38 protein-coding genes (2 of these 38 cut by a window edge) are annotated in these 57,671 nt (G+C 63.2%); 25 read left to right on the forward strand and 13 right to left on the reverse strand.

The genetic code is table 11. From position 1 onward, the window contains the following. Positions 1-5,143 carry the 5' portion of a non-ribosomal peptide synthetase gene (locus tag A462_RS18625; RefSeq protein WP_008434514.1) on the reverse strand. It extends 2,744 nt beyond the left edge of the window, so 5,143 of the gene's 7,887 nt are visible here — the first part of the coding sequence; its start codon is at positions 5,141-5,143; its stop codon lies off the left edge, out of view. A gap of 2 nt (positions 5,144-5,145) precedes the next feature. Then, entirely contained in the window at positions 5,146-17,514 is a 12,369-nt protein-coding gene (locus A462_RS18620) for a non-ribosomal peptide synthase/polyketide synthase (protein WP_008434516.1), read from the reverse strand. Positions 17,515-17,722: 208 nt separating this feature from the next. Here A462_RS18620 and A462_RS18615 point away from each other — a divergent pair, with 208 nt between their 5' ends. Together A462_RS18615 and A462_RS18610 are read left to right on the forward strand one after the other, a co-directional pair. Continuing rightward, the gene (locus A462_RS18615) at positions 17,723-17,974 is read left to right on the forward strand and encodes a type II toxin-antitoxin system HicA family toxin (RefSeq protein ID WP_003208165.1); all 252 of its coding nucleotides are present in this window, start codon (positions 17,723-17,725) and stop codon (positions 17,972-17,974) included. Next, a complete protein-coding gene (locus A462_RS18610; RefSeq protein WP_003208166.1) occupies positions 17,971-18,327 on the forward strand; it encodes a type II toxin-antitoxin system HicB family antitoxin in 357 nt (118 codons plus the stop codon). The genes A462_RS18615 and A462_RS18610 overlap by 4 nt, the downstream gene beginning before the upstream one ends. On the opposite strand, the gene A462_RS18605 is transcribed toward A462_RS18610, so the two are convergent. Then, a complete protein-coding gene (locus A462_RS18605; RefSeq protein WP_008434520.1) occupies positions 18,328-19,500 on the reverse strand; it encodes an MFS transporter in 1,173 nt (390 codons plus the stop codon). 134 nt (positions 19,501-19,634) lie between these two features. On the opposite strand from A462_RS18605, the gene A462_RS18600 reads away from it, so the two are divergent. Beyond that, on the forward strand, positions 19,635-20,219 hold the full coding sequence (locus tag A462_RS18600; protein WP_008434522.1) for a TetR/AcrR family transcriptional regulator: 585 nt from the start codon (positions 19,635-19,637) through the stop codon (positions 20,217-20,219). A gap of 296 nt (positions 20,220-20,515) precedes the next feature. Here the strand turns inward: A462_RS18600 and A462_RS18590 are convergent, their stop codons facing one another. From A462_RS18590 to A462_RS18575, 4 genes are all read right to left on the reverse strand, one after another. After that, entirely contained in the window at positions 20,516-22,027 is a 1,512-nt protein-coding gene (locus A462_RS18590; RefSeq protein WP_003208170.1) for an MDR family MFS transporter, read from the reverse strand. Continuing rightward, positions 22,017-23,147: an HlyD family secretion protein gene (locus tag A462_RS18585; RefSeq protein WP_003208172.1), complete on the reverse strand. Its 1,131-nt coding sequence runs from the start codon at positions 23,145-23,147 to the stop codon at positions 22,017-22,019. The genes A462_RS18590 and A462_RS18585 overlap by 11 nt, the downstream gene beginning before the upstream one ends. Next, entirely contained in the window at positions 23,144-24,592 is a 1,449-nt protein-coding gene (locus A462_RS18580) for an efflux transporter outer membrane subunit (protein WP_008434526.1), read from the reverse strand. Before A462_RS18580 ends, A462_RS18585 begins: the two co-directional genes overlap by 4 nt. A gap of 114 nt (positions 24,593-24,706) precedes the next feature. After that, positions 24,707-25,450 carry an AraC family transcriptional regulator gene (locus A462_RS18575; protein WP_003208174.1) on the reverse strand — a complete coding sequence of 248 codons (744 nt, stop codon included), beginning with the start codon at positions 25,448-25,450 and terminating at the stop codon, positions 24,707-24,709. A 161-nt stretch (positions 25,451-25,611) separates the two neighbouring features. Here A462_RS18575 and A462_RS18570 point away from each other — a divergent pair, with 161 nt between their 5' ends. The 3 genes from A462_RS18570 (at position 25,612) to A462_RS18560 (ending at position 28,829) form a co-directional block, all read left to right on the forward strand. Beyond that, positions 25,612-26,412: a glucose 1-dehydrogenase gene (locus A462_RS18570; protein ID WP_003208175.1), complete on the forward strand. Its 801-nt coding sequence runs from the start codon at positions 25,612-25,614 to the stop codon at positions 26,410-26,412. Next, positions 26,405-28,231 (forward strand): glycoside hydrolase family 15 protein, encoded by a 1,827-nt coding sequence (locus A462_RS18565; protein ID WP_008434531.1) that lies wholly within the window; start codon positions 26,405-26,407, stop codon positions 28,229-28,231. Before A462_RS18570 ends, A462_RS18565 begins: the two co-directional genes overlap by 8 nt. A gap of 136 nt (positions 28,232-28,367) precedes the next feature. Further along, positions 28,368-28,829, forward strand: coding sequence for a cysteine hydrolase family protein (locus A462_RS18560; RefSeq protein ID WP_008434533.1), 462 nt, complete (start codon positions 28,368-28,370; stop codon positions 28,827-28,829). Between the two features lie 208 nt (positions 28,830-29,037). On the opposite strand, the gene A462_RS35060 is transcribed toward A462_RS18560, so the two are convergent. Further along, positions 29,038-29,172: a hypothetical protein gene (locus tag A462_RS35060; protein WP_274517799.1), complete on the reverse strand. Its 135-nt coding sequence runs from the start codon at positions 29,170-29,172 to the stop codon at positions 29,038-29,040. 113 nt (positions 29,173-29,285) lie between these two features. Between A462_RS35060 and A462_RS18555 the strand changes: the two genes are divergently transcribed. Next, on the forward strand, positions 29,286-30,194 hold the full coding sequence (locus A462_RS18555; protein WP_032899294.1) for an alpha/beta fold hydrolase: 909 nt from the start codon (positions 29,286-29,288) through the stop codon (positions 30,192-30,194). On the opposite strand, the gene A462_RS18550 is transcribed toward A462_RS18555, so the two are convergent. From A462_RS18550 to A462_RS18540, 3 genes are all read right to left on the reverse strand, one after another. Continuing rightward, positions 30,172-32,367 carry an ATP-binding protein gene (locus A462_RS18550; protein ID WP_008434535.1) on the reverse strand — a complete coding sequence of 732 codons (2,196 nt, stop codon included), beginning with the start codon at positions 32,365-32,367 and terminating at the stop codon, positions 30,172-30,174. The two genes, A462_RS18555 and A462_RS18550, sit on opposite strands and share 23 nt — an antisense overlap. Beyond that, complete coding sequence (locus tag A462_RS18545; protein WP_032899296.1) at positions 32,364-32,951, reverse strand: biliverdin-producing heme oxygenase; 588 nt, start codon at positions 32,949-32,951, stop codon at positions 32,364-32,366. The genes A462_RS18550 and A462_RS18545 overlap by 4 nt, the downstream gene beginning before the upstream one ends. A gap of 131 nt (positions 32,952-33,082) precedes the next feature. After that, a complete protein-coding gene (locus A462_RS18540; protein ID WP_008434539.1) occupies positions 33,083-34,051 on the reverse strand; it encodes a GlxA family transcriptional regulator in 969 nt (322 codons plus the stop codon). Positions 34,052-34,141: 90 nt separating this feature from the next. Here A462_RS18540 and inhA point away from each other — a divergent pair, with 90 nt between their 5' ends. Beyond that, the gene (gene inhA / locus A462_RS18535) at positions 34,142-34,822 is read left to right on the forward strand and encodes an isonitrile hydratase (RefSeq protein WP_008434540.1); all 681 of its coding nucleotides are present in this window, start codon (positions 34,142-34,144) and stop codon (positions 34,820-34,822) included. Here the strand turns inward: inhA and A462_RS18530 are convergent. Further along, the gene (locus A462_RS18530; protein WP_003208192.1) at positions 34,819-35,160 is read right to left on the reverse strand and encodes an antibiotic biosynthesis monooxygenase family protein; all 342 of its coding nucleotides are present in this window, start codon (positions 35,158-35,160) and stop codon (positions 34,819-34,821) included. The genes inhA and A462_RS18530 overlap by 4 nt on opposite strands. A 27-nt stretch (positions 35,161-35,187) precedes the next feature. Further along, positions 35,188-35,817 carry a LysE family translocator gene (locus A462_RS18525; RefSeq protein WP_008434543.1) on the reverse strand — a complete coding sequence of 210 codons (630 nt, stop codon included), beginning with the start codon at positions 35,815-35,817 and terminating at the stop codon, positions 35,188-35,190. A 94-nt stretch (positions 35,818-35,911) separates the two neighbouring features. Here A462_RS18525 and A462_RS18520 point away from each other — a divergent pair, with 94 nt between their 5' ends. The 17 genes from A462_RS18520 to A462_RS18440 all read left to right on the forward strand — a co-directional run. Continuing rightward, positions 35,912-37,237, forward strand: a complete 1,326-nt coding sequence (locus A462_RS18520) for an aminotransferase-like domain-containing protein (RefSeq protein ID WP_008434545.1) — start codon at positions 35,912-35,914, stop codon at positions 37,235-37,237. Positions 37,238-37,539: 302 nt separating this feature from the next. Further along, positions 37,540-37,842, forward strand: coding sequence for a DUF6124 family protein (locus A462_RS18515; RefSeq protein WP_003208197.1), 303 nt, complete (start codon positions 37,540-37,542; stop codon positions 37,840-37,842). Positions 37,843-37,971: 129 nt separating this feature from the next. Beyond that, positions 37,972-38,487 carry a sigma-70 family RNA polymerase sigma factor gene (locus A462_RS18510; protein WP_003208199.1) on the forward strand — a complete coding sequence of 172 codons (516 nt, stop codon included), beginning with the start codon at positions 37,972-37,974 and terminating at the stop codon, positions 38,485-38,487. Continuing rightward, on the forward strand, positions 38,474-39,433 hold the full coding sequence (locus A462_RS18505; RefSeq protein WP_032899298.1) for a FecR domain-containing protein: 960 nt from the start codon (positions 38,474-38,476) through the stop codon (positions 39,431-39,433). Before A462_RS18510 ends, A462_RS18505 begins: the two co-directional genes overlap by 14 nt. A gap of 105 nt (positions 39,434-39,538) precedes the next feature. After that, the gene (locus tag A462_RS18500; protein WP_008434551.1) at positions 39,539-42,025 is read left to right on the forward strand and encodes a TonB-dependent siderophore receptor; all 2,487 of its coding nucleotides are present in this window, start codon (positions 39,539-39,541) and stop codon (positions 42,023-42,025) included. Between the two features lie 444 nt (positions 42,026-42,469). Next, entirely contained in the window at positions 42,470-43,909 is a 1,440-nt protein-coding gene (locus A462_RS18495) for an undecaprenyl-phosphate glucose phosphotransferase (RefSeq protein WP_008434553.1), read from the forward strand. Next, entirely contained in the window at positions 43,909-45,369 is a 1,461-nt protein-coding gene (locus A462_RS18490) for a mannose-1-phosphate guanylyltransferase/mannose-6-phosphate isomerase (RefSeq protein ID WP_008434555.1), read from the forward strand. The genes A462_RS18495 and A462_RS18490 overlap by 1 nt, the downstream gene beginning before the upstream one ends. Further along, positions 45,369-46,280, forward strand: a complete 912-nt coding sequence (locus A462_RS18485) for a glycosyltransferase family 2 protein (protein ID WP_008434557.1) — start codon at positions 45,369-45,371, stop codon at positions 46,278-46,280. Before A462_RS18490 ends, A462_RS18485 begins: the two co-directional genes overlap by 1 nt. Before the next feature lie 29 nt (positions 46,281-46,309). Then, positions 46,310-47,074, forward strand: coding sequence for a polysaccharide biosynthesis/export family protein (locus tag A462_RS18480; protein ID WP_008434559.1), 765 nt, complete (start codon positions 46,310-46,312; stop codon positions 47,072-47,074). A 14-nt stretch (positions 47,075-47,088) separates the two neighbouring features. Then, positions 47,089-49,080: a GumC family protein gene (locus tag A462_RS18475; protein WP_003208213.1), complete on the forward strand. Its 1,992-nt coding sequence runs from the start codon at positions 47,089-47,091 to the stop codon at positions 49,078-49,080. Beyond that, complete coding sequence (locus A462_RS18470) at positions 49,080-50,270, forward strand: glycosyltransferase (protein ID WP_003208215.1); 1,191 nt, start codon at positions 49,080-49,082, stop codon at positions 50,268-50,270. The genes A462_RS18475 and A462_RS18470 overlap by 1 nt, the downstream gene beginning before the upstream one ends. Continuing rightward, the gene (locus A462_RS18465; RefSeq protein ID WP_008434562.1) at positions 50,260-51,588 is read left to right on the forward strand and encodes a GH39 family glycosyl hydrolase; all 1,329 of its coding nucleotides are present in this window, start codon (positions 50,260-50,262) and stop codon (positions 51,586-51,588) included. The genes A462_RS18470 and A462_RS18465 overlap by 11 nt, the downstream gene beginning before the upstream one ends. An 8-nt stretch (positions 51,589-51,596) precedes the next feature. Next, positions 51,597-52,814: a glycosyltransferase family 4 protein gene (locus A462_RS18460; protein WP_008434564.1), complete on the forward strand. Its 1,218-nt coding sequence runs from the start codon at positions 51,597-51,599 to the stop codon at positions 52,812-52,814. Continuing rightward, positions 52,805-53,908, forward strand: a complete 1,104-nt coding sequence (locus A462_RS18455; protein WP_008434566.1) for a glycosyltransferase family 4 protein — start codon at positions 52,805-52,807, stop codon at positions 53,906-53,908. The genes A462_RS18460 and A462_RS18455 overlap by 10 nt, the downstream gene beginning before the upstream one ends. A 2-nt stretch (positions 53,909-53,910) precedes the next feature. Beyond that, positions 53,911-55,338, forward strand: coding sequence for an O-antigen ligase family protein (locus A462_RS18450; RefSeq protein ID WP_032899307.1), 1,428 nt, complete (start codon positions 53,911-53,913; stop codon positions 55,336-55,338). A gap of 2 nt (positions 55,339-55,340) precedes the next feature. Next, positions 55,341-56,756, forward strand: a complete 1,416-nt coding sequence (murJ, locus tag A462_RS18445; protein ID WP_003208222.1) for a murein biosynthesis integral membrane protein MurJ — start codon at positions 55,341-55,343, stop codon at positions 56,754-56,756. A 15-nt stretch (positions 56,757-56,771) separates the two neighbouring features. Further along, positions 56,772-57,671, forward strand: the 5' portion of a protein-coding gene (locus tag A462_RS18440) for an acyltransferase family protein (RefSeq protein ID WP_157222838.1). Its footprint extends 165 nt past the window's final position; only the first 900 of its 1,065 coding nucleotides appear in the window; the start codon lies at positions 56,772-56,774; its stop codon lies off the right edge, out of view.

The raw sequence follows: 57,671 nt of genomic DNA on the forward strand, positions 1-57,671 counted from the left end.
ACACCTCGCCCAGCAGCTGCGAGTTGCTCCAGCCGTCCATCAGAATGTGGTGATGGGTATAAATCAGGTGATAACGCTGTTCAGCGGTCTTGACCAGCACCAGCCGCAGCAGCGGCGCGAGGGCGAGGTCGAAACCCTGGTCGCGCTCGCTGGACGCCAACTCGACGAGGGCCTGCGGGGCATCCGTGCGTGTGCTCCAATCCAGCGCGGTGAAGGGTACGCGCACCTGTTTATGCACCACCTGCACCGGTTGCTCGCTGCCTTCCCAGATGAAACTGCTGCGCAAAATGTCATGGGCGTCGACCGCCGCCTGCCAGGCATCTTCGAAACGCTGTGGGTCGAGACCGTCGATGTCCAGGCACATCTGATTGATGTACTGACCGCTGCCGTGTTCGTACAAGCTGTGGAACAGCATGCCCTGCTGCATCGGCGCCAGCGGGTAGATGTCATCCACCGAACGGGCGGCGAGGCCCAGGTTATCGAGCTGCGGTTGGGTAAAGCTGGCCAGCGGGAAGTCGGAAGGCGTCATGCCATGGTTTGCAGGATCGCAGCAATGACCGATCAACAGAGCCAGTTCCACGGCATAATCGTCGGCCAGTTGCTGGATGGTGGCCTGCTCGAACTGTTGGTGGCTGAACGTCCAGCCCAGGCTCAGTGCGCCATCAAATACCCGCCCGTTGAGGCTCAGCCAATTGCCCAGGGGCGCCATCGCGCTTTGCTCTTCACCGGCGCTTTCGCTGGCCGGGCTGAACAACGCGCCCTGTTCCTTATCGAAGCTGGCGTCGAACTGCCCCAGGTAGTTGAAGGTAATGCGCGGCACCGGCAGCGCTTGCAAGGCTGACCGGCTGGCCTCGTCACCGAGGAAGCGCAGCGCGCCGAAACCCACCCCCTTGTCCGGGATCGATCGCAACCCTTGCTTGATCGACTTGATCGAGTCCCCGAGTGCCGCCGCCGGCGACAACTGGACCGGGAACATACTGGTGAACCACCCCACGGTGCGCGTCAGGTCGATGTTGGCAAACAACTCTTCGCGACCATGGCCTTCAAGCTGGATCAAGGTACTTGCATGCCCGGTCCAACGGCAGACCACCCGCGCCAGGGCGGTCAGCAACAGGTCGTTGACCTGAGTGCGATAGGCGGCTGGCGCTTCCTGCAGCAGTTGCCGCGTCAGGTGTTTGTCCAGACGCGTATGAACAGTGACGGCCTGGCCGTTCTGTGGGCTCGCCTCGGGGTTGAGGCACGGCAGGTCAGCCGGCGCACCTTGCAGTTGCGCCTGCCAGTAGGCCAACTGCTGCTGCAATTGCGCGCTGCGTGCATGCGCTTGCAACTGTTCGGCAAACGTCTTGACCGAGCTGGTCTTGGCCGGCAATTGCAAGGCTTGCCCGGCGAGCAATTGGTTGTAGGCCGTTTGCAGGTCGTCGAACAGAATCCGCCACGACACACCGTCCACCGCCAGGTGATGGATCACCAGCAACAGCCGCTGGGTGCCATCGTCCAGGGTCGCCAACACGGCGCGCAGCAAGGGTCCGGTTTGCAGGTTCAGGCTGCGCTGGGCTTGATTGGCCAGCACTTCCAGCGCGCCAGCATCGGCCACCGGGCGCACCCATAACAGATCATTGCGCATCGATGCGTCGCGATGGCTGGCACTCCAGCCTTCGGCGCTTTCGTTGAACATCACCCGCAACGCATCGTGATGCAGCACCAGCGCCTGCAATGCTTGCTCCACCAGCGCCGCTTGCAGCGCACGGGCCGGTTGCAGCAGCACCGACTGGTTGTAGTGATGACGCTGCGGGATGGCGTCGGCAAAGTAAGCCTGTTGAATCGGTAGCAGCAACGCCGGGCCCTGCACCGCAGCCTGATCGATTACCTGCACCGGGTCACCGGTCTGCGCGACAGTCGCCAATGCCTGCACCGTCTGGTGCTGGAACAGGTCTTTTGGACTAAAGCGCATGCCGGACTGCCGGGCGCGGCTGACCACTTGAATCGAGATAATCGAGTCGCCACCCAGTTCGAAGAAGTTGTCGGTGAGGCCAACCCGYTCCAGTTTCAGCACGTCTTGCCAGACGGTTGCGATTTGCTGTTCCAGCGCGCTTTGCGGCGCCACGTAYTCGTGCTGTACCTGGCTTGCGTCCGGCTGCGGCAGGGCCTTGCGGTCGAGCTTGCCGTTGGCGGTCAGTGGCCATTCATTCAGGAACAGCAGGTGCGTCGGTACCATGTAGTCCGGCAGGTCCGCTTTCAACTGCGCCTTGAGGGCGCCTGCATCCTCGGCACCTTGCGCCGGGATCACGTAAGCCACCAATTGCTGGCCGTTCAGCCCTTCCTGGGCCAAGACCACGGCTTCGCGCACCGCCGCCAGGGCGTTCAGGCGCGCTTCAATTTCACCCAGTTCGATACGAAAGCCACGGATTTTCACCTGATGGTCAATCCGGCCGATGTACTCGATCACCCCGTCGCTGCGGTATTGCGCCAGGTCACCGGTGCGGTACAACCGCGCACCGCTTTCGCCGAACGGGTCGGGAATAAAACGCAGTGCCGTCAGGTCGCCACGCTTCAGGTAGCCCCGGGCCAGGCCGGCGCGGCCAACATACAGTTCACCGATGCAGCCTTTGGCCACCGGGTTCAGTTCACCGTCGAGCAGGTACCACGACAGGTCGGCTATCGGTTCGCCAATCGGACTGCTGGCGTCCAGCTCGAGATCAGCCACCGACAGCGGACGGTAGGTGACGTGCACCGTGGTTTCGGTGATGCCGTACATGTTGATCAGCTGTGGCGCGCTGTCGCCAAACCGTTCGAACCATGGGCGCAGGCTCTTGACGTCCAGCGCCTCGCCGCCGAATACCACGTAGCGCAGGGCATTGGCCCGGGAGTCGGTACAAGCCACGTGCATCAACTGCTTGAACGCCGACGGCGTCTGGTTGAGCACCGTGACGCCCGCGTCGCACAACAAGTCGAGGAATTCCTGGGGCGAGCGGCTGACGTCGTACGGCACGATCAGCAGTTCGCCACCGTGCAGCAGTGCACCGAAAATTTCCCAGACCGAGAAGTCGAAAGCATAGGAGTGAAACAGGCTCCAGACGTCCTGCGGGCCGAAGCCGAACCACGGTTCAGTGGCCGCGAACAGACGCAGGATATTGTGGTGCGCGAGCAAGGTGCCTTTGGGATTGCCGGTGGAACCGGAGGTGTAGATCACGTAGGCGAGGTTCGAAGGATCCACGACGACTTGCGGGTCGCTGTCGGCAAAGGCGCTGACGTCGGTATCCAGCAGCAGGGTTTTCACGCCGTCAGGCACCGGTAATTGACCAGCCAGCGACGCCTGGGCCAGCAGCAGCTGGATGCCGCTGTCTTGCATCATGTAGGCCAGGCGGTCCTGCGGGTAGGTTGGGTCGAGCGGCACATAGGCGCCGCCGGCCTTGAGGATCGCCAGCAGGCCGACGATCATCTCGATACCCCGCTCCGCGGCCAGGCCCACAAGCACGTCCGGCCCCACGCCGTGAGCGATCAACTGATGCGCACGGCGGTTGGCCTGGGCATTCAGTTCGGCGTAGGTCAGGGTCTGGCCGTTGCAACGCAGGGCCACGGCGTCAGGCCGTTGACGGGCCTGCTCGGCGATCAGTTGATGGGCGCAGGTGTCGCTTGGGAAGCTGCGCGGGCCGGGGTTCCACTGGGCGATGTTGTGCTGTTGCTCGGTCGCGTCCAGCAGCGGCAATTCCCCGATGCGCCGTTGCGGATCGGCGACGATACCTTGCAGCAGGTTCAGCCAGTGAGCGGCCAGGCGTTCGATGGTGCCAGTGTCGAATAAATCAGTGGCATAGGTGAATGTGGCGGCCAATGCGCCCTGGGTCTCGTGCGTGCCAAGGGTCAGATCGAATTGCGCCGTGTGCGAGCTCCAATCCAGGCTCTCGACATGCAAGCCTGGCAGTTGCAACGCTTGGGCGGCATCGCCGCTCTGGTGATTGAACATCACCTGGAACAACGGACTGTGGCTCATGTGTCGGTCCGGTGCGAGGGCTTGCACCAATTGCTCGAACGGCAAATCCTGGTGAGCCTGGGCGCCCAGCGAAGCCTGCTTGACCTGCGCCAGCAATTGATCGAAAGGCATTGCCCCCTGAATCCGCGCATCCAGCACCTGGGTATTGACGAAGAAACCAATCAGGCCTTCGGTTTCAAGACGGTTGCGGTTGGCCACCGGCACGCCCACGCGGATGTCCGACTGGCCGCTGTAACGGTGCAGCAATACCTGGAATGAGGCGAGCAACAGCATGAACAAGGTGCAGCCTTCGCGCTGGGCCACGCGCTTGAGGCGTTCGGTCAGCCCGGCATCGATGGCGAGGTCCAGCCGCGCACCGCGGTAACTCTGCACCGCCGGACGGGCGCGGTCAGCAGGCAAAGGCAGCACTTCACCGCCATCACCCAGGCGTTCGGTCCAGTAACCCAATTGCCGCGCAAGCTCGCCGGCTTCCATCCATTTGCGCTGCCAGATCGCATAGTCGGCGTATTGAATCGGCAGCGCCTGCAGGTCCGGCGCCTGGCCGGTGCTGTGGGCAGCATAGAGTTTGACCAGGTCGTGAACCATGATCTGCGCCGATGCGCCGTCACAAATGATGTGGTGCTGGGTGAGCACCAGCACGTGGTCGTCCGGTGCCAGTTGCAACAGCTTGACCCGCAACAGCGGGCCCTGCTGCAAGTCGAACAGCGCAGTGATTTCAGTGTCAATCAACGCCTTGAGCGCTGCGGCGTCCGGCACCGCTTCCAGCACCACCGTCGTGACCGGCAGGCTCAGGCATGCGTGCGCAACCTGCAGCGGCCCTTCCGGCCCGTCGACAAACACCGTACGCAGCACCTCATGGCGCTCCAGCAATGCATCGAAGCTGCGCTGCAACGCCGGCACGTCCAGTGCACCGCGCAACCGCAGCGCCGTCGGCACATGGTAGGCCGCGCTGTGAGGGTCCAACTGCCAGAGGAACCACTGGCGCTCCTGGGCGTAGGACAGGCCGATATGCTCGAACTCGTCACGCATCGCCGGAATCGGCAACGCGGCAAAACTCATGTTTTTGCTGTGCAGCTTTTGCAGGAACGCTTGCCGTTGGGCGAGCGGCAAACGGATGAATCGCTGAACCAGAGACAGGTTATCGAGCTGAGTCATTTTCAAAGGGTCTCCAGGTCTGCCAGGAAATCATGCATCTCACTCAAGTCTTCGCTGGAGTGAGGTGTCAGGTGCACCGCCAGTTGCGCGGCGTACTCCGACAGCGATGGGGTTCGAAATAAAAGGTCCAGGGGCACGGCTGCGCCTTGCTCCATTTGCAGGCGGGCTGTCGCTTGGGTCGCCAGCAAGGAATGCCCGCCCAATTCAAAGAAGTTGTCGTCGCGCCCTACCCGCGCAAGCTTGAGCACCTCTTGCCAGATCTGTGCGACGCTCTGCTCAAGCGCCCCTTGCGGCGCCACATAGGCCCGCAGCAACTGATTGGCGTCGGGCAGCGGCAAGGCTTTGCGGTCCAGCTTGCCGTTGGGCGTCAGCGGGAAGCGCTCAAGCAGCATCCAGTGCGCCGGAATCATGTAGTCCGGCAGGTCGCAGGCGAGCCGCGCCTTCAGCTCGTCGCGCAGCGCCACCAACGACTGCGCCTCGGCCGCCTCAGTACCGGCCGCAATCAGGTAGGCCACCAACTGCGTGCCACCCGGCCCTTGCTGAGGCACCACCACCGCCTCGCGGATCGCGTCCTGCGCCAACAGGCACGCTTCGATCTCTCCCAACTCGATGCGAAAGCCACGAATTTTCACCTGGTGGTCTGCCCGGCCGATGTACTCGATCACACCGTCGACGCGATGTCGCGCAAGGTCACCGGTACGGTACAGCCGTGTGCCATTACCAAATGGATCCGGGAGGAAGCGTTCGGCGGTGAGCGCCGGCCGCTCGTGGTACCCGCGCGCCAGGCCATCACCGCCAATCAGCAATTCACCGATCAACCCGACAGGGTTCGGCGCGAAGTGCTCGCCGACGATGTACAGCGAGGTGTTGGCAATCGGCCGGCCGAGGTAAGGCAAGCGCTTGTCTGTGGTCAGTGGATAAGCCGCCGACCAGATCGTGGTTTCCGTGGGCCCATAGAGGTTCCAGACCGGGCCTGCGACCGCCAGCAAGCGCTCGGCCAGGTCCTCGGCCAATGCCTCGCCGCCACACAGGCATGTGCGTCCGGCAAGACGCTCGGCCATGGGATGCTCAAGCAACATGCGCCACGTCGATGGCGTGGCCTGCACGATACTGACCTGCTGCTGTTCGATAATCCCCAGCAATGCTTCAGGGTCGTGGGCGCTCTGTTTGTCCACCAGCACCACGGCCGCACCGCTGAACAGCGCGCCGTACAGTTCCAGGCCGAAAATATCGAACGAGAAGGTGGTCAGCGACAGCAGGCGGTCACTTGCCTCGATGCCTGGTTCGCGGGCCATGCTGGCAACGAAATTCACCAGGGCACCATGGCGTACCATCACACCCTTGGGCTTGCCGGTAGAGCCCGAGGTATAAATGGCGTAGCACAGGTTATCGCCGTCCACCGACACCTGCGGATTGGCCGCCTGTTCAGGGCTGACCGGTTCATCCATTGCACTCGCCAAGACGGTGTGCACCCCTGCCGGAATCGGCAACTGGCGCAGCAACGATGCCTGGGTCAGAAGCAACTGCAACCCACTGTCTTCAATCATGTGGGCCAGGCGATCCACCGGATAGTGCGGATCGAGCGGCACGTAGGCGCCACCGGCCTTGAGGATCGCCAGCAGCCCGACGATCATGTCCACCCCACGCTCAAGGGCGATACCCACCGGTTGGTCAGCGCCGACACCGAGTTCAATCAAACGATGCGCCAGGCGATTGGCCTGGGTATTGAGTTGAGCGTAGGTCAGCGCCTGATCAGCAAACAGCAGCGCCGTGGCATCCGGCGTCTGCCGTGCCCGCGCCTCAAACAGACGATGAATGCAGTGCTCGCCCGGGTAGACGCTTGCGGTGGCGTTCCAGTCCTGCAATTGCTGGCGGGTTTCACTCGGGTCCAACAGCGTGAGGTCACCCAGTGGGCGTGCGGCATCGCTGCTCATTTGCAGCAGAAGACGCTTGAGGTGCACGCCGATCTGCTCCACCGACACAGGTGTGAAGCTCGCACATTGATAGCTGAACTGCACGGTCAGCTCGGCGCCCAGGCCCACCAGCAGGGTCAGCGGGTAGTTGGTTTGCTCCAGATTGCCCACGGCACCAAAGCGCAGACCCTGAGGCGAACCTTTCTCCAGGGCTTCTGAAATCGGATAGTTCTCAAACACCAGGATGTTGTCGAACAGCGCTTCACCACCCTGCCCCGCCCAGCGCTGGATATCGAACAACGCGGTGTGCTCGAAGTCCCGCAACGCCAGGTTCTGCGCCTGGACGCTGTGCAGCCAATCCCCCAGGCTCTGCTCGGAGCGCGGGCTGGCAATGACCGGCAAGGTGTTGATGAACAGGCCAATCTGTTGCTCGACGCCTGCCAGGTCCGCCGGGCGCCCCGACACTGTTGCGCCGAAGGCGACGCAGGACTTTGCGCTGTAACGCTGTAACAGCAACAGCCACGCAGCCTGGACCACAGTGTTGACGGTGACTTTCGCCTCTCGGGCAAAGTCGCCCAGACGGCGCGTTTGCTGCTCATCGAGGTGCAGGTGGTGGTGAGCGTAAAGGTGGGTGGCGATGGCCTGCGCCGGACGGGCAAACATCTGCGCCAGGCGAATCGGTTCATCCAGGGCGTGCAACTGCTCCTTCCAGAACGCTTCGCCGAGCGATGCGTCCTGCCGCTTCAGCCACGCGATGTAATCACGATACCGGCCAACGGGTCGTGCCACGGTTTCTGCGCTGTAGTGCTGTAACACTTCGCCGAGCAACTGCGCGCTGCTCCAGCCATCCATCAGGATGTGATGGTTGGTGTAGATCAGGTGATGACGATCAGTTGCCGTGCGTACCAGTACCAGGCGCATCAAGGGCGCGCAGTTCAGGTCCAGGCCTTGGGCGCGCTCTTCATCGGCAAGGGTTTGCAGTGCCGCATCCCGATCGGCGTGACCGCTCCAGTCGAGCACACTGAACGGCACCTGCACTTGACGCTGTACCACCTGCATCGGTTGTTCAAGATTGCCTTGCCAGATGAACCCGGTACGCAGGATGTCATGGGCATCCACCACGGCTTGCCAGGCCGCGCGGAAGCGTTGCGGATCGACGCCATCGATATCCAGGCGCATCTGGTTGATGTAATCGCCATTCCCCTGTTCGAGCAAGGTGTGGAACAGCATGCCCTGCTGCATCGGTGACAACGGGTAGATGTCGTCGATGCCTTGAGGTTCGAGCACCAGCGCATCGAGTTGGGCCTGAGACAGTTGCGCCAACGGGAAATCCGACGGCGTCACTCCCCGGTTGGCGTTGTCACAGCAATGGCCGATCAGCGCCGTCAGTTCTTGCACATAGTCGTCGGCCAGGCGCTGGATGGTCGCGGCATCGAACATCGCGCCGCTGTAGGTCCAGCTCAGGTCCAGTTCACCACCGAAGACTTTGCTGTTGAGCGCCAGCGGGTTGCCGAGCGGCCCCTGCAGGTTGACTTCTTCACCGCCGGATTCGCCGGTCGGCACAAACAGGGCGTCGTCGGCGGTATCGAAGCTGGCGTCGAACTGACCGAGATAGTTGAAGGTCAGGCACGGTAGCGGCAAGGCTTGCAAAGACTCCCGTGTCTGTTCATCGCCCAGGTACGCCAGTGCGCCGAAGCCGATGCCCCTATGCGGAATTGCCCGCAGCTGCTCCTTGATCTGCTTGAGCGACCCAGCGAGATCCGCAACCGGCGACAGCCGCGCCGGGAACACGCTGGTGAACCAGCCCACGGTACGGGTCAGGTCGATGTGCTCGAACACGTCTTCGCGACCGTGCCCCTCAAGCAACACCAACGCATTGTCGTCACCGGTCCAGCGCGTTATCACCCGCGCCAGCGCGGTCAGCAATACGTCGTTGACCTGGGTGCGATAGGCCGCCGGCGCATCCTGCAACAGCTGGCGGGTCAGGGCCCGGTCCAGCTTGCTACGAAAGGTCAGGGCCTGATCATGTTGCTGCCCGCCGTTCGGACGGTCATACGGCAAGGTTGGCGAAGCGCCCTGCAACTGTTGTTGCCAGAAACCCAGCTCGGCCTGCAGCGCAGGGGTTGTGGCGTAGCCCTGCAATGCCGCCGCCCAGGCCTTGACCGCACTGGTCCTGGCCGGCAACTGCACACCTGCGCCTGAAAGGATTTGCCGGTAGGCGTTCTGCAGATCCTCGAACAGAATCCGCCACGACACGCCATCGACCACCAGGTGATGGATAATCAGCAACAGCCGTTGAGTGCCGTCCGCCAGGTTCGCCAGCACCGCGCGTATCAGCGAGCCACCGTTCAATTGCAGGCTGCGCTGGGCCTCGTCACCCAGTGCCTCAAGGGCTGCGAGGTCCGCGACCTCCACTGGCCATAGAAGCGTTTGATCCGTGTGCGCCGCGACGTCACGGTAGTGTGCCGACCAGCCGTCAGCCCGTTCGACGAAATCCAGGCGCAAGCTGTCGTGATGCGCCACCAAAGCCTCCAGCGCCTGCTCCAGTGCGTGTGCATCCAGTGCCTGCGCCGGCTTGAGCATCACCGACTGGTTCCAGTGGTGACGATCGGGAATTTCCTGAGCGAAGAATTGTTGATGAATCGGCAACAGCACCGTGGTGCCGGTTGCCGGTCGCTGATCGATCGACGGCAGCGTCTCACCGGCCTGTGCGACCACGGCCAGCGCCTGGATGCTCTGGTGCTGGAACAGGTCTTTGGGGCTGAAGCGAATCCCCGCCTGCCGCGCACGGCTGACCACCTGGATCGAAATGATCGAATCGCCACCCAGTTCGAAGAAGTTGTCGCTGATACCCACCTGCCCAAGCTTGAGCACGTCTTGCCAGATCGTCGCCAGTTGCTGCTCCAGCGCGTTGCGCGGAGCGACGTAGGCTTGTTGCAGTTGACTGACATCCGGTTTGGGCAGGTTCTTGCGATCCAGCTTGCCGTTCGGTGTCAGCGGCATGCGTTCCAGAGACAAGACATACGCCGGCACCATATGCGCCGGCAATGAAGCCTGGAGCTGCGCACGCAGGTCTTCGCTGAAACCGGCACGGGCTGAATCGCCGACCACGTAAGCCACCAGGCGCTTGCCGCTGCCGGCGCTGCCTTCCTGGGCCACGACCACCGCTTCGCGCACACCCTGGAGGGCTTGCAGCGCCGCTTCGACCTCACCCAGCTCGATGCGGAAACCGCGGATCTTCACCTGATTGTCGATACGATCCAGATAGTCGAACGTGCCGTCGGCGCGCTGGCGCACCAGGTCGCCTGTGCGGTAAAGCAGGCCGCCAGCGGCGCTGAACGGGTCAGCGACAAAACGCTCGGCGGTCAGCCCCGGTCGGTTGAGGTACCCACGGGCCAGGCCGGTGCCCCCCAGATACAGCTCACCGGCCATGCCTTGGGGCAACAGGTTCAGGTCGGTGTCGAGCACATAGGCGCTGCGGTCACCGATGCGGCTGCCGATCGGCGCGTAGGCAGCACCGCACGGCACCTCGCGACCGGCCTTCCAGATCAGCGGGGTGACCACGGTTTCGGTCGGGCCGTAGCCGTTGATGATGTAGTCCGGATCGAGCGCACGCTTGACCCGCTCGAAACTGGCGTTCGGCACCGCGTCACCGCCAAAGCAATAGATGCGCACCTTCGGTGGATTGCCGACGCGCTCGGCATGTTCGGCCAGTTGTTGCAGGTACACCGGCGGGAACGCGACCACGGTCACGCCGTGTTCGATCATGGCGTTGTAGGTCTGCTCCGGCGTCCACAGCGTGTCGTCGCGAATCAGCAGCGAAGCCCCGTGAGTCAGGCTGGTCAGCCAGCGCTCGTGGGCACCGTCGAAGGCGAACGACATGAAGTGGAACTCACAGTCGCTGTCGCGCATTTCATAGCGCTGGCCGATGGCCTGGCAATGCATGGCCAATGGACCGTGGGCAACGCTGACGCCTTTCGGATTGCCGGTGGAGCCGGAGGTGTAGATCACATACGCAAGGTTGTGCGGGTCGAGCTGCACCGAGGGTGCCTTGATCGACTGCTCACGCAGATCAAGACGGTCCAGCTCCAGCAAGGGTACCGATTCGGCAACCGGCAGCTGCGCCGACACCGACGAATCGCTGATCAGCAGCGCCAGCCCCGAATCCTCGATCAGGTAGGCCAGGCGCTCGCGCGGGTAGAGGGTGTCCAGCGGCACATAAGCGCCGCCGGCCTTGAGCACCGCCAGCAACGCCACAATTACCGACTCGCTGCGCGGCAACGCCACACCCACACGGGTTTCAGCGCCAACGCCGCGGGCGATCAGCGCGTGGGCCAGTTGGTTGGCGCGCTGGTCGATTTCACCGTAGCTGAACTGCCGATCGTTGAAAATCACCGCTGTGCGTTGCGGGCGCTCGGCCGCCAGGGTAGCAATGCGCTGATGCACGCCGATGTCCACCGGGTACGGCTGTGGATGGTTCTGCGCTTGCTGGCGGGCCTGTTCGTCGCGGCTTGCCAGGGCGATTTCACCCAGGTTGCGTTCTGCCGACTCGGCAAACTGCTCAAGCAGTTGCAGCAAATGCGCACTGATGCCTTCGACCACCTCGCTCGCGAATTGGCCGCGGTCGAAGCTGTAATGCAACGCCAGCTGCCGGCCAAGGGTCACCGCCACGCTCAGCGCGTAGTGCGTCTGCTCCAGGTTACCCACATCGCCGAACACCAGCCCCTGCCCGGCCTGGCTCAGCGCCTGGGCTACCGGATAGTTTTCGAACACCAGGATATTGTCGAACAGCGCTTCACCGCCCTGCCCGGCCCAACGTTGGATGTCCGCCAGCGGCGTGTGTTCGAAGTCACGCAGGCTGAGATTCTGCGCCTGCACCGTTTGCAACCATTGGCCGACGCTTTGATCGGGACGCGGTGCGCCGATCACCGGGAGGGTGTTGATGAACAGGCCGACCTGTTGCTCGATGCCCGGCAAGTCCGCCGGACGACCGGCCACGGTCGCACCGAACGCGACTGCTTCGTGTCCGGTATAGCGTTGCAGCAACAGCAGCCACGCGGCTTGCACGAGGGTGTTGACGGTGATTTTCTGCTGGCGGGCAAACGCTTCCAGCGCCTGGGTGCGTTGCTCGTCCAGCGTCAGGTAATGGTCGCCGTGACCGCTCTGGCGCGCGCCTGCGGTGGCCGCGCGGGCCAGCCGGGTCGGCGCTTGCAGCGCGGCCAGTTGTTCGCTCCAGAAGTCCTGGCTCAACTGGGCGTCCTGACGTTGCAGCCAGGCGATGTAGTCGCGATAGCGGCCGCCGGCATTCGCCGGTGTGCGGCCGCTATAGCGCTGCAATACTTCGCCGAGCAACTGCGAGTTGCTCCAGCCGTCCATCAGGATGTGGTGATGGGTGTAAATCAGGTGCCATTGGTCACTGCCGGTCTGCACCAGTACCAGGCGCAGCAGGGGCGCACAGGCCAGGTCAAACCCTTGCGCTCGCTCGGCATCGGCCAGCGCCGCGAGGGCCGCCGGCTGATCGTCGCGGGCCCGCCAATCCAGGGTGGCGAACGGCAGTTGCACCTGCTTGTGCACGATCTGCAGCGGTTGCGCCAGCTCGCCCTGCCAGACGAAACCGCTGCGCAGGATGTCTTGCGCATCGACGGTGGCCTGCCAAGCGGCGCGGAAACGCTCGGGATCCAGACCCTGCACGTCGACGCGCAACTGGTTGATGTACTCACCCGCCGCCTGTTCGTACAGGGTATGGAACAGCAACCCTTGCTGCATGGGCGACAGCGGATAGAGATCGTCGAGCTGACCGGCCGGCACCGGCAGCGCATCCAGTTGCGCCTGGGTCACCCGCGCCAGCGGGAAGTCCGATGGCGTGGCTTGCGCGGCCGGCAAGGTGCAGCAGTGTTCGATCAGTGCATGCAGCTCGCTGGCATAGCGGTCCACCAGTTGCTGCACTGTCGCGCTGTCGAACATCTCGCGGCTGAAGCCCCAGCTCATCGACAGTTCGCCGCCATAGACCTGGCCTTCAACCGTCAGCCAGTTGGCCAATGGTGCCGCCAGATCCTGTGCCACACCGCTGGTTTCGGCAGACGGCACAAACAAGGCCGCGTCGTCGAACTGACGGTCGAACTGGCCCAGGTAGTTGAAGGTGATCCGCGGTGGCGCCAGTGCCGCCAGCTCGGCGCGTACTGCCGGGGACGCCAGATGACGCAGCACGCCATAGCCCAGGCCTTTGTCCGGCACCGCGCGCAGTTGCTCCTTGATCGACTTGATCGAACCGTCGAGGTCATCGCGGGCGGTGAGGTTGACCGCGAACAGGCTGGTGAACCAACCCACAGTGCGACTCAGGTCGATGTCATCGAACAGGTCTTCGCGGCCATGGCCTTCAAGCTCGATCAGCGTGCCTGCCTGACCGCTCCAGCGACTGATGGTGCGGGCCAACGCGGTGAGCAGCAGATCATTGACCTGCGTGCGGTACGCGGCGGGCGCCTGTTGCAGCAACTGACGGGTCCGTGCGGCGTCGAGTCGCCACTCGATTTTTTCACCCTGCGCATTTTGCAGGCTGGCGTCAGGTCGGTCGCACGGCAGATCCTTCGCATCCTGATGCTGGGTTTTCCAGTACATCAGTTGTTCATCGAAGCGCTGCACTTGCTGTTCGAGCCGCGCAGTCCAGCCCTGGAATGCACTGGTTTTCGGCGGCAGCTCAATGCCGCCGCCTGCCGCCAATTGTTCGTAAGCCTGCTGCAGATCTTCCAGTAATACGCGCCAGGACACACCGTCGACCACCAGGTGGTGAACGATCAGCGCCAGGCGCTGGCTGCCATCGGCCAGCGTGACCAGCAAGGCTCGCAACAGCGGGCCGTTTTGCAGGTCAAGGCTGCGCTGCGCCTCGTTGCACAAGGTATTCAGGTGTTCCCCCGACTCGGCATCGCGTAGCCACAGATCAGCGCTGGCCACTGGAGCATCGTGTTTTTGCTGCCAGCCCTCGGTGCTTTCGGTAAAACGCAGGCGCAAGGCATCGTGGTGATTGATGATGTGCGTCAGCGCTGTATCGAGCCACTGCACATTCAAGGCCTCACGGGGAGTCAGCAGCAGCGATTGGTTCCAGTGTTCGCGCACCGGCATCCCGCGGCTGAAGAAATGCTGCTGGATCGGCCCGAGCACGGCATCACCGCTCACCGGCCCCTGATCCACCGCCGAGCGTTTATCGAGGGTGGCGACCAGTGCCAGGCTGCGCACGGTCTGGTACTGGAACAGGTCACGCGGGCTGACGCGGATGCCGGCCTGCCGCGCACGGCTGACCACCTGGATGGAGATGATCGAATCGCCGCCCAGCTCGAAGAAGTTGTCTTCCAGGCCTACGCGCTCAAGACCGAGCACATCCTCCCAGATCGCCGCCAGGGCTTTTTGCAATGCATCCTGTGGCGCCACAAACGCCTGCTGCGGCGCAGCTTCCGGCAACGGCAAGGCCTTGCGGTCGAGCTTGCCGTTGGCGGTCACCGGCAATTTCACCAGCGGCATCAGGTGGGTGGGCACCATGTATTCCGGCAGGCTGTTCAACAGCCACGCCTTGAGCTCCGGTTGCCACGGCGTGGCAGGCTCGCCTCCCTCCAGCACCAGGTAAGCAACCAACTGTTTGCCCCCCTGCACCAGCACCACGGCCTCGCGCACCAGCGGGTGTTGCATCAGGCGGGTCTCGATTTCACCCAGCTCGATACGCAGGCCGCGCAGCTTGACCTGATGATCGAGGCGGCCGAGGTATTCGATCACACCGTCGGCGCGCTGGCGCACCCGGTCGCCGGTCCGGTACAGCCGCGCACCGTCATTGAACGGGCACGGCACAAAACGCTCGGCGGTGAGCGCCGCGCGGCGGTGGTAACTGCGGGCCAGCCCGGTGCCACCGAGGTAAAGCTCACCGCTGACGCCTGCCGGCACAGGGTTGAGTTGCGCGTCGAGGATGTAGGTTCCCAGATTGGCAATGGGGCGGCCGATGGGCACACTGTCGGCACCTTCGTCGATGCAGGTCCAATGGGTGACGTCGATGGCCGCTTCCGTCGGGCCGTAGAGGTTGTACAACCCGGCGCCCGGAAGCTTGGCGAACACCTGCAACTGCGCATCCAGCGCCAGCGCCTCGCCACTGCATACGATGCGCTTGAGGCTGGCGCAGGCCTGCACGCCCGGCTCGTGGATAAATGCCTGCAGCATCGACGGTACGAAGTGCAGCGTGGTGATAGCGTGCTCACCAATGGTCTCGATCAGGCGAGCCGGCTCGCGATGCTCGCCGGGTGCTGCGACCACCAGCCGTGCGCCGCTCATCAACGGCCAGAAGAACTCCCACACCGACACGTCAAAGCTGAACGGGGTTTTCTGCAACACTGCGTCGCTGGCATCCAGGCCATAAGCCTGCTGCATCCAGCACAGGCGGTTGACCAGCGCACGATGGCTGTTGCCTGCGCCCTTGGGCTTGCCGGTGGAGCCGGAGGTGTAGATCACATAGGCGAGGTTCAGCGCGTGCACGTTGACGGCCAGAGGCTCGCGGCCGTAATCGTCGAGCCAGCCTTGTGCCTGGTCGAGTGCGATGACGTGGATGCCGTCGACCGGCAAGGTCGACAGCAGGCTCTGCTGGCTGAGCAGCAGCCCGATGCCACTGTCTTCGATCATGTAAGCCAGGCGTTCGCGGGGGTATTCAGGGTCCAGCGGGACGTAGGCGCCGCCGGCCTTGAGAATCGCCAGCAGGCCGACCACCATTTCGATGGAGCGCTCGATGCAGATCCCCACCAGTACGTCCGGGCCAACACCCTGCTCGCGCAGGGCATGGGCCAACTGGTTGGCGCGCGCGTCGAGCTGCGCGTAGGTCAACTGCGTCGCGCCGAACACCAGGGCAACGGCATGCGGAGTGCGTTGTACCTGGTCTTCGATCAGGTGGTGGATGCCACGTTCGGTCGGGTACGTTTCGGCCGTCTGGTTCCAGTCATGCACCAGCACGTGCTGCTCTGCGGCGGCGAGCATCGGCAGTTCACCGATGCGCTGGCTGCCATCGGCGACCATCGCCTGCAACAGGCTGAGCCAGTGCCGGGCCATGCGCTCGATGGTGGCGGCGTCGAACAGGTCATTGGCATAGGTCAGCGCGGCGTGCAGGGTGCCGGACTTCTCGTAGGTGTCCAGGCTCAGGTCAAACTGGGTGGTACGGCCTTGCCATTGCACCAGGGACAGTTCAAGCCCGGAGGCGGTGTTGACCGCGGCGATGTCCGCCACTTGCGGCTGATGGTTGTACATCACCTGGAACAGCGGCGTGTGGCTCAGGCTGCGCTCGACTTTCAAGGCTTCTACCAGGCGTTCGAACGGCAATTCCTGATGGGCCTGGGCGCCCAGTGCGTGTTCCTTGATGCCTTGCAGCAATTCGTCGACGCGGGTTTGCCCGGTCAGTTCGGTGCGCAACACCTGGGTATTGACGAAGAAACCGATCAGCCCTTCGACTTCGCTGCGGTTGCGGTTGGCAATCGGCACGCCAACCCGAATGTCGCCCTGCCCGGTGTAGCGATGCAGCAGCACGTTGAACGCGCCGAGCAGCAACATGAACAAGGTCACATTGTGTTTTTGCGCGCAACTGCGCAACTGCGCAGCCAGCGCCGGATCAATCGCAAAGTCATGCCGGGTGCCCTGGTAGCTGGGCATCGCCGGGCGTGGATGGTCGATGGGCAGTTCCAGTACCGGGTGCTCATCTCCCAGGCGTGCCTGCCAGTATTCCAGCTGACGAGCCTGCTCGCCGGCCTCCAGCCAGCGGCGCTGCCAAAGGGCGTAGTCGCTGTACTGGATCGGAAGCGGCGCAAGTGGCGGCAGCTCATGACGCTCATGGGCGTCGTAGCAGCGAATGAACTCGTCGATCAGCACGTTCATCGACCAGCCGTCGGACACGATGTGGTGCAAGGTCAGCAGCAGCACGTGTTCCTGCTCGGCCAGCTTGAGCAATTGCACCCGCAGCAGCGGGCCGTTGGCCAGGTCGAAGGGCAACAGCGACTGACGGGTAGCGGCCTGCATCACCGCCTGCTCACGCTCGGCGGGTGCCAGGGCGCTGAAGTCCAACTGTTCGACCACCAGCGGCGACTGTGCGGCCACTTGCAACAGACGATCATCCGCCTGGCGCTGGAACACCGTGCGCAACGTCTCATGGCGGGCCACCAGGCTGGCGAACGCCTGCTCGATCGCCGGCAGGCTCAAGGCGCCCTTGAGCCGTACCGCGCCGGGCAGGTTATAGGCGCCACTGGCCGGATCCAGTTGCCACAGAAACCACATCCGCTGCTGCGCATAGGACAGCGCCTGCCGGTCCTCGGCCTCCACCCCTGCCGGGATCGGAAACCGGGAAAAATCCACCCCTTCCTTGTGCAGCGCCTGGAGGAACATCTGGCGTTTTTCCAGGGGCAACCCGATAAACCGGCGAGCAAGTTTCAAGGAGTCTTCAGCGTTCATTTCTTGGGATCCGGGGCAATAGGCAGGAAGCACAAAGGCACGTCGTCCCTATAAAACGAATCCGGAAGGGAAAAATTAGCGGGGATTGGGGGCGCAGACCACGGTGTCATCAAGGGTTACATCAAACACCGAGAGGCTCGGCGCGGCTGTCCTATCATTGACGCAACCCATCAATTGCAACTACATTTAGTTGCAGGCCAGAATCGCCGTGTCGAAAAATGAAAAGCTGCTGGCCAAACTGCTCAATGAGCAATCGGCCTTTACCTGGCCCGAACTCGTCACGCTGCTGCGGCGCCGGGGATACACGCAAATCGAAGGGGCGGGTAGCCGGGTCAGGTTCGACATAGGCGACCCCAGTGCAATGATCACCCTGCACAAGCCTCACCCCGGCAACGAACTGAAACACTACATTCGGCGCCAGATCATCGAACAATTGAAATCAGGAGAACTGATTCAGTGAACAACCAGCTGAAACACAAAGGCTACATCGGCTCCATCGAAGCCAGCATCGAAGACAACTGCCTGTTCGGAAAGCTGCTTTTCATCAAGGCCCTGGTCAGCTACGAGGGCAAAACCGTCGCCGAACTGGACGCCGCCTTTTGCACCGCCGTGGACGACTACATCGAGACCTGCCAGGCCCTTGGGCAAGCACCGGAAAAGCCCTGCAAGGGTTCGTTCAACGTCCGTGTCGGCCATGACCTCCACCTGGCCGCCGCCCTCGCCGCGACCCGGCAAAAAGTCACGTTGAACGATCTCACGCGCCAGGCGCTGAACGAATTCCTGCAACATCGCGGCGCACTGGTGACCGGGTAATCACCCCAGCCGCCGATACCCCAGCACCGCCGCCCCAAGCACCACCGCACCCGCCGCCAGCGCCACCCAGAACCCGCTGGGTGCGCCGAAGCGGTCGATCATCCAGCCGGAGCTGGCAGCACCAATGGCCACGCCGATGCTCAGGCCGGTGATCAGCCAGGTCATGCCTTCGGTCAAGCGGCTGGGCGGAACGATTTGTTCCACCAGGGCCATGGACACGATCAGGGTCGGGGCGAAGAACAGGCCGGAGATGAAGATCGCGGCCGCCAACCCCGGAATATTCGTCACCAGCAACAACGGCAACGTGGTCACGGCGGTGGCCACGCCGCAGTACAAGAACTGGCGCGGCAGCGGTGCTTTCAACTTGAGCGCACCGAACGCCAGCCCGGCCAGACACGAACCGATGGCGTATACCGACAATACAATGCTCGCCGCGGCGGGCTGGCCCTGATGCTGGGCGAACGCGACACTGACCACATCCACCACCCCAACGATGATGCCCATGGCCATCAACAGCACCATCAGGATCAACACCGAGGGCGAGGCGATCAGCCAACGGCCGTGCTCGGCGTGATGTTCATGCACCGGTGGCTCGGTCTGGCGTTGCAGCACAAAGGCGGTCACGCCCACTGCCAGAAACAGCGCGGCAATCAACGGCCCCGCTTCGGGGAACAGCAGCACGCACAGACCCACCGAGACCGGCGGGCCAATGATGAACACCACCTCGTCGAGCACCGACTCCAGGGCAAACGCCGTTTGCAGTTTGGGCTGGCCGCGATACAGCTCGGTCCAGCGCGCCCGCACCATGGCCGACATGTTGGGCATGCAACCGGCCAGGGCGGCAAAGACGAACAGCGTCCACGTTGGCGCCTGCACCCGGGTGCAGAGCAACAGCAGCAACAGCGCGCCGCCGCCGATGGACGCGGCCACCGGCAACACCCGGCCCTGGCCATAACGGTCCACCAACCGTGAGACCTGGGGCGCGCAAAACGCGGTGGCCAGGGCGAAGGTAGCGGTCACCGCACCGGCCAAACCGTAACCGCCGTGCACTTTCGACAGCATGGTGATCAAGCCGATCCCGGTCATGGAGATCGGCATGCGGGCGAGCATGCCCGCCAATACAAAAGCCCTGGAACCTGGCGCCTGGAACAGCTCGGCGTAGGGGTTTGCCATGGTGTGTAACCTCTTCCTGAGCGCCCTGAAACTTGCTATTCGAGGTTTTCGGGGCAAAATACATACGGTGCGTATGTGACAAATCATGCGTAACATACGCGTCGTATGTCAATCACCTATTGTGAGCCTTACCCATGAGCCGAGCCCGTGCCGACATGATCGAAGACACCCGCGCCCGCCTGATCGCCAGCGCCCGCCAGGCCTTCGCCACACAAGGCTACGCCCAGACGTCAATGGACGATTTCACCGCTCGCGCCGGCCTGACCCGGGGTGTGTTGTACCATCATTTTGGCGACAAGAAAGGCTTGCTGGCGGCGGTGGTTGCGCAGCTCGACGGTGAAATGGATGCGAGCCTGCAGCGTATCTCGGAACAGGCTGATAATCCTTGGGAAGGGTTTTGCGAGCGCTGTCGGGTTTATTTGCGTATGGCTCAGGATCCCGAGGTCCAGCGCATCGTATTGCAGGATGCCCCGGCGGTGCTGGGCGCCACCGACCAGCAGCAATGCGTGGACTCGCTGCGCCAGCTGCTCGATGACCTGATGCAAGCGGGCCTCATCGAGCAGGCGTGCAGCCAGGCGCTGGCGAGGCTGATCAATGGCAGCCTGGTGAGCGCATCGCTGTGGATCGCTCAGGATGAACACCCGGGGGCGCGGCTGGAAGAAGCCTTGCAAGGGCTGGAGTTGTTGTTGCGCGGGTTGAAGCCCAATGTCGTTCGCTGAAATGGCTTGCGATTCGACACGGTTGCTCACCCGCGCCGGGCTGAATGAGACAGTCAGATCAAGATCAAAAGCAGCGCTGCTTTTCTGTAGGAGCCGGCTTGCCGGCGAAAAACGGGAGGCCGCCGCGTTCATTCAGGACGCCAACGTCATCGTTAACGTCCTTCGCGAGCAAGCCCGCTCCCACATTTTTGACCGTGCCCCACTCAAGGCGGCCGGGAGGCCGCTGTGTTCTTGACCTTAAGCGTCCCGTTAAACCACGCTGGCCGAACGCCGGAAAGTCACCCACAGCACTGCCCCTAGATACGCCGCAACATCAACGCCGCCACCCCACACGCCGCCAACGCCACGCACGCCAGAAAGAACGCATCACTGTAAGCCATCAAAAACGCTTGATGACGAACACTCTGGTCCAGCAGGTTCAGCACCACCTGATGTTCCGGCAATTGATCCTGCAGCACCCCGCCACCGGGAAGCTGCTGTTGCAAGGCCGGGTCAAACAGCGTCACCGACTCGCCAATACGCGCCGAATGCACCCGCTCGCGCACCACCACCAATTGCGCCAGCAGCGCCGTGCCGACCGCGCCCCCCAGGTTGCGCAGCATCGAGAACACCGCCGACGCCGACCCCGCCTGCGCCTTGGCCAGGCCGTGCACCGCCAGCACCGACAACGCCACCATGATCAGCGGCTGGCCCATGCCGCGCACCACGATCGAGGGCACGATCACATTGCTGGCGCTGTCCGCCGACAAGTGCGCACCCATCCAGCAGCCCAAAGCCATGATCGCGAACCCCGAAGCCACCAGCATTTTGGCGCTGACCCACTTCATCAGGCGCGGCAAAAACGGCGCCATGATCAGTTGCACCAGACCATACGCGATCAGGCTCACGCCAATTTCGCTGGCGTTGTAGTGCTGCAATTGCGACAGGTAGTTGGGCACCAGGAACACCAGGCCATAGGTACTGGCGCCGAAGATAAACATCGCCACGCTGGCCACCCCAAAGTTGTAGTGGCCCAACAGTCGCAGGTTGATAAAGGCGTGCGCGCCCCATAATTGCCGGGCAACGAAGCCGATCAGGCCCACCACCGCCAGCAGTGTCATCCACACGATAAAGGGCGAGCCGAACCAGTCCTTGCGCCCGCCCTCCTCCAGCACGATCTGCAACGCACCCAGGCCCAGCACCATGCAGCCGATACCCAGCCAGTCGCCCTGGCGCAGCAGGCCCAGCTGCATCGGCTGGCGGTCAATGGACCAGGCCACCGCCGCCAGCAACGCGATCCCCGGGAACAGTTGCAGGTAGAAGATCCAGCGCCAGGAATAGGCATCGGTCAGCCAGCCGCCAATCGACGGCCCGGCGGCCTGGGCCACACTGTTGGCCAGGCTGAACAAGGCCATGCCCAGCGGGATCTTGCTGGGCGGCAGCTCGGTGATGATCAGTTGGAATGACAAGGGAATCAGCACCGCCCCGGCCGCGCCCTGCACCACCCGGATCAGGATCATCACTTGCAGGTTGGGCGACAGCGAACACGCCACCGAGGCCACCAGGAATATCCCCGAGCCCCACAGCATCACCCGGCGCAGGGAAAACACCTGCACCAGCCACGCGGTGAGGGGAATCATGATGATCTCCGCCACCAGGTAAGCGGTGGAAATCCACGAACCCTCCTCAAACGTCGCGCCCAGTGCACCTTCGATTTCCGGTAGTGCGGCGCTGGTGACGTGCACGTTCATCCCGGCCATGAAGCAGCCGAACAGCCCGCCGATCACCGCGACCCAGGCGCGAAACGGCACACGCCCTTCAGCCTCCATGGACGTGCTCCTGGCTGGCGGCAGGGCGGGTATCAACCGTGGCAATCACCGACATGCCCGGCAGCACCCGCGACTCACCGGGTTCCAGGCGAATCTTTACCGGAAACCGCTGGACGATCTTGGTGAAGTTGCCGGTGGCGTTGTCCGGCGGCAACAGCGCGAACACGGCACCGGAGCCGGGGGCGATGCTTTCCACTTTGCCGTGCCAATGTGCGCCGGCAAAACTGTCCACCGCGATTTCCACCGACTGCCCCGGCGCCATGTGCTGCAACTGGGTTTCCTTGTAGTTGGCAATCACATAGGCCTGCTCCACCGGCACCACAGCCAACAGCGGCAGGCCGGGCATCACGTATTGCTGGCGCCGGACCTTGCGCTGGCCCACCACGCCGTCAAAAGGCGCGCGGATCTCGGTGTCCTTCAACGCATTGCGGGCCAGCGCGAGGTTGGCCTGGGCCTCGCCGATGCGTGCCTGATGCTCGACGATTTGCGCCTGCGCCTGTTGCCGGCGTGCCTGCAAGACCTGCAACTGCGCCTGCTGCCGCGCGACCTGGGCGCTCGCCTGGGCCAGGGCCGCCTGGGCCTTGGCCTGGCTGGCGCTGACAGTTTCCAGGTGCTGGGCGCTGGCCACCTGTTGCGCGACCAATTCACGATAACGCTGGTAATCGAGCCGCGCGCGCCGGGCTTCGGCCTCGCCACTGCTCAGTTCCGCCCGGGCCTGGGCGATGCGTTGCTGTTGCTCGCCCATTTGCGCGTCGAGGGTTTGCACCGATGCCTGCTGTGCGCTCGCTGCTGCTTGCGCCTGTTGCAGTTGCGCCTGGGCGCTGTTCAGACGCTCGGTGAAATCCCGCTCATCGATACGCACCAGCACATCCCCGGCCTTGACCGGCTGGTTATCTTCCACCAGCACCTGGGCTACATACCCGGCAATTCGCGGGCTGATAGCGACCCAATCAGCGCGCACATAGGCATCGTCGGTTTCTTCAAGAAAACGCCCCCATTGCCACCAGTACCCGGCAAAGGTTGCCAGCCCCACCAGCGTCGCGAGGGAAGCCGTGGTCACCAGGGCGCGACGATGACGTTGCATAACGGTCAGGCGAATGGGTTCAACAGCCTGGTTCATGGTTTGGCTCCATTGACAGCGACAGATAAGGGGGCGGTTGGATCGTCACGCTGCCAGCCGCCACCGAGGGCCTGGAACAGGTCGATCTGGCGGTTGATCAAGCGCAGGTCGGACTCGGCCACGCGGGCTTCAAGGCCCACCAGGCTGCGTTCGCTGTCCAGCAGTTGCAGGGCATCCAGCGCGCCGGAATGGTAGCCGCGGGAGGCCAGGTCGAAGGCGCGGCGGTTGTTGTCCAGGGCGGCGGCCAGGGCCTGCCCACGCTGCTGTTCGCCCTGGTACAGGGCCATGGCCTGCTCCACCTGCTTCAGTGCGTTGAGCACCGTACCGTCAAACCGTGCCAGGGCCTGGCGCGCTTCGGCCTGGCTCTGCCTGACCCGCGCCTGGGCGACCTGCCGGTTGGGAAAGCGCCAGGACACCAGCGGCCCGACGGAATACACCGTGGCGTAGCGGTCCCCGAGTTTGCCCAGGCTGCTGGCGGAGGAACCGAGCATCGCGCCGAAGGTGATCCGCGGGTAAAGCTCGGCGCGGGACAGGCCCACCGTCAAGGTGGCTGCGCGCAATTGCCCTTCGGCGCGGCGGATGTCCGGCCGCCGTTGCAGCAGTGCCCAACCCTCGTCCACCGGCAAAGGCGCCTGCAACTGCGGGGCCTGGGTACAGCTGCGTGGCGTGACCTGCTCCGGCGGCAACCCGCTGAGCACGGCCAACTCATACAGCGCGCTGCTGCGCCGGGCCGTGAACATCGGCAACGGTGCCCGGGTTTCTTCCAGCAACCCTTGCAGGCGCGCCAGGTCGAGTTGCGTGGCCGCGCCGGCCTTTTGCAGCTTCTGCGTGACCGCGACGCTCTGCTCCAGCAGCTGCACCGAGTGCGCCTGCACCTGTTCGCGCACACCATAGACGCAGGCCTGGGCATAGGCGCGGGCCGTCTGCGCGGCCACCGTCACCCGCAGCTCATCCTCCAGCGCCCGCGCCACCTGGGCATCCGCCCGTGCCGCAGCGATGCGATAACGCACCTCGCCCCACAAATCGAGGGTGTAGCTCAGGGAAAACTCAGGGGTGTGGCTCCATTCGGCACCGGCATGACGGTTAGTCGCCTGGGCCAGCGTCTGGTCATCGCGGCTGCGACCGTAGGCCAGGCCATAGTCCAGGGAAGTCGACGGCAGGCGCTCGCCGTCTGCCTGTTCCAGCCGCGCCAGCAACGCATCGACATGGGCGGCGGCGGCTTCGAGGTCTTTGTTCTGGTGCAGGGCTCGCGCCACCAGGGCGTCCAGTTGCGGGTCGCGGTACAGCTGCCACCAACGGGCGGGCAACGCCTCCGCCGACTCGGCGGAGAGCCGCGGTGCAGGCTGCGCCGTGACGGTCGACGGTTGACCGGGCACACCAGTGCACCCGGCCAGCACACTCAACAGGGCGATGGGCATCCATGGGTGAAAAGAAGGGCTGTGCATCACAAGGCTCGCTCAAGAAGGAGCCTTGCAGATTAGGCAGATGGCCTGTCCGATTCGCCCGCGTCAGGGCCATGTATCGTCGCTAAACGGACAATAGCGTTACCTGACGCAACACTAAACTCCGGGCCGAAAATGACTTGGCGGATAACCCAGCGACTTGCGAAACATCGCGCTGAACGCACTCGGGCTCTGGTAACCATGCTCCAGCGCCACCTCCAGGATCGACACGCCCTGGGCCAGCAACTTCAAGCTCAGGGCCAACCGCGCACGCTTGCGCCATTCACCGAAACTCATGCCCAACTCCCGCTGGAACACCCGGCTCAGGGTGCGGGCGCTCATGTTCAGGCTGTCGGCCCAGGATTCCAGGCTGCTGTCGTCAGAAGGGTTGCGGATGAAATGCGTGCACAGCCTGGCCAGCCGTGCTTCGCCGGGCACCGGCACGTGCATCGCCACAACCGGCGCGGCGAGCAGTTCCATGCGGATCAACTCGATCATGGCCTGCAGACGCGGGCTGTGGTGCCCGGCAATCTGCGTGGCGGCGACGATCAGCTCCCGCAGCAATGCCGACACTTCAATCACCTGGCAGGTGCGCCCCAGCCCCGGCTCGGCCTCGGGCATCAGGAACAGCGTGCGCATATGCACCTCGCCGGCCATGCGGATCTCATGCGGGGTGCCGGCCGGCACCCACAACGCATGCCCGGACGGCACCAGCCAACTGCCCTGGGCGGTGCTGACCACCATCACCCCGGACACGCCGTGGATCAATTGCGCCTGGGCGTGGCAATGGGGATGCACCACGTCATCGTTGCGGTAGTTGTCGGCGTAGGCTTCAAGCCACGGGCGGGGTGGGCTGTTCATCGGCTGAGGTCTCGCATCAATCAAGCGTCGATTCTAGCGAAAAGTCCTGTGGCAAAAACGATAGATATAGACAGCCATCGTCGCATTCCAGACAGCCGGTGAACTTGTAGGCCGCCCCGCCAGTCAGCTAGTTGGGCACTCTGAAAAAGGTTGGGTGGGCAATGCGCATTTCGTTGGAGCAACAAGTGGCGCTGGTGACTGGCGCCAGTTCAGGAATCGGCGCGGGGGCCGCCAAGGCCCTGGCCGAGGCCGGAGCCGCCGTGGTACTGAACTACAACGCCCAGGCGGCGCCCGCTGAAGCACTGGCGGCGCAGATCAACGCCAACGGCGGCCGGGCCATTGCGATTGGCGCCGACGTGTCGAAAGAGGCCGATGTGGAGCGCCTGTTTGCCCAGACCCTTGATGCCTTCGGGCACCTGGACATCCTGGTGGCCAACTCGGGCATGCAGAAAGACGCCGCTGCCGTCGACATGACCCTCGACGACTGGAACACCGTGATCGGCGTCAACCTCACCGGCCAGTTCCTCTGCGCCCGCGCCGCGTTGCGCATCTTCAACCGCCAGGGCATCCGCGAAGGTGTTTCCCGGGCCGCCGGGAAGATTATCCACATGAGTTCGGTGCACCAGGTGATTCCCTGGGCCGGGCACGTGAACTACGCCGCGTCCAAGGGCGGCGTGGAAATGCTGATGCGCACCCTGGCCCAGGAAGTCAGCCAGCAGCGCATCCGCATCAACGGCGTTGCGCCGGGGGCGATCCGCACGGCCATCAACCGCGCCGCCACCGAAGGCGCGGCCGAGGTGGAACTGCTCAAGTTGATTCCTTATGGCCGCGTGGGTGACGTCGAAGATGTCGCCAACGCGGTGGTGTGGCTGGCCAGTGATGCCTCTGACTACGTGGTGGGCAGCACCCTGTTCATTGATGGCGGCATGAGCCTTTATCCGGAGTTTCGTGGCAATGGTTGATCTGAAAAACGAACCACAAAGTGCCATTGATGCCCACGGCATCATCGGCGACATGCGCAGTGCAGCGCTGGTGAACGACAAAGGCAGCATCGATTTTTTCTGCTGGCCGGAGTTCGACAGCCCCTCCATCTTTTGCTCATTGCTGGACTCCCCCGCCGCCGGCATCTTCCAGCTCACGCCGGACCTGCCCGACGCCCGCCGCGAGCAGATCTACCTGCCCGACACCAACGTGCTGCAAACCCGCTGGTTGAGTAATGACGCGGTGGTGGAAATTACCGATTTCTTGACCGTCAGTGAAGAAGTTGACGACCTGCCGATCCTGATTCGCCGGGTGCGGGTGGTCAGCGGCAAAGCGAGCATCCATATGCGCTGCGCAGTGCGTCATGACTACGCCCGCGCCCAGACCCGGGCCACTCAAGATGACGGCGACGTATTGTTTGAGGCCGCAGACCAACCCGGCCTGCGCCTGACCAGCAGCCACACCCTGCAGCTGGATGGCGACGCTGCCGTAGCATCCTTTGAACTCGGCCAGGAAGAAGGCGCCGAGTTTGTCCTCGGCGGGCTGGACGATGCCCGAGTCAAAAACGACTGCACCGACCTGTGCCTGGAGCGCACCCTTAAGTTCTGGCGCGGCTGGATTTCCCAATCCAACTACCGTGGGCGCTGGCGCGAGATGGTCAATCGTTCGGCCCTGGCCTTGAAGCTTTTGACCTCGCGCAAACACGGTGCAATCCTCGCCGCCGCCACCTTCGGCCTGCCGGAAACACCCGGCGGCGAGCGCAACTGGGACTACCGCTACACCTGGATCCGCGACGCCTCGTTCACCGTCTACGCGTTCATGCGCCTTGGGTTTATCGAGGAAGCCAACGGCTACATGCGCTGGTTGAAAGGCCGGGTGGGTGACTGCTGCGATCAGCCGATGAAAATCAACATCCTGTACGGCATCGACGGCCGCCAGGAACTGCCGGAAACCGAGCTGAGCCACCTCAGCGGCCACGGCGGCGCGCAACCGGTGCGCATCGGCAACGAGGCGTACGACCAGGTGCAACTGGATATCTACGGCGAGTTGATGGACGCGGTATACCTGGTCAACAAATACGGTGAGGCCATCTCCCACGAGGGCTGGAAACACACGGTGGAAGTAGCCGACCAGGTCTGCGAAACCTGGAACCACAAAGACGTCGGCATCTGGGAAATGCGCGGTGAGCAGCATCACTTCCTGCACTCAAGGCTGATGTGCTGGGTGGCCCTGGACCGGGCGATCCGCCTGGCGTCCAAGCGCTCGCTACCGGCGCCGTTTGCCCGTTGGGACCAGACCCGCCAGGCGATTTACGCCGATATCTGGAGCAACTTCTGGAACGAAGAACGCGGCCACTTCGTGCAGCATATCGGCAGCACCGCGCTGGATGGCTCGATGCTGTTGATGCCTCTGGTGCGCTTCGTTGCGGCGACCGACCCGCGCTGGTTGTCGACACTGGAGGCGATCCAGAAAAGCCTGGTGCGCGATGGGATGGTTTATCGCTATCGCAACGACGACAGCCAGATTGATGGGCTACAAGGCACCGAGGGCGCGTTTGCAGCGTGCTCGTTCTGGTACGTGGAATGCCTGGCCCGGGCCGGGCAAGTGGAGAAGGCGCATCTGGAGTTTGAACAGTTGCTGCGCTATGCCAACCCGCTGGGTTTGTATGCCGAAGAGTTTGATAACCAGGCACGGCATTTGGGCAATACACCGCAGGCGTTGAGCCATTTGGCGCTGATCAGCGCGGCAACGTTCCTGGACCGAAAGTTGAGTGGGGTGAAGACGGTTTGGCAGCCTTGAGCCCGAGCACAATCTGAAGGCAATTGAGTAACCTTGTGGGAGCTGGCTTGCCTGCTCCCACATGACCGCGCCAGACTTGGAGACGAGGTGTACCCGGTGCACAATGCGTGGTCCTTCGATCTATACCAGGATGCCAATGCGCCAAGTCCTACTGATCATCGATGTACAACCCTCCTTCGCCCCGCCCGACTGGCTGGTAATCGGCATCAACGCCTTGCTGGGTCGCATGCCGTCAGTGGCCACCGTAGAGCGCCACGACGAAAACATAACCCCCTTCGCTCGCCAACTCGGCTGGCAACCGGCGCCCGACGACGACAGCCTGATCGCCGCTGACCATATCTTCATCAAACACGGCTATGCGCCCACGCCCGAGACCATCAGCCACCTGAAAAGCCTCGCGCCGGACCGAGTGTTGGTGTGTGGCATCCAGACTGATACCTGTGTGCTGGCGGCCGGGTTTGCGTTGTTTGATGCCGGATTACAGCCCACGCTGATCAGCGATTTGACCGTGGGTTCGTCGCTGGATCGCTCGGGGAAACTGGGCGCGGATTTGTGGCGGCATCACTTTAAACACGTCATCACCCACGCAGAGATTTAAGTCAGCCCCTCACTGTGGCGAGGGAGCTTGCTCCCGCTGGGGCGCGAAGCGGCCCTAAAAAGCTCAACGCCATCTAACTAAAAGAACACAGTCAACAAAACCTGGGGCTGCTGCGCAGCCCAACGGGAGCAAGCTCCCTCGCCACAGGTTATTTGGCAAACATCATCGTTACCACAAGGCTCGTATTGATCGGCGCTCTGCCGACGCATTACTCGGCGTCACTGCCAGCCTGGTCGCCGACGGAAACATCAGTCACGTTAGAGGCCACGTTGTATCGCGGGCCAATGGAAGTCGAGGGCGGCGAGTGGATGTGCCAGGTGCGCGACCCTTGGGGTAATTGCATCGGCTTGCGCCAGGCCGGTCTAGACAAGTCAAGCAATTGCAGCCTTTCGAACCACACTCGGTAACCCGCTTGGTCTACAGTTCCAACACTTTCCCTCCACCCTCGGAGCCTCCATGCCTACCCTTCACATCCGCACGCCCATGCTCGATATCGCTTACGAAACCCATGGCCCGGAAGGCGGTGAGGTGGTGATCCTGCTGCATGGCTTCCCCTACGACCCTCGTGGCTATGACGAGATCGCCCCGGTGGTCGCCGCACGTGGCTACCGGGTATTGGTGCCATACCTGCGCGGCTATGGCCCGACGCGCTTTATCAACGATCAGGTGATGCGCTCCGGCCAACAAGCAGCGCTGGCCAAGGATTTGCTGGATTTCATGGATGCCCTGTCCATCGAAAAAGCCACGCTGGTGGGCTATGACTGGGGCGGACGCGCGGCGTGTATCGTTGCGGCGCTTTGGCCTGAACGGGTGCGCGGCCTGGTGACGGGCGATGGCTACAACATTCAGGATATCGCTGCGTCGACCAAGCCTCGGGCGCCGGAAACAGAGCATCGGCTGTGGTATCAGTTTTACCTTCATACCCAACGGGGTGTCGACGGACTGACCGCCAACCGGCGTGAGTTCTGCCAGTTGCTGTGGGCGCTCTGGTCGCCGTCCTGGGCCGAAGGGCCGAGCCTGTATGGCAAGACAGCGCCCTCGTTTGATAACCCGGATTTTGTCGAGGTGGTGGTCCATTCCTACCGGCACCGCTTCATGTACGCACCGGGTGATCCGGCGCTGGAAAGCATCGAGCAGGCCCTGGTGCAGCCACCGCCGATTTCAGTACCGAGCATCTCGTTGTGCGGCGCTGATGACGGCGTAGGTCCGGCTCCGGTTGAAGATGACGACCTGGAAAATTTCAGCGGGTTTTATCGGCGCGAGGTGTTGGCCGGCGTGGGCCACAACATTCCCCAGGAGGCGCCCCAGGCAACCCTTGAGGCGATTTTCGAGCTGCTGAGCCTCAGCCCCCAGCCGAAATCCTGAAGCTGAACACGCTGCCCTGCCCCACCACGCTTTCAGCCCACAGGGTGCCGCCGTGGGCTTCGACGATGCCGTGGGAGATGTACAACCCCAGCCCGCTGCCGGTGGGGTTGCCCTCGCGTGAGGTCCAGTAGCGGTCGAAGATATACGGCAACTGCGCCGGGTCGATGCCGATGCCGTTGTCGCATACCCGAAACAGCACTTCGTCCCCCGCCGCCTCGGCAATCACCTCGATCACTCCGCCCACCGGGGTGAATTTCAGGGCGTTGCCCAGCAAGTTGGAAAACACCTGGAACAAGCGCTCCGGGTCGGCCTGGGCACTCAGCCCGTCCACTGAGCGCCAAGTCAGGTCCAAACCCTTGGCCGCCGCCAGCGGTTGCCACATCGAACAGATCTGGTCCAGGGTTGCCGCCACATCGAGCCGTTGCAGCGAAACGCTGTAGCGCCCGGCCTCGATGCGCGAAATATCGATCAGGTCTTCCAGCAGCGTGTTCATGCGGGCGGTGGCGTTTTGCATGGTTTCAATCGCGGTGGAGAGGCGCCGGTTCGCCTTGTTGTCCTCGGCGGGCACCATGCTGCGCATCATGCCGCATTGCATCAGCAGGATGGTCAGCGGGCTGCGCAGGTCATGGGAGACCACCGCCACCAGCTCGTCACGCGCCCGCACCGCAGCATGTTCGCGTTGCACCTGGCGCGCCAGGTCATGCTCCAGGGCATTGCGCCGCAGGCTCTCCGCCGCCTGTAGCTCCGACAGCGACCAATACAGCGCCTTGCCATCGACCTGCTGCTTCCACAACTCAAACGACAGGCGCGGGCTCAAGGTCGTGCTGCCCGGTTCCTGATGTTTGACCGGCTGGCCGCTCCACTCCACCGAGGACTGGACCTCCGGGCGAAACCACATCACCGCGTTGTCCACCGGCTTGGGCAGGCAGAACGCCAACAGGCCGCTGGCATGGGCCTGGTAGGCCGCCGCCGGGGGAAAGTCCACCGACAATTGATGGCTGTACACCACGCCTTTGCCCTGTCCGCGCACCCACTGGTACAAGGCGTGGATTTCAGCACGTGCAGGGCAAACGCCGAACACATGCAGGCGCTCTTCCACCCGTATCGCCAGGCCACCGGCGGCGGTCAGGTTCAGCAGCGTTTGCGCATAGGGCAACAGGCTTTCCATCACATCGCACTGGTCCGCGGTCATGGCGGCGACCAACTCTTCGACCATGGCGGCCTTGTCACGTTGTTGGCGGCGCTCCTGCTGCTCCTGGAGCAACGTGATCTGCATCGACAACAACTGGCCGATGCTGGTGCACGCCGTGCGCAGTTCATGGGGCACGCGCAACGGCTCACGGTGACCACAGGTGATCAGGCCCCAGAGCTGGTCGTCCTTGAGCAGCGAAATGCTCATGGAGGAACGCACGCCCATGTTCTTCAAATAATGGCAGTGCACCGGGGACACGCTGCGCAACACGGCGAAGCTGAGGTCCAGGGGCTGGCCGTTGTCGGGGCGCAGGGCCGGCAGGATCGGCACCGGCTGGTACTCGGCGTCGGGAATCGCGCGGATCCAGTTCAGCCGGTACAGCTCGCGTGCCTGGGGCGGGATGTCCGACGCGGGAAAACATAATCCCAGGTACGGCTGCATGCCGTCGCTGAGGGCCTCGCCAATCACTTTGCCGTGGCCTTCCTGCTCGAAGCGGTACAAGGTGACCCGGTCATAACCGGTGAGGCTACGAATCTCGGTCACGCTGATCTGGTACAAGCTGTCGAGCGTCTTGGCCGACTGCAAGCGGCGCAGCGTTCGGGACAGCTGCTTCACAGCGCTGTGCTCAAGCGTGAGGCTCCGCTCCAGTTCGAGAAACAGCAGGCCTTGATGACGATGCAGCAGGATGTCGTAGGCGTAGCCATCCAGCGTCAGTTGATGCACGTCCTCCTCAAAGGCGTCCAGGTCTGCCAGGGCACGACTCACCTGTACTGCCGCTTCGCTGCCCAGCACACTGGCCAGCGCCTGGCCCGACAGGCGTTGCGCGTCCAGGCCCAGCGCGACGCTCAGGTTGCTGCTGGCTTGCAGCACCTCAAGCGCCGGTTCGCTCAGCGTCAACAACAACCCGTGAGGCTGGATCGAGCCGGGGATATGGATGGGCTCGCTGGCGCAATCGTCGATCAGCGTATCGACCGTGGTCATCGCAGCACCCCGCAGCGGTCCAGCCACTGCTCGAAACACAGGAAGGTCGACTCGGCGACCTTCACCGCCTCCACGCGCTCGTACGCGGTTCGCAGCGGGTCAAGGCACGCCATAAAGCGCTGCCACAGGGCGCTGGTCTCGGCCCCGTACACATTCATGAACGCGCCGCCATTGGTGGAGCCCACGCCAATCTTGATCTCGATCAGGTCGCGCAACACCTGGCCGCCGAGGGTGGCGCCTTCCAGCACATAGAGGGCGCCCAAGGCCTGGGCCACGTTGGTGATGGCGGGCAGTTCGGGGCATATCGGCAAGGCATCGATCTGCAGGTTTTCCAGGCCCAGCGCCCGCAAATCAGCCTGCAAGTACGGGGTTTTGCTGCGCCGTCCCCATTCCAGGTCAGGGATGATTTCACCCCACGGCGCCAGGGCTCGCTCCAGCGGTTGATAGAAGCCGTAGTAGGCGCTCATCAACTCGCGGTACAACGCCAGGTCCATGCGGGAAAACGGCAGACGGGTATCGAGGCGTCGGTGCAGCGCAGCGGTCGCCGCACGTAGTTCGACAAGGACAGGAGGTAGTGAATTCATGAGCTGTGCGCACGCCGGGAAGGTTCAAAACCGCGACGTAGAGGCCTGGGATCAAGACACTGCGCAATGGACTGTGAGTAACATAGCACCTTGATACAAAAACGTACCTATTCGTTCAAACAGGCTTCGCTTCAACCGGGTGAGGAAAACCGTTCACGATAGGCCTGGGGCGTGATCGATACCGCTCGCAGGAAGCTGCGGCGCATGGTTTCTTCGCAGCCAAAGCCGCAGTGCACGGCGATGCGCTTGATCGACGCGCTGCTGTCCGCCAATTGCCGGCGGGCGGTCTCCACGCGAATCAACTCGACCGCCCGCGCGGGGGTCTGGCCGGTCTCGCTGCGGTAGTGGCGCACGAAACTGCGCTCGCTCATGCCTGCCTGGGCGGCCAGTGTGGCAACGTTCAAATCCAGGTTCAGGTGTTCGGCGATCCAGGCGTGCAGCTCCGCAAAACGGCTACCGCCCTTTTGCAGGGACAACGTCACGCTGAACTGCGATTGCCCACCGGGGCGCTTGAGAAACACCACCAGGTGCCGCGCCACTTCCAGGGCCACGGCGCGACCCAGGTCCTCCTCCACCAGCGCCAGGCACAAGTCGATACCGGCGGTCACGCCGGCGGAGGTCCACAGGTTGCCCTGCTGGATGAAAATCGGATTGGCCTCCACCGTCAGCTGTGGGTACTTGCGCGCGAGTTCTTCGCAGCGCGTCCAGTGGGTCACCACGCGGCAGCCGTCGAGCAAACCGCTGGCGGCCAGCAGAAAGGCGCCGGTGCACACCGAAGTCATGCGTCGGGCCTGGGTGGCTTTTTGCCGAACCCAGTCCACCAGCGCCGGGTCTTCGGCGGCACCGTACACCCCCCAGCCGCCGGCAATCACCAGTGTGTCGCACGGAGCATCGGCAGGCGGCAGTGGCTCGGCCACCAGGGCCAGGCCCGCCGAGGTCATCACCGGCTCGGCCTGCGCGGCGATCACACTGACCGCATAGGGCAACGGCAAGCCCTGCTGGCGCGCCAGGTCATTGGCCGAGGCAAATACTTGCAAGGGCCCGGTGACGTCGAGCACCTGCACATTGGGAAAGGCGAGTACGTTGATGATTCTGGGCATGTTGGCGTAATTCGTGGGCTCAATGGCGTATGCGCCAAAGCCTAGGTGACTAGAGTGAAGCCGTCCATCCCTTTATCAGGAGCAGTCCCCATGACCTTGCAGATCGGCTTTTTGTTGTTCCCCGGCATCCAGCAACTGGACCTCACCGGGCCCTACGACGTGTTGGGATCGCTGCCGGATGTGAAGCTGCATCTGGTGTGGAAGGACCTCGCGCCGGTCACCTCCAGCACCGGCTTGGTGTTTACCCCCAGCATCACTTATGACGAGTGCCCGACGCTGGACGTGATTTGCGTGCCCGGCGGTTCTGGCGTCGGGGCATTGATGGAGGATGAGCAGACCCTGGCGTTTCTCAAGACACAGGCCCAGACCGCGCGCTATGTGACATCGGTGTGCACCGGCTCCCTGGTGCTGGGTGCCGCGGGCTTGCTGCGCGGGCGTCGCGCGACCACTCACTGGGCCTACCACGACCTGCTCGCACCGCTCGGTGCGATCCCGGTGCAGGAGCGCGTGGTGCGTGACGGCAACCTGTTGACCGGTGGCGGGATTACCGCCGGGATCGACTTTGCCCTGACCCTGGCCGCCGAGCTGTACAGCGAGGCGGCAGCGCAACTGGTGCAGTTGCAGATTGAGTACGCCCCGGCGCCGCCGTTCAATGCCGGCCGGCCGGAAACCGCACCGTCGCATGTACTGGAAGAAGCCTGCAAGCGCACCGCCGAGTCGCGCAAGACCCGGGCTGAAATCGTGGCACGGGCGGCGGCCAGGTTGGGTTAAGCGTTCGCCCGTCCGTGGCGGTCGGCGGGCACCAGATGCCCGATGGTGCCGTCCCCATACGCCCGCTCCACTTTGGAAATCACCACGTGATAACCGCCGTACCAGCGGCGGTATAGGCGCTTGGCTTCCAGGTGGGTCGGGTGGCTGGCAAAGGCGCGAATGGAGGCCTCGTCACGCCAGTAATAACTGGCGTTGATCAACCCGCCATCCGCCGAACGCCACGACTCGGCCCCCACGTATCCCGGCAGCCTTGCTGCCAGTGCGTCGATCAGATTCGTGAGGCGCTGGAACTCGTCATCCCGTTCGCCGGGCTTGTAGATAAAGGCTGCGATATACATGGGTAACGTCCTTTTATGAGTGATGTTTCACGTCGGGCGAGACATCAATGCCAAGCGCACGGCCAGCACCATCAGCACGGTTGCCAGGCCCCATTTCTGTAAGCCTGCGCTCCCCGGTTTGCCGGCAAAAAACCGGCTAACCGCCCCGCCAAAAATCCCCAGCACGGCATGAAACACACCGCTGATCAGCGTCAGGATCATCCCCAGTTGCACCAGTTGCAGCGCGATGGGGCCCGCCTCGGGGCTGACGAATTGCGGCAGGAACACCATGAAAAACAGCAGCGCCTTGGGGTTGAGCAAACTGTTGAGCATGGCCCGCACAAACACCCGGCCCAGCGGCACGCGGCTGACGTGGGCCGTGTCCAGGGCGGGCGTTTTCTGCAGGGTCTTGAACACCAGCCACAGCAGGTACAACACCCCGGCGTAGCGAATCAGGTCGAAGGCCGGCGGCCAGCTGGCGACCAGAGCGGTCACGCCGGTTGCGGTCAGTGCCGTGAGCAGCAGGTCCGCCACGCTGATGCCCAACCCGGATGCCACCCCGCCACGCCAGCCATAGGTCACACCGTGGCTGATGACGAAGGCCATGTTCGGGCCCGGGGATAACAACAGCAGCAGGACTGCGCCAGAGAACACAGCCAGGGTTGCGAGGTCGATCATGCTCAAGCCATCCACCGGGAAAGCCTGTAGATTAATCAGCTCACCTGATACAAACAAAAAATTGATCTAGATACGCTTTACACGGGAACGCACCATGGCTCAGGTCCGCTACAAACTGATCGTCGATGAACTGGCCACGCGGATTCGCGCCGGACAGTTGCCGCCGGGCACCCAGTTGCCGACCCTGCGTAGCCTGATGAACAGCCATCGCATCGCCCTCGCCACTGCCTTGCGGGTGTACAGCGAACTGGAGGCCAGCGGCCTGGTGGTGGGTGAACCGGGACGCGGGACGTTTGTGCGCGACACCACGTTGCTGCGGGGCATGGGCCTGGTGCAACAACCGCTGCAACCGGGCACCGTGGACCTGAGCCTCAACTACCCCTCGTTGCCGGGCCAGGCCGAGATGCTGCGCGACGGTTTGCGTGCCATTGCCGCCTCGGGCGACCTCGATGCGCTGCTGCATTCCGCGCCGCAGGGTGGACGCGCCCATGAACGACAGACCGCCGCGCGGCACCTGCGCAATCGGCAGATTCGCGTGAGTGGCGAGCAAGTGCTGATCGTCAACGGTGCGCAACAAGGCCTCGCCGTCAGCCTGATGGCGCTGCTGCAACCGGGGGATGTATTGGCGGTGGATGCGCTGACGTATCCCGGGTTGAAAACCCTGGCCCAGTCCCAGCGCATCGACCTGGAGCCGCTGCCGCAACCGGCTGGGCATACGGATCTGGATGCGCTGGAGGCATTGTGCAAACGGCGCCCGGTGCGGGCTTTTTATTGCATGCCCACGTTGCACAATCCGCTGGGCACGGTGATGGGTGAAGCCGACCGCGAGCGCCTTGCAGCGTTGGCTGAACGCTACGATTTTCTACTGATCGAAGACGGCGCCTACGCCTTTCTCGCCGAGCCCGCACCGAAGCCGTTGTTTACTTATGCGCCGCTGCGCACGGTGTATGTGTCTGGCCTTTCGAAGAGTGTGGCGTCGGGGTTGCGGGTGGGATTTATCGTCGCGCCCAAGGCGTGGGTGCCGGCGCTGGAGCAAGCGATCCGTGTCTCGACCTGGAGCACGCCGACGCTCACGGTGAACCTGGCGTGCCGCTGGATAGAATCCGGTGCAGTGGATGCACTGGAAGAGCACAAGCGCCAGGATGCGCGCCAACGCCAGGCGCTGGCCCGGGAGGTCTTGCGAGGGTGTGAGGTGATTGCGCATCCGGCGTCGTATTACCTGTGGCTGGTGTTGCCGGAAGGTCTGCGGGCGGATGCAGTGGTGGCTGCGCTTGAGGGCCAGGGTGTGCGGGTCACCAGTGCCGAGCCGTTTGCCTGTACGGCCCATGTGCCGCATGCGTTGCGGGTGGCGCTGGGGTCGATTGACTTGGCGACGTTGAGAATAGCCTTGGGGAAAATTCGCGAGGCAATTCGGATATGAATAAAGGGCCAGCAGGGTAAATCCCTTTGATTTGCGGGACATTTCCGAGACAATCTTTCGGCCTTGTGCCTGCCGGAACCGGTGGCTAGTCTTCGCCCCGTCACTGCTCATCAGTGATCGGGTTTAGTCGCCCGGATCCGAAAAGGCGCATGTCCCATCATGAGGTTTTATGGTGGCTGTGCGCAGGGCACCTTCGGGTGCGCCGGTTTTTCCTTTTCGGCCGGTCGACTAACCTGCGTACAGCCGCCACCCTACGTTTAGTCGCGAAGGGGTCGGTTCCTTAACCGAAAAGGAGTTACACCATGAATAAACCCGTCCCCGACCCACCCATCGACCTGCTCAAAAACCGCGCTGCCTTCAATCGCGCCCTCGAACATTACCTGCCCTCCCAGGGCTTCCATACCGTCAACGAAGACCTGAGCTTCGAAGACTCCCTGCTCTACACCGCCAGCCTGCTCAGCAGCGCCTCGGCCACCGCCCTCGACTGCGGCGAACTGCTGCAAAGCCCCGAGCGGGCAAAGTTGCTGGCGGTGTGGCATTTGCTGGAAATTGCCAAGACCACCGTCGACCGCTCGATTGAGTGTTTGCACCTGCGCAAGGCTTAGCCGCAACCCCGTCAAGCCTGTGTGGGTTTGTGCATCCGGCCAAATCCACGCGGCAACGATTGCCCAATCCTCTGGCCAACGCATAGAATGCGAACCGTTATCAATTAAGACGCCCGCGCCAGGATGCCCATGTCGAGCGACCACCCACTGGATCATGCCGCCATCGGCCAGCTCTACCATGCCCATCATTCCTGGCTGCGCGGCTGGTTGAGCCGGCGTACGGGCTGCCGTGAGCACGCCGCCGACCTGGCGCAGGAAACCTTCGTGCGCCTGCTCAATGCGCGCAAGCAGCAAGCCTTGCTGCAACCCCGGGCCTACCTGAGCAGCATCGCCCGCAGCCTGATGATCGACCAGTATCGCCGCCGCGAACTGGAGCGTGCCTATCTGGAGAGTCTCGCGCATTTCCCGCAAGTCGAGGTGCCGTCGGAAGAAACCCGCCTGCTGATCCTCGACAGCCTGGAGCGCATCGACCGCCTGCTGGACCAACTCAAGCCACGGGTGCGCGAAGCGTTTTTGCTGGCGCAACTGGACGGCTTGACCTGCCAACAGATCGCCCAGCGCCTGGGGGTGTCCAAGGCCACCGTGGAGCGCGACCTGGCCAAGGCACTGCATGCCTGTTATCGGTTGCGTTATGCCGAAGGCTAATCCGCCATTGGTGGACCAGGCGATCCAGTGGATGATCAAGCTGCGGTTCAATATTGCCGATGACGCCACCACCGCTGCCTTCGAACGCTGGCTTGAAACCAGTGGCGATCACCAGCAGGCCTGGCAACGGGTCTCGTCGATGAGTGACGAGTTTGCGCAGTTGCCGGCACAGGTCGGCCGCCATGCCTTGCAAGGTGCCCGCCAACGCATCAGCCGCCGTGAAGGGTTGAAGTTGCTCGGGCTGTTCGCCGGTGCCGCAGGGCTGACTTGGTTCGGCCGCGACTACACGCCATTGCCCGGCCTGCTGGCCGATTACCGCACCGACACCGGAGAGCGGCGTTGGGTCGCCCTCGACGATGGCAGCCGTATCCAGCTCAACAGTGCCAGCGCCATCGACACAGTCTTCAACACCGAAAGGCGTCTGGTGCAGTTGCGCCAGGGTGAAATCCTGATCGACATGGGCGCCGACGGTAGAGCGCCACGGCCCTTCTGGGTGCAAACCCGCGACGGTTATCTGCGCGCCTTGGGCACCCGGTTCATGGTGCGCGAGGAGCCCCACGGCACCTTGCTCGCCGTGCAAAAAGGCAGCGTCGCGGTATTCGCCGACAGCCATCAGGCCAGCGCACGTGGGGTGATACAGCCCGGCGAGCAGGTGCTGTTTGATCGAAACGGCTTGCGTCCACCCGCCACCACGGGCCTGGATCCCTGGGCCTGGAGCGACGGTGTGATCAGCGCTCACAACATGCGTCTGGACGATTTCCTCGCGGAGCTGAGCCGTTACCGCACTGGGCTGGTGCGCTGCAGCGAAGCGGTCGCCGGCCTGCGTGTGTCCGGGACTTACCAGTTGGACGATACCGATCAGGTCCTGACCCTGGTGGCACAGGCACTGTCGGTGAACATCACCTATCGCAGCCGTTATTGGGTGACCGTCGCCGCTCGTGCATGACCTTCCGAAAATAAATGAGGTGAATTCTCATCTTCGCTCGACCTGTAAGGAAAGGCCGATCAACAGGCCGATTCTGTCCACTTCCTTCAGGAGCATTCCGCGGTCATGCAAGCGTTCCCCTCCAAGCGTTCTCCCCTCAAGCATGCGGTGCACGCCGCCCTGCTCGGTGCCTGCCTGAACGGCAGCGCCCTGCCCCTGGCGGTCATGGCGCAAACGCCTGTCAGCGACACCCAGGCCCGTGACTGGAACATTGCACCCGGCCCATTGGCCACGGTGCTCGACCAGTTTGCGCGCCAGGCGAGTATCAGCCTGTCCTATGACGCCACCAGCGTCGCCGGCAAGACCAGCCCCGGCCTCAACGGCGCACTGGACAGCCAACAGGCCTTGAGCCAATTGATCCAGGGCCAGGGTTTGCAAGCCCAACGCCAGAGCAACAACACCTGGCTGCTGTTGCCGCAAGTCGCGGACACCGGCGCGCTGAACCTGGGTGCCACCACCGTGACCGGCGAACACCTCGGCGTCACCACTGACGGCAGCGGTTCCTACACCACCGGCGCAGTGACCATCGGCAAGGGCGCCCACAGCCTGCGGGAAACACCGCAATCGGTCAGCGTCATGACCCGCAAGCTGATCGACGACCAGAACATCACCACCATCGATCAATTACTGGAACACACCCCGGGTATCACCACCTACGACTCACCTATGGGTGGCAAGTATTTCTATTCCCGTGGTTTCAAGATGCTCGGCCAATACCAGTTCGACGGTGTGCCGTTGGACATCGGCAAAGACTACGTACAGGCCGACAGCTTCACCGCCAACATGGCGATCTATGACCGGGTGGAAGTGCTCAAGGGCGCGGCCGGTATGCTCAAGGGCGCCGGCACCGCCAGTGGTGCGGTGAACTTCGTGCGCAAGCGGCCACAAGACAAACCCACCACCAGCCTGTCGCTGTCTGCCGGCACCTGGGACAACTACCGCGCCGACGTCGATACCGGCGGCCCGCTCAATGACAGCGGCACCGTACGCGGCCGCGCCGTGGTCAGCCAACAGAACCGTGGCTCGTACATGGACGTCTCCAAGCGCCAGGACCAAGCTGTCTACCTCGCACTGGATGTTGACCTCTCGCCCGACACCACCCTGGGCATCGGTGCCAGCTACGAAGATGTCGATGCAACGCCCTGCTGGGGCGGTGTGCCGCGCTACAGCGACGGCAAGAGCATCGGCCTGAGCCGTTCCACCTGCCTGGGCCAGGCCTGGAACGACTGGCAGAGCCAACGCACTACGCTGTTTGCCGACCTCACCCACCACTTCAACGACGACTGGCAACTCAAGGTCACGGCGGTGAACAGCCGCAACCTGCAAGACATCAAATACGCCGCCAGCCAAGGCACCGTGAAGTACGGTGACCCGGCGCCAACCGCCGAGATGTACGCCGCGCTGTTTGACTACGACCACCGGGATTTCGGACTGGATGCCTACCTGGACGGTAAGTTCGAAGCATTCGGTTTGCAGCATGAACTCATCATCGGCGCCAATGGCAGCCGTGGCACCCAGGACGACGTCTACGCGATCCGGAGCCTGCCCGACCGGCAAAGTATCTTCCTGCCCAACCACCACTTCCCGCAGCCCGCCAACGATACCTTCTGGCCCAACATGTACCGGGGCGGCACTGTCAAGGAAACCGCCACCCAGTACGGTACCTACGCCACTTTGCGCCTGAGGCTGGCCGAGCCATTGATGGTGGTGCTCGGCAGTCGCGTCAGTTGGTTCGAAAACCGCCGCCAGTCGAATAACCTCGCCTGGGGCGAATGGGCCCTGCAGGACGCACGCACCAAGGAAACCGGTGAAGTCACGCCGTTCGCCGCGGTGATCTATGACCTCGACGACAACCTTTCGGTGTACGCCAGCTACGCCGATATCTTCCAGCCACAAAGCTCCAACGCCACGGTGACCGGCGCTGCCCTCAAGCCCAAAATCGGCGAAAACTACGAACTGGGCATCAAGGGAGAATGGTTTGAGGGGCGCCTCAACAGCTCGCTGGCATTGTTCCGCGCTATCGAGAAAAACGCCGCCGAAACCGACTACACCACCCAGTGCGGTACCTCGGCAGACGGCTATTGCTACACCGACACTGGCAAGGTTCGCGCACAGGGTGTCGAAGCCGAGTTGAGTGGCGAGTTGCTGGAACGCTTGCAAGTGGCGGGCGGCTATACCTACACCCAGACCAAGAACCTCAACAACATCAACAGCGCCGCCATTGGCGCGGTTGCAAACAGCTACGTGCCGCGACACATGCTGCGCTTGTGGGGCGATTATCAGTTGGACGGCACACTGTCGAAATGGAGCGTCGGCACCGGCGTCAACGCCCAGAGCAGCAACTACCGAATTCAAGGCATCAAACTGGAACAAGCCGGTTATGCGGTATGGAATGCGCGGTTGGCGTACCGGGTTGATGACACATGGACGGTGGCGCTGAACGGTAACAATCTCTTCGACAAAAATTACTATCAGACGGTGGGAACGGCCGACTGGGGTAATTTCTACGGCGAACCGCGCAACTTTACCGTCAGTTTGAAAGGCAATTTTTAAGGTTAGTACCGCCTCAATGTGGTGACGGACTCACGTCCTCACCACTCATCGCTTGTCCCCGAAAAACCCCGCATCCGACCTCCGTCAAAAAAAGGTTTTCCTCAGCCGCAGGAAATTTCCCAAATTTGTTCCTACACTCCAAAACGCCAGCATTTTGTTCCGGGAAAACCCGGAAATCCGACCAAGACAGTCAACAAACTGTCACGCGGAAGAGCACCTGACGTGTCTAGACCGAAGGTCTTATAAAAAAGTCAAAACCTTGACGAGCGACGAAAAGGGAACCATCATTTAGCCATTACCCCGCAAATTCCCTGCAGATAGATAGGTAATTGCGTATTACCCAGCGAAGTAACCGTTCGTCTGGCGCCACTTATAAAGCAAGCCCTGCCTTTATGGATGAGCAGCCGAACAAGGAAGCCCTGGTGTGCAATGAGGGATGTTTTTATGCGCGAGAAGTCGTCAGTCGACAGCCTGTTTTTGACCCGGGCTGGTTTCATTGAGTTCTTTGTTGTTTTCGTAAAATTGATGCACGGCCTCACCGCCGTTTTCCCAGCACTGATCCTGCTGTTTTATCCAGACCCGATGGCCCCCGAACTGCGCGCGCACTTTCTCGGCTTGCTGCTGTTTTTCGCGATCCTGACGATCATTCTGTTCCAGGCCATGGGGGTTTACTCCGAGGAGCTGTTCAGCAACCGCCTGCGGTTTCGCACCATGCTGGTGGCCTGGTCCGCGGCCTTTTGCATCCTGCTGTTCATGTACCAGATTCTGCTGATGTTCCCGCAGTTGAGCCCGCGCAACCTGGCGTTCTGGTTTATCACCAGCCTTGCGTTGTTCGGGCTGGAGCGGATGGTGATGCTGCGCCTGTTCCGCAACCTGATGGCCAGCGGCAAATACCTGCAACGCACGGTGATCCTCGGCTTCACCGACACCGCCGTGCACGTGGCCGACCACTTGCAGCGCAACGGCGATATCCGTTCCGGACTGATCGGTTTTATCGACGACCGCACCGAGCGCATCCCCAAGGAACTGAGCAACCTGCCGCTGCTGGGCAACACGCGCGACCTGGAAAAGCTGATCCGCTCCGAGCAGGTCAACCAGGTGATGATCACCCTGCCCTGGGCCGCCGAACAGCGGATCAACGGGCTGGTGAAGCGCCTGCGGCAGATGTCGGTCAACGTGATGCTGGTGCCCGACATGGCCGCCCTGCGTTATGGCCACAGCCGCATCACCGATGTGGGCGGCATCCTGATGTTCAACACCTCCCATGTGCCGCTGCGGGGCTGGTCGCCGTTTATCAAGCGCTGCGAAGACCTGATTCTGGCGACCCTGGGCCTGGTGGCGTTGTCGCCGATCATGCTGATCACGGCGATTGCCATCAAGCTCGATTCCAAGGGCCCGGTGCTGTTTCGCCAGAACCGTTTTGGCTACAACGACAACGTGATCCGGGTGTTCAAGTTCCGCTCGATGTATGCCGAGATGAGCGACTTCAACGCCGACCGCCAGACCACCCGCGGCGACCCGCGCATCACCCGCGTGGGCCGGATCATTCGCAAGACCAGCATCGATGAGCTGCCGCAGCTGTTCAACGTGCTGCTGGGCAACATGTCGATGGTCGGCCCGCGCCCGCATGCCACCGCGACCAAGGCCGCCGGCGTGCCCTACGAAGTTGCCGTGAGCGAGTACAGCTCGCGCCACCGGGTAAAACCGGGCATCACTGGCTGGGCGCAAATCAACGGCTATCGTGGTGAAACCGACACCCTGTTCAAGATCCAGAAACGCGTTGAGTACGACCTGGAGTACATCTCGAAGTGGTCGGTGTGGTTCGACTTGTACATCGTTTTCATGACGGTCCCGGCCGTCCTTTCGACCAAGGAAGTCTATTGATGAACACCCTCAACGGCTTGATTCCCTGCATCATTTCCGGTGGTTCGGGCACCCGGCTGTGGCCGGTGTCGCGGCAAAACATGCCCAAGCCTTTCATGCGCATGCGTGATGACCAGAGCCTGCTGCAGAAGACCTTCCTGCGGGCCAGTCACCTGCCGGGCGTGGAAAGCGTGCTGACGGTGACCAACCGCGACCTGCTGTTTCGCACCCTCGATGACTACCGCGTGGTCAACAAGGCCCATCTGGCCCTTGACCTGTTGCTGGAGCCGTTCGGGCGCAACACCGCCGCCGCCATCGCCGTGGCCGCCCTGCATGTACAGGAAAACTTCGGCAGCGAGGCGCAGTTGCTGATCCTGCCCGCCGACCATCTGATTCTTGATGAAAGCGCCTTCGCCGATGCCGTCACCCAGGCCCGCGAACTGGCAGAGGCCGGCTACCTGGTGACGTTCGGCATCCAGCCCGACCACCCGGAAACCGGCTTCGGCTATATCGAACAAGGCGAGGCGCTGGGCCAGGGGTTCCGGGTCAAGCGCTTCGTCGAGAAGCCCGACCTGGCCACCGCCCAGGGCTACCTGGACGGCGGCAAGCACCTGTGGAATGCCGGGATGTTCTGCTTCAAGGCCGGTACATTGCTGGAGGAACTGGCGCTGCACGCCCCCGCCGTGCTGGACGCCGCCAAGGCCGCCCTCGAGCACGGCTACAGCCTGAACAACAACAGTTGCCGTCAGCGCGAGCTGAACGCTGAAGGTTTCGGCGCGGCGCCCGACATCTCGATCGACGTGGCGCTGATGGAAAAATCCGCGCAAGTGGCGGTGGTGCCCTGCGACATCGGCTGGAGTGACATCGGTTCCTGGGACGCGGTGCGCCAACTCACCCCCAGCGACGCCAACGGCAACCAGGTCAATGGCCAGGCGATCCTGCATGACGTGCACAACTGCTACATCGACTCGCCCAAGCGCGTGTTGGGCGCAGTGGGCGTGCGCGACCTGATCGTCGTCGACACCCCGGATGCGATCCTGATTGCCGACGCCAAGCGCAGCCAGGACGTGCGCTACATCGTCGCCGAGCTCAAGCGCCAGGACCATCCGGCATTCAGCCTGCACCGCACCGTCACCCGGCCGTGGGGCACCTACACCGTGCTGGAAGAAAGCAGCCGCTTCAAGATCAAGCGCATCGTGGTCAAGCCCCAGGCCTCCTTGTCCCTGCAAATGCACCATCACCGCAGCGAGCACTGGGTGGTAGTCAGCGGCGCGGCGATGATTACCAACGGCGACCGTGAATTCCTGATCAACGCCAACGAGTCCACCTACATTCCGGCCGGGCACAAGCACCGCCTGACCAACCCCGGCATCATCGACCTGGTGATGATCGAGGTGCAGAGCGGCGAGTACCTGGGCGAAGACGACATTGTGCGTTTTGACGACATCTACGGCCGGGCTCCGGCCGAAGTGAAGAAGTGATGCGTACCGCCCTGATCATCCCGACCCGCAACGCTTCCAGCCACCTCGACCGGCTGCTGCCGGCGCTGCGCATGCAAACTCTGCAACCGGACGAAACCCTGGTGGTCGACAGCGCTTCCAGCGATGACACCGTGGCGCGTTTTCGCGAGTTCGGCGCACGGGTCGAAGTGATCGATGCCAAGGACTTCAACCATGGCGGCACCCGCCGCTGGGCCAGCGAGCAAGTCGACGGCGACGCGCTGATCGTCATGACCCAGGACGCGATCCCCGCCGAACCCGAGACGTTCGCCAACCTGGTGGGCGAACTGGAACTGGACCCGCTCAACGGCGTCGCTTACGGCCGCCAGTTGCCGCACCCGGATGCCGGCGTGCTGGGCGCCCAGTCACGCCACTTCAATTACCCGCCGCAAAGCCGCAGCAAAAGCCTGGCTGATGCGCCGGAGCTGGGGATCAAGACCTGCTTCAGCTCGGATTCGTTTTCGGTGTACCGGCGCAGCGCCCTGCAAGCCGTCGGTGGCTTCCCCGCGGATGTGATCGGCAGCGAGGACGCCTACGTCGCCGCCCGCATGCTGCTGGAAGGCTACAAGGTGCGCTACGCCGCCACCGCCCTGGTCTATCACTCCCACGATTACCGTCTCATGGATGAGTTTCACCGCTACTTCGACATTGGCGTTTTCTACGGCCGCGAGCCGTGGATCCGCCAGGCTTTTGGCGATGCCGGCGGTGAAGGTAAACGCTATGTACTGGCCGAGCTTCGAGCGTTACGCGAAGCCGGTGCATTGCACCGCGTACCCGAAGTACTGGTGCGCAGCGCGTTCAAATTGCTCGGCTACCGGCTGGGCCATCTGGAGCGCCAGCTCCCCCTCGCCCTCAAGCGGCGCATCAGCATGTTCCCCGGTTATTGGAGGTGAGCATCATGACCTACAGGAAGACCCCTTTGATGAAACGAACCTTGCTCGTCCTGGCCATGATGGCATTGGCCGCCTGCAATACGCCCGCGCGGATCGTCGCGCCCGATGGCAAGACGGTGGACGAGGGCAAGCAGGCCCTCGATCGCATGGCCCAACTGCCACCGGCGGTGGAGCGGATCCGCATCGGCGACCAGTTGCGGATTGTCCGCGATGCCGGGGAAATGCCAACCCTGTCGGCGTTCAACGTCAGCACGATTTACGAGCTGACGCTGTACACCGTGCAGAACGACGGCAAGATCAACTATCCCTTCCTGGGGCCGATCCAGGTGGCGCGGCGCACGCCGGCGGAAGTCGCCGCCGAGCTGAGCCAGAAACTCGCACCGGTGTATCGCGAGCCTCGGGTGACGGTGAACATCAACCAGGCGCCGGGCAACACGGTGATCGTCGGCGGCGCGGTATTAAACCCGTCGGCTGTCTCCATCGCCACGGCCCCGACCATGGAGCAGGCGATTCTCGGTGCCGGCGGCGTGAGCTCGGTGGGCAACGCGAGCATGGTCGCCCTGCTGCGTGAAGATGGCCAAGGCGTCTACCACGCCTACTTCCTCGATTTCAGCCAGTACCTGAAGAACGGCGCACTGGGCCGCAAGCCCGTGGCGCTGCAACGCGGTGACGTGGTGTTTGTACCCAAGTCCAACGTCGGCGAACGGATCCAAGGCGTGGACACTTACCTGAACCAGCTGATTCCCTTCACCAAATCCATTGGTGTGGGCTACAGCTACACCACGAACCACTAAAGGAGCGACATCCCATGATCGAGATCCGTTCTTTTCGTGATCTTCTGCGTCTGTTCTTCATCTTCAAGCACGAGTTCAAACTGGCGGCGATTGCCGCGCTGGTGATCATTTTGCTGGGGGCGTTCCTGCTGCCGGCCAAGTATGAATCCACCGCGCGATTGCTGGTAAAACCAGGCCGTGACTCGACGATGCCGATCGAGGTCGACAACCGTCAGCCAATCGTCATGCCGAGCACCCAGCGCGACCCGATTGTCGACGAAGAGCGCCTGCTGACCGGCCGCCCTATCGTGCGTGCAGTGGCCGAGCATTACCTGGACGTGATGGACAAGATGCAGCCGCCGGAAGGCGTGTGGAAGCGCACCAAGTGGTACGTCAAGAAAGGCATCAGTGCCGTATTTGACGGTGTGCGAGTGGTGCTGGAAACCGTTGGCATCGTCGAAGAAACCACCCCGGTGGAACGCCTGGCGAAAAGCCTGGAGAAAAACTTCGAAGTGACCCACGCCATCGGCTCTACGGTGATGGACATCAGCTTCCGCTGGGATGACCCGCAAATCGCCCAGGCGGTGGTCAAGGATTGGGTCGAGACCTACATCGACGAGCGCACCCAGGCGTTGGGCCGCAAGAGCCTGTATGCGTTCTATGAAGGCCAGGTGTCTTCCAGCGCTGCGCAGATCAAGAGCTACAAGGAGCAGATCCTCGCGCACTTGAACGACATCGGCGCCTCGAGCATCACCGATCGCCTGGAAGACTTGTCCGAGCGGATCAACGTGCTGCGTGGCGAGGTGTTCAACTCCACTCGGCTGATCGCTTCCTCCGACGTGGCGTTGCAGAGCACCCGTGACCAACTCAAGGGCCAGCCCAAAGAGGTGACCACGGTTCGCCAGATCGCGTTGAACCCGCAGCAACAAGACTTGCGCCGCCTGCTGAACCAGAAGCTCCTGGAAAAAGCCGACATGATGCGTACCTATACGGATAACGCGCCGCCGGTCAAAGCCCTGGACGCTTCGATCCGTGCCATGCAGGCCCAGGTCGCCGGTGAAAGCGACACGGTGCAAAGCTCCGAGAACCGCGCGCCGAACACCCTGGAAATCCACCTGCAACGGGTACTGCTGGATGAGACCAGCCGCAACCAGTCGCTGCGTACACAGTTGGTGCAACAGCAGAAGCAACTGACTGAACTGGAAGCCCAGCGCAAGGACGCCCTGGCCATCGAGCCGGAACTGGCGCGCCTGGCCCGTGAGTTGAACGGCACCGAGAAAAACTACGCGCTGTATGTCGACAGCCTGGAAAAATCGCGGATCGACCGCGAACTGGACAAGAGCCAGATCAGTAACATCGCGGTGATCGAAGAAGCTACCCTGAACCCTGGGCGCGTCTTCCCGAAAACCCTGCTGATGCTGCTGCTGGCGATCCCGTTCTCCATCGTGGTCGGCTTGCTGGTGATCTACCTGTGCTACCTGCTGGATCAACGGATCCACGACGGCGGCCTGGTGGAGGGCAAATTCGGCCTGCCGCTGTGGACCACGCTGCCGGAGTTGGACACCAGCACCGCGCAAAGCACCAACGCCTTCAACGCGAGCATCTATCGCCTGTATGGGTTGCTGCCGCTGGAGCGTATTGCCGAACAGGGCCTGACCCTGGGGCTGACCTCGGCACGGCACGGTGAAGGCGTGAGCTTTATCGTCGAGCAGTTGCGCCAGTTGCTGGAAGAGAACGGCGTGCGGGTGCGGATCGGCGGGGTTGAGCCGGCGATTCCGGGCCAGGTGGTACTGCTGGATGCTTCGGCGCTGCTGGACAATCGTGATGCGTTCATCAACCTGCGCCGTGCCGACCTGATTGCGCTGGTAGTGGAAGCGCAAAAAAGCACGGTACCGGTGGTGGAACACGCACTGTCGATCCTCACCACGGCGTTCGGCAAGGTCGATGGCATTATCATCAACCGCCGCAAGTTCGAGGTACCGGTCAAGGTGCTGAAAACCATCGCCAAATACCGGGGTTCGTTCTGATGCGCATCGCCCTGCTCGCTCCCCTGCCGCCGGAAAAGAACGGGATCGCCGACTACGCGAACCACTTCAAGACGGCACTGGAGCAACTGGGCGTCGAGGTGGCTACGCCCTTGACGGGCGTGGTCGGCAGCACGGCGGCGATCAAGCAAGCCATTGCCGGTTTCGACTGGCAGGGTGTTGACCTGGTCCACGCCGAGCTGGGCGGTGGGCGGCTGGGGGAGTTCCTGGCCCTGCGCGAATTGCGCAAGGCCTACCCCGCCCTGCCGTTGACCGCCACGGTGCATGACCCGGAACGCATGGTCTGGCGGCGCGAGCAATTGCCCTTTCCGCTGAACCTGCTGGAATCCTTGCCCAGCCCATTGCCCCAGGCGGCAGTGGTGCTGGCCGATCCCTTGACCCTGCGCGAAGAACGTCACGTCGCCCAGGGCCTGACCCGGCTGGTGACCCTCACCCGCCTGGGCGCCGACTGCCTGACGGCGCGGATGCAATTGCCCGCGGGCAAGGTGGCGGTGATCAACCACGCCAACCTGGATATCCCGCCGGTGGCCTTGCCGCCGCTGGACACGCTGCACCTGTTGTATTTCGGTTTTATCTACCGTGGCAAAGGCATCGAAGACCTGTTGCAGGCCCTGGCCGCCGCCTTCGAAAAAGCCCCCGAATTGCGTGACCGTGTGCGCCTGACCCTGGCCGGTGGCACTGCCGCCGAAATGGCGTTTGGCACAGGCGGCAATTACCTGGAGCAGTTGAACAGCCAGATTGCCGAACTCGGCCTGGCAGGCTCCATCGACTGGCGGCTGAATTTGCCGGCCAGCGAGATCCCGCAGACGATCCAGGCGCACCATGTGATGGTGCTGCCGTATCGCGAATCGAAAAAGCTCGGCCTGCTGGGCCGCCAGCGCGGCACCAGCGGCGCATTGTCCTGGGCTGCCGCCTGCGGGCGCGGCGCGATCACCTCCGATGCCAGGGCGTTTGCCGAGGAAGTCGCCAGCGGCAATGGCGCCATCTATCCACAAGGCGATGTAGCCGCCTTGAGCGAACAACTGCTGCGGCTCGCACGCAACCCGCACATGGCCACGGACTGGGCCGCACGCGCCGCCGCCATAGGCCGCGAACGGTTGTGGCCAGTGACCGCGCAGAAGTTCGCGAGCCTGTTTGAGCAAACCGTTGCAGGAGGCAACCATGGCGCGTAAACGGACTTACCTCGCTACCCTCGCAGTCGTCGCTGCGCTGGGTTTGACCGCCTTTCTCTGGGGCCGCCCGGCCGATGCCGAGAGCCATGTGCTCAAGGGCAGCAAAGAGGTCGTGTGGAAGGACTTCCTGGGGGTGAACGCGCAGTTCCTGTGGTTCAGCCCCGAGCGTTATCAGAAGCAGATCGACCGCCTCAAGGCCCTGGGCCTGGAGTGGGTGCGCCTGGACCTGCACTGGGACCAGCTGGAAACCGCCGAGAACCAGTACAACGTCGCGACCCTCGACGAACTGGTGAACAAGCTGCAGCAGAACCAGATCAAGTCGGTGTTCTACCTGGTGGGCTCGGCGAAGTTCGCCACCACCGCGCCCGCCTCCTCGCCGTACCAGGACCAGTTCCCGCCCAAGGACCCGAATATCTTCGCCAACCGCATGGCATTGCTTGAACAGCGATACCCCAGCGTAGATGCGTGGCAGGTGTGGAACGAACCGAACCTGCTGGGGTTCTGGCGCCCCGCCGCCGACCCGGCCGGCTATGCGAACCTGTTGCAAGTCACCGCCGCCGCGTTGCGGGTGGTGAACCCGAACAAACCGGTGGTGGCCGCCGGCATGGCATTCTTCAGCGAAATGCCCAACGGCCAGAACATGCTCGACGGGCTGCTGCAACTGGGCGTGCCGAGCCTGAATACCATCATGTCCTATCACCCCTACACCCAATTGCCCGAAGGCAACACGCCGTCGAACCTCGACTTTGTCGAAAAAACCAGCGCCCTCAACCAGAAACTGCGGGCGGCCGGGGTGAATACCCTGTGGAGCACAGAGTGGGGCTGGTCGACCTACAAAGGCCCGAAAGAGGTGCAGGACTTCATCACCACCCAGGGCCAGGCCGACTACATCGTGCGCCGCGTCGCGCTGATGAGCGCGCTGGATTTCGACAAGATCTTCCTGTTCACCCTGAGCGACCTGGACCAGCGCGCCAGCGTGCGCGACCAGAGTTATGGCTTGCTCGACATCGACGCCAACCCCAAGCCGTCGTACACCGCGCTGCAGAATTTCCTGCAGGTGAGCGGGCCCAAATTGACCCCCGGCGACCCACCCACCGCCGATCAGTTGCCCGATGGCCTGTTCAGCATCGGCTGGTCCCGTGCCGACGGGCGCAAGGTGTGGTTCTTCTGGTCGGCCCGTGGCGGCAGCGCGCACTTGCCGGGCATGACCACCGCCACCTTGTATGACCCGTTGCGCGGCACCGAAACACCGTTGAGTGGCACCAATGGACTGGACGTACCGGTCAAGCCGAACCTGCAAATTCTGTTATGGGATTGAAGCCACCCATGCGCATCCTCTGGATCCTGCCCTACTCGCCTTGGCCCGCTACCAGCGGCGGCAAGACGCGCCAGTTTCATTTGCTGCGCAGCCTGGCTGCGCGCGGGCATCGGATCACCTTGCTGCTGCATGACAAACATGCGGTATCGCTGACGGATCGCCAGGTGCTGGAAGCCTTTCTGGAACAGGTGATCATCCTCCCCCGCCGCCCGCTGCGCAGCCTGAAGACCCTGCTGGCCGGGCTGTTTGCGCCGTACCCGTTGCTGGCCAGTGTGAATGGCCTGTCGGGTGAACTGCAGGACACCTTCGAGCGCTTGCTGACCGAGCATTGGGACGTGGTGCAGATCGAACATACCTACACCTTCCAGCCTTACGAAGCTGCATTGGCCCGTCGCTCCCAGCCGTTTGTGCTGACCGAGCACAATGTCGAATCGTCCCTCGGCGCCGCGACTTACGACCGCCTGCCCGGCTGGGCGTTGCCGTTCATACGCTACGATCAATGGCGCTACGGCCGCTGGGAGCACCGGGTGATGCGCCAGGCCGCGCAAGTGGTCGCCGTGACCGACGCCGACGCCCAGACCCTGGCGCATATTGCCGGCAAGCCGGTACCGGTGGTGGTCAACGGGGTGGATTGCGCGCACTTCGCTGCTGCCCGACCCGACCCGACGACCCGCCGCGTGCTGTTTCTGGGCAACTACGAATACGCGCCCAACGTCGATGCCATCGAGTGGGCACTGGATGAGATCCTGCCGAAAGTGTGGGCCCGCTGCCCCGACGCACGCATGAGCGTCTGCGGTTTCGGCATGCCGGAAAGCTGGCGCGAACGCTGGAAGGACGGACGCATCGAATGGCAGGGTTTTGTCCCCAACCTGCTGGCCCTGCAATCGAGTTGCTCGGTGTTTCTGGCGCCGTTGCGCCATGGCGGCGGCTCCAAGCTCAAGGTGCTTGAAGCCCTGGCCGCCGGCCTGCCGCTGGCGAGTACCGACCAGGGCGTGTCCGGCCTGGACCTGGTGGAAGGCCTGGATTACCTCGGCGGCCAGACCGCTGAAAGCCTGGCCGACGCCGTGGTGCGCCTGCTGCAACAGCCTGAAGTCGCTGCTCCCATGGGCGAAGCCGGTCGCGCCTATGTGCGCCGTGCCCATGACTGGAGCGTCGCCGCCAGCCAGCTGGAGCAGGTGTACGCGCAACTGTCGCCCCAGAGCCAAAAGGAGCCGGCATGCGCATAGGCCTCGATTACCGCACCGTCGGCACCTCGCCGCAATCAGGCATCAGTCGCCAGGTGTACGCCCTGGAAGATGCCCTGCGCACCCTGCCCGGCATCGAGCTCGAACGCTTCAGCGTCGCGCCGCTGGGGGATGAGCTGCGCCTGAACGTGCATTGCCCGGACTGGGGCTGCGCCAAGACCGCCATGCACCAGCCGCACCAGCGCCTGCGTTTCGAGGCGGGCTACCTGCCCAAGGCGCTGCGCAATGAGCACATCGATGTGTACATCAGCACCTTCAATATGGGCCTGCCGCTGCCGCCCAAACCCCAGGGCCTGCGCACCGTGGTGCTGCTGCATGACCTGTTTCAGATCACCCTGGACAACTATCACGCCAACCGCCTGAAGGCGCTGATCTACAAGGCCAGTGATCGGCTGTCGATCACCTATGCGGTGCACACGGCAGACCGGGTGTGGACGCCTTCGCAGTACAGTGCCGACGAAACCGCGCGGCTGTTTCCCAAGGCGGCAGGCAAGATTCGCGTGTTGCCCAACCAGGTGGTGGGTTTTGTCGGACTGCCGGCGGACCTCTCGGCCCGGCAACTGCCCGAGCGCTACTGGCTGCTGGTGGGTACCCGGGAATTGCGCAAGAACGTGCCGTTCCTGGTGGACGCCTGGCAGCAAGCGCGCAGCCAGTCGCCGAGCGTGCCGGAACTGGTGCTGGTGGGCAGCCTGGAGCATTTGCCCGAAGCACAACGCAACTACCCGGGGATACGCGCCTTGAGCGGCGTATCCGACGCTGAATTGCACGGGCTCTACCGCAAGGCCTTGCGCCTGTGGCAGCCTTCCTACGCGGAAGGCTTTGGCTTGCCGGTGATCGAAGCCCTGAGCGTCGGCACTCCGGTGGCGGTGGCCAGCGGTACCTCGCTGGACGAAATCACCCCGCCGCTGGCACCGCGGTTTTCACCCACGGACGGCGCGGCGCTGGTGCAATTGATGCTGCACCTGGCCGACCAACCCGTCGAACAACCACCTGAACAGTTACGCAGCTGGGCCGAACGCTTCAACCACCAGGCCTACCGTCGGCGCCTGGCCGAACTGATCGAGGAATTGAATTGAGAATCTCACTGGGTAGCCTCGTCGCCATCGTCTTCGGCCTGCTGTTTGGTGGGTTGATCCTGTTTCTTTCCCCGGTCAAGGCCGTGCTGGCAGTGATCGGCCTGGCCGCTGCCGTGACGATTCTGCGGTTCCCGTTCTGGGGACTGCTGCTGTTCGCCCTGGTGGCGACGTTCATGCCCTACTCCACCCTCAACCTGGGGATTCGCAGTACGGTCAGTGAGGCGCTGATCGCCCTGACCTGGGCGGCGGTGATCTGGCACGGTTTCCTCTCGCGCCTGCCGGCCGCCCCACCGCTGTCGCGGCGCCCTACCGACCGCATGTTGATGTGGCTGATGATCTTCACAGTGGTGCCGTTTATCGTCGGCCAGGTCAGCATCACCGCCGAGGCCAGCGGCGTGGCGAACTGGTTGCGTTGGCTGCTGAACCTGTCGGTGCTGTTCCTCGCCGCCAAGCTGCTGGTTGAACAGAAGAACCGCGAAGCCCTGGTGATCGCCTTGTTGCTGGGCACACTGGCGATGCTGGTGATGTCCATCGGTGTATTTATCCGCTCGCGCTCGGCCTCGGGCATGTTGCCGATCCTGACCCTGATGAACTACGGCAGCCTCGACACCCTGTCCCTGGGCCTGGGTGCCATGGCCTCGCGGATGGGTTCGCCATGGATGCACCCGAATGCCACCGGCGGGATCATGGCGCTGCTGCTGCCATTGGCGTTCTGCTATGGCATCACCAACACCGGCTGGAAACGCGGTCTCGGCCTGGGCGTTGCCTGCCTGGGTGCGGCGGCCCTGCTGTTGGCCAGCAGCCGGGGGGCGATGGTCAGCCTGGCGCTGGTGCTGATCTGGATGGCGTCGCGGCGGGTGCCGTACACCGGGCGTTTGCTGATGATCGGCGTGGCGTTGGCGGCGGCGCTGGTAGTGTCGTATCCACCGCTGCAGGAACGCCTGGCGACGATCTTTTCGGCGCAGAACGCGAGTACGGAAGTGCGCTTTGACGAATACCGCATGTTCCCCCAGGCCGTGGCCAGTTACCCGCTGGGCATTGGCTTCAAGGTTGACCCTCCGGTGCCGGGTACGCACCTGCTGGGGATTTCCAACCTGTGGCTGAATTTCGTCTACAAGACCGGGGTGATCAGCATGCTGCTGTTTATCGCAGTGACCTGGCGCTGGTGGCGCGAGTCCCGTCCGGAAATCGGCCCGATCCGCCTGACCAAGGACAATGCGATCTGGCTGGGCAGCACGGCGGGGATTCTGTCGGCGCTGGTCAGCGGCTTTTTTGACCACTACTTCAGCTTCGCCCTGGTGATGATTGCGCTGTTCTGGCTGATGGTGGGGATCAACGTGCTGGAGGCGCGGCGGCTGTTTCCGGCGCGTCTGCCAAAGGTCAAGACCGTGGCGCATCGCAAGCCTGTGTTCAATAGCGTCGGGCCCTAGGCATGCTCGGATCGGCGTTCTGGTTGACCCTGGCAACCTTGCTGGGGCTGTGCCTCGGGTTTGCCCGTGAGTGGTTGCTGGTGGCGGCGTGGGGTGCGGGCGAGCGCAGCGATGCGTTCCTGATCGCGCTGTTCTTGCCCGAAGCGTTGCGCATGTCCCTGGCCGGGGGTGTGCTGAGTGCCGCCGCCCTGCCGCTGTACCTGCAACGCAAGGACGGCGAGCGCCTGGACTGGCTGGCGGTGTTGTTCCCGGCGCTGTTGCTGATCGCCCTGGTGACCAGCCTGCTGCTGACGTTGCTGGCGCCATGGCTGGTGCAGCTGCTCGGCCCGGGGCTGGCGGCGACGGCCACCAGCCTCGCCAGCAGCAACTTGCAGATTCTCGCCTGGAGTGTGCCGGGGCTGATGCTGCATGCGCTGTTCAGTATTCCGCTGCAGGCCAGCGAGCGCTTTGTGGTCGCGGGGCTCGGCTCGTTGCTGTTCAACCTGCCGCCGGTGACCTACCTCGCCCTCGCCGGCACCGCCACGCAACCGCACTCGCTGGCGTTGGCCTGCCTCACCGGCAGCCTGCTGATGCCCCTGGCGCTGTTGCCGTCGATGCTGCGCCTGGGCTGGCGGCCGTGGCGGCTGCGGGCTTCGACATTGGAATTGCGCGAGCTGGGCGCACGCATAGGCCCGCTGCTTTTAAGCAACGGTGCCAGCCAGGGTTTGGCGCTGATTGAACGGCTGGTGGCGTCCTTGCTGGGTGAAGGTGCGGTGACCTGGGTCAACCTGGCCCGCAAGCTGATGAACTTGCCGTTGATTGCCCTGATGAGCCTCAACCAGGTGCTGCTGGGCATGATGAGCCGGCGCCAGGGCGACGAGCGCCTGGCCCTGCTCAAGCGTGGCCTGGAAACCGCCAGCCTGCTGACCTTGCCCGCAGGCGTCGGCCTGGTGGCGGCGGCGCCGAGCCTGGTGGCGTTGCTGCTGCCGAAGCAGTCGGTGGATTCGCCGTTGCCGCTGTTGCTGGCCTGGTTTGCCGTGCCGCTGGTGTTCGGCGCCTGGAACGCCCTGCTGGCGCGTTATGCCTATGCCGCCGGCGACACCCGCCAGCCGCTGCGTTGCGAGTTGCTGGGCAGCCTGGTGAACGTGTTGCTGCTGGGTGTGCTGCCGTTTGTGTTTGGCCTGGCGGGTATCCCGCTGGCCGCCCTCGCCGGCGTGCTGTGCACGGCGTTGCTGCTGATGCAACGCCAGGCCTTGCTCGGCGCCCTGCCCTGGAAGGGGCACTGGTTGCTGAGTGGGCTGGTGATGGGCTTGGCGGCGTTGGTGTTGTTTCGGGTTCAAGGTATTTGGCTTCAGCTGGGGTTGAGCACCCTGGCGGGGGCCGTGGTGTTGCTGGGCATGGGCCTGTGGCTCAAGCCGTGGCGCAAGGCAGATTTATAGAGTGGGAGCAGTCAGGTGAAAAAACGCTGGATTCAAATGGATATTGCCAAGGGCATTGGCATCCTGATCATCGTGTTCGGGCATGGCTGGTTCGTGGAGCATTCCCCGAACCTGCTGTACCCGATACTCGCGGTCTTCATCCTGCCGCTGTTCTTTTTCCTCTCCGGGGTGTTCTTCAAGCCCGAGCAGCCGTTCGTTGAAATGGCGGTGCGCAAGGCCGATGCCCTGCTCAAGCCGTTCTTCACCACGATGCTGGTGTACGTATTGGTGCGCGACATCCTGCGCGGCCAACCGCTGCTGCCCGACATTGGCGGCGTGCTGTACGCCTCGGTGGATACCCTGCCCTGGCAGGCCTTGTGGTTCTTGCCACACTTCTGGGCGGCGATACTGTTTGCCTGGGTGATGCTGCGGCTGATGCAACGCCTGGGCCTGTCCCTGGTGTGGAGTTGCGTGGTGGTGGGCGTGCAGTTGCTGCTGGGGGTCTGGACCCTGGACTGGTTCTGGCAGGTACCGATCACCGTCGGCGGCCAGACCTGGACGATGCCGGGGCTGCCCTTCAGCCTGGATGTCACGTTGATCAGCAGTACCTATTTCATCCTCGGTTATCTGCTGCGGGACGTGCTGCGCAAACACCAGAGCTCACTGCTGAGCATGGTGGTGGCGCTGGTGGTGTACTTCGCGATTTTCATCCCGACCTGGGACACCATGGACCTGGCCCAACGGCGCTATGACCATTGGTTCTGGACCAGTGCACTGGCGGTGATCGGTGTGTACGTCTGCTGGGCGCTGGCCGGGTTGATGATGACCTCCGCGGTATTGACCCGCGCCATGACCTACATCGGCCAGTCGACACTGATCCTGTTGATTTTCCACGGCGAGATCCAGCACAAGACCATTGCCCTCCTGCAGCACCTG

It is taken from the genome of Pseudomonas sp. Ag1, assembly GCF_000278565.1.
Taxonomy (GTDB): domain Bacteria; phylum Pseudomonadota; class Gammaproteobacteria; order Pseudomonadales; family Pseudomonadaceae; genus Aquipseudomonas.

What these genes read in the sequence shown, in the direction of transcription:
- A462_RS18620 (WP_008434516.1), bottom strand. Translation starts at nt 17,514, where the DNA reads ATGAACGCTGAAGACTCCTTGAAACTTGCTCGCCGGTTTATCGGGTTG.
- A462_RS18605 (WP_008434520.1), bottom strand. Translation starts at nt 19,500, where the DNA reads ATGGCAAACCCCTACGCCGAGCTGTTCCAGGCGCCAGGTTCCAGGGCT.
- A462_RS18600 (WP_008434522.1), top strand. Translation starts at nt 19,635, where the DNA reads ATGAGCCGAGCCCGTGCCGACATGATCGAAGACACCCGCGCCCGCCTG.
- A462_RS18590 (WP_003208170.1), bottom strand. Translation starts at nt 22,027, where the DNA reads ATGGAGGCTGAAGGGCGTGTGCCGTTTCGCGCCTGGGTCGCGGTGATC.
- A462_RS18585 (WP_003208172.1), bottom strand. Translation starts at nt 23,147, where the DNA reads ATGAACCAGGCTGTTGAACCCATTCGCCTGACCGTTATGCAACGTCAT.
- A462_RS18580 (WP_008434526.1), bottom strand. Translation starts at nt 24,592, where the DNA reads ATGCACAGCCCTTCTTTTCACCCATGGATGCCCATCGCCCTGTTGAGT.
- A462_RS18575 (WP_003208174.1), bottom strand. Translation starts at nt 25,450, where the DNA reads ATGAACAGCCCACCCCGCCCGTGGCTTGAAGCCTACGCCGACAACTAC.
- A462_RS18570 (WP_003208175.1), top strand. Translation starts at nt 25,612, where the DNA reads ATGCGCATTTCGTTGGAGCAACAAGTGGCGCTGGTGACTGGCGCCAGT.
- A462_RS18565 (WP_008434531.1), top strand. Translation starts at nt 26,405, where the DNA reads ATGGTTGATCTGAAAAACGAACCACAAAGTGCCATTGATGCCCACGGC.
- A462_RS18560 (WP_008434533.1), top strand. Translation starts at nt 28,368, where the DNA reads ATGCGCCAAGTCCTACTGATCATCGATGTACAACCCTCCTTCGCCCCG.
- A462_RS35060 (WP_274517799.1), bottom strand. Translation starts at nt 29,172, where the DNA reads ATGCAATTACCCCAAGGGTCGCGCACCTGGCACATCCACTCGCCGCCC.
- A462_RS18555 (WP_032899294.1), top strand. Translation starts at nt 29,286, where the DNA reads ATGCCTACCCTTCACATCCGCACGCCCATGCTCGATATCGCTTACGAA.
- A462_RS18550 (WP_008434535.1), bottom strand. Translation starts at nt 32,367, where the DNA reads ATGACCACGGTCGATACGCTGATCGACGATTGCGCCAGCGAGCCCATC.
- A462_RS18545 (WP_032899296.1), bottom strand. Translation starts at nt 32,951, where the DNA reads ATGAATTCACTACCTCCTGTCCTTGTCGAACTACGTGCGGCGACCGCT.
- A462_RS18540 (WP_008434539.1), bottom strand. Translation starts at nt 34,051, where the DNA reads ATGCCCAGAATCATCAACGTACTCGCCTTTCCCAATGTGCAGGTGCTC.
- inhA (WP_008434540.1), top strand. Translation starts at nt 34,142, where the DNA reads ATGACCTTGCAGATCGGCTTTTTGTTGTTCCCCGGCATCCAGCAACTG.
- A462_RS18530 (WP_003208192.1), bottom strand. Translation starts at nt 35,160, where the DNA reads ATGTATATCGCAGCCTTTATCTACAAGCCCGGCGAACGGGATGACGAG.
- A462_RS18525 (WP_008434543.1), bottom strand. Translation starts at nt 35,817, where the DNA reads ATGATCGACCTCGCAACCCTGGCTGTGTTCTCTGGCGCAGTCCTGCTG.
- A462_RS18520 (WP_008434545.1), top strand. Translation starts at nt 35,912, where the DNA reads ATGGCTCAGGTCCGCTACAAACTGATCGTCGATGAACTGGCCACGCGG.
- A462_RS18515 (WP_003208197.1), top strand. Translation starts at nt 37,540, where the DNA reads ATGAATAAACCCGTCCCCGACCCACCCATCGACCTGCTCAAAAACCGC.
- A462_RS18510 (WP_003208199.1), top strand. Translation starts at nt 37,972, where the DNA reads ATGTCGAGCGACCACCCACTGGATCATGCCGCCATCGGCCAGCTCTAC.
- A462_RS18505 (WP_032899298.1), top strand. Translation starts at nt 38,474, where the DNA reads ATGCCGAAGGCTAATCCGCCATTGGTGGACCAGGCGATCCAGTGGATG.
- A462_RS18500 (WP_008434551.1), top strand. Translation starts at nt 39,539, where the DNA reads ATGCAAGCGTTCCCCTCCAAGCGTTCTCCCCTCAAGCATGCGGTGCAC.
- A462_RS18495 (WP_008434553.1), top strand. Translation starts at nt 42,470, where the DNA reads ATGCGCGAGAAGTCGTCAGTCGACAGCCTGTTTTTGACCCGGGCTGGT.
- A462_RS18490 (WP_008434555.1), top strand. Translation starts at nt 43,909, where the DNA reads ATGAACACCCTCAACGGCTTGATTCCCTGCATCATTTCCGGTGGTTCG.
- A462_RS18485 (WP_008434557.1), top strand. Translation starts at nt 45,369, where the DNA reads ATGCGTACCGCCCTGATCATCCCGACCCGCAACGCTTCCAGCCACCTC.
- A462_RS18480 (WP_008434559.1), top strand. Translation starts at nt 46,310, where the DNA reads ATGAAACGAACCTTGCTCGTCCTGGCCATGATGGCATTGGCCGCCTGC.
- A462_RS18475 (WP_003208213.1), top strand. Translation starts at nt 47,089, where the DNA reads ATGATCGAGATCCGTTCTTTTCGTGATCTTCTGCGTCTGTTCTTCATC.
- A462_RS18470 (WP_003208215.1), top strand. Translation starts at nt 49,080, where the DNA reads ATGCGCATCGCCCTGCTCGCTCCCCTGCCGCCGGAAAAGAACGGGATC.
- A462_RS18465 (WP_008434562.1), top strand. Translation starts at nt 50,260, where the DNA reads ATGGCGCGTAAACGGACTTACCTCGCTACCCTCGCAGTCGTCGCTGCG.
- A462_RS18460 (WP_008434564.1), top strand. Translation starts at nt 51,597, where the DNA reads ATGCGCATCCTCTGGATCCTGCCCTACTCGCCTTGGCCCGCTACCAGC.
- A462_RS18455 (WP_008434566.1), top strand. Translation starts at nt 52,805, where the DNA reads ATGCGCATAGGCCTCGATTACCGCACCGTCGGCACCTCGCCGCAATCA.
- murJ (WP_003208222.1), top strand. Translation starts at nt 55,341, where the DNA reads ATGCTCGGATCGGCGTTCTGGTTGACCCTGGCAACCTTGCTGGGGCTG.